This window comes from Vagococcus jeotgali (assembly GCF_035918315.1).
In the GTDB taxonomy this organism is placed as follows: Bacteria; Bacillota; Bacilli; order Lactobacillales; family Vagococcaceae; genus Vagococcus; species Vagococcus jeotgali.
Genome location: NZ_CP142146.1, coordinates 749,731 through 807,401, shown reverse-complemented (window position 1 = coordinate 807,401; position 57,671 = coordinate 749,731). Strand labels below are relative to the sequence as shown.

At 33.7% G+C, this 57,671-nt stretch carries 62 protein-coding genes, 2 tRNA genes and 1 pseudogene (2 of these 65 only partly in view); 8 read left to right on the top strand and 57 right to left on the bottom strand.

All coding sequences use genetic code 11. The features are described from left to right. From VSF34_RS04220 to dnaX, 15 genes and pseudogenes are all read right to left on the bottom strand, one after another. Nucleotides 1-69 carry the start of an aldo/keto reductase gene (locus tag VSF34_RS04220; RefSeq protein WP_326717803.1) on the bottom strand. It extends 849 nt beyond the left edge of the window, so 69 of the gene's 918 nt are visible here — the first part of the coding sequence; it begins with the start codon at nt 67-69; its stop codon lies beyond the left edge, outside the window. Nucleotides 70-81: 12 nt separating this feature from the next. After that, nucleotides 82-711 (bottom strand): GntR family transcriptional regulator, encoded by a 630-nt coding sequence (locus tag VSF34_RS04215; protein ID WP_326717802.1) that lies wholly within the window; start codon nt 709-711, stop codon nt 82-84. Then, nucleotides 711-1,871, bottom strand: a complete 1,161-nt coding sequence (locus tag VSF34_RS04210; protein WP_326717801.1) for an ATP-grasp domain-containing protein — start codon at nt 1,869-1,871, stop codon at nt 711-713. The genes VSF34_RS04215 and VSF34_RS04210 overlap by 1 nt, the downstream gene beginning before the upstream one ends. Before the next feature lie 184 nt (nt 1,872-2,055). Beyond that, a pseudogene (locus VSF34_RS04205) lies at nt 2,056-3,368 on the bottom strand (IS3 family transposase). A gap of 174 nt (nt 3,369-3,542) precedes the next feature. Beyond that, nucleotides 3,543-5,294 carry a glucosaminidase domain-containing protein gene (locus VSF34_RS04200; protein WP_326717800.1) on the bottom strand — a complete coding sequence of 584 codons (1,752 nt, stop codon included), beginning with the start codon at nt 5,292-5,294 and terminating at the stop codon, nt 3,543-3,545. 19 nt (nt 5,295-5,313) lie between these two features. Next, a complete protein-coding gene (locus tag VSF34_RS04195; protein ID WP_326717799.1) occupies nt 5,314-7,317 on the bottom strand; it encodes a coiled-coil domain-containing protein in 2,004 nt (667 codons plus the stop codon). 182 nt (nt 7,318-7,499) lie between these two features. Next, nucleotides 7,500-8,378 carry a 16S rRNA (cytidine(1402)-2'-O)-methyltransferase gene (gene rsmI / locus VSF34_RS04190; protein ID WP_326717798.1) on the bottom strand — a complete coding sequence of 293 codons (879 nt, stop codon included), beginning with the start codon at nt 8,376-8,378 and terminating at the stop codon, nt 7,500-7,502. 61 nt (nt 8,379-8,439) lie between these two features. Then, on the bottom strand, nt 8,440-8,763 hold the full coding sequence (locus VSF34_RS04185) for a DNA replication initiation control protein YabA (protein ID WP_326717797.1): 324 nt from the start codon (nt 8,761-8,763) through the stop codon (nt 8,440-8,442). Beyond that, complete coding sequence (locus VSF34_RS04180; RefSeq protein ID WP_326717796.1) at nt 8,756-9,583, bottom strand: PSP1 domain-containing protein; 828 nt, start codon at nt 9,581-9,583, stop codon at nt 8,756-8,758. The genes VSF34_RS04185 and VSF34_RS04180 overlap by 8 nt, the downstream gene beginning before the upstream one ends. 12 nt (nt 9,584-9,595) lie before the next feature. Further along, nucleotides 9,596-10,510, bottom strand: coding sequence for a DNA polymerase III delta subunit-related protein (locus VSF34_RS04175; RefSeq protein ID WP_326717795.1), 915 nt, complete (start codon nt 10,508-10,510; stop codon nt 9,596-9,598). A gap of 21 nt (nt 10,511-10,531) precedes the next feature. Next, entirely contained in the window at nt 10,532-10,861 is a 330-nt protein-coding gene (darA, locus tag VSF34_RS04170; protein ID WP_326717794.1) for a cyclic di-AMP receptor DarA, read from the bottom strand. Between the two features lie 18 nt (nt 10,862-10,879). Further along, the gene (gene tmk / locus VSF34_RS04165) at nt 10,880-11,527 is read right to left on the bottom strand and encodes a dTMP kinase (protein WP_326717793.1); all 648 of its coding nucleotides are present in this window, start codon (nt 11,525-11,527) and stop codon (nt 10,880-10,882) included. Nucleotides 11,528-11,539: 12 nt separating this feature from the next. Beyond that, nucleotides 11,540-12,136, bottom strand: a complete 597-nt coding sequence (gene recR / locus VSF34_RS04160) for a recombination mediator RecR (protein ID WP_326717792.1) — start codon at nt 12,134-12,136, stop codon at nt 11,540-11,542. A gap of 72 nt (nt 12,137-12,208) precedes the next feature. Continuing rightward, nucleotides 12,209-12,523, bottom strand: a complete 315-nt coding sequence (locus tag VSF34_RS04155) for a YbaB/EbfC family nucleoid-associated protein (protein ID WP_326717791.1) — start codon at nt 12,521-12,523, stop codon at nt 12,209-12,211. A gap of 22 nt (nt 12,524-12,545) precedes the next feature. Then, nucleotides 12,546-14,255: a DNA polymerase III subunit gamma/tau gene (gene dnaX / locus VSF34_RS04150; protein ID WP_326717790.1), complete on the bottom strand. Its 1,710-nt coding sequence runs from the start codon at nt 14,253-14,255 to the stop codon at nt 12,546-12,548. A gap of 176 nt (nt 14,256-14,431) precedes the next feature. Here dnaX and VSF34_RS04145 point away from each other — a divergent pair, with 176 nt between their 5' ends. The 4 genes from VSF34_RS04145 to VSF34_RS04130 all read left to right on the top strand — a co-directional run bounded on the left by VSF34_RS04145 (nt 14,432) and on the right by VSF34_RS04130 (nt 18,465). Beyond that, the gene (locus tag VSF34_RS04145; RefSeq protein WP_326717789.1) at nt 14,432-15,661 is read left to right on the top strand and encodes an SPFH domain-containing protein; all 1,230 of its coding nucleotides are present in this window, start codon (nt 14,432-14,434) and stop codon (nt 15,659-15,661) included. 24 nt (nt 15,662-15,685) lie between these two features. Next, nucleotides 15,686-16,741: a TFIIB-type zinc ribbon-containing protein gene (locus tag VSF34_RS04140; protein ID WP_326717788.1), complete on the top strand. Its 1,056-nt coding sequence runs from the start codon at nt 15,686-15,688 to the stop codon at nt 16,739-16,741. Next, nucleotides 16,738-17,556 carry a TPM domain-containing protein gene (locus VSF34_RS04135; RefSeq protein ID WP_326717787.1) on the top strand — a complete coding sequence of 273 codons (819 nt, stop codon included), beginning with the start codon at nt 16,738-16,740 and terminating at the stop codon, nt 17,554-17,556. The genes VSF34_RS04140 and VSF34_RS04135 overlap by 4 nt, the downstream gene beginning before the upstream one ends. Nucleotides 17,557-17,724: 168 nt before the next feature. Next, nucleotides 17,725-18,465 (top strand): alpha/beta fold hydrolase, encoded by a 741-nt coding sequence (locus VSF34_RS04130; protein WP_370659279.1) that lies wholly within the window; start codon nt 17,725-17,727, stop codon nt 18,463-18,465. A gap of 116 nt (nt 18,466-18,581) precedes the next feature. On the opposite strand, the gene VSF34_RS04125 is transcribed toward VSF34_RS04130, so the two are convergent. The 25 genes from VSF34_RS04125 to VSF34_RS04005 form a co-directional block, all read right to left on the bottom strand. Next, nucleotides 18,582-19,574 carry a nucleoid-associated protein gene (locus VSF34_RS04125; RefSeq protein WP_326717785.1) on the bottom strand — a complete coding sequence of 331 codons (993 nt, stop codon included), beginning with the start codon at nt 19,572-19,574 and terminating at the stop codon, nt 18,582-18,584. Nucleotides 19,575-19,632: 58 nt separating this feature from the next. Further along, a complete protein-coding gene (gene galU / locus VSF34_RS04120; protein ID WP_326717784.1) occupies nt 19,633-20,553 on the bottom strand; it encodes a UTP--glucose-1-phosphate uridylyltransferase GalU in 921 nt (306 codons plus the stop codon). 12 nt (nt 20,554-20,565) lie between these two features. Further along, a complete protein-coding gene (locus VSF34_RS04115) occupies nt 20,566-21,567 on the bottom strand; it encodes an NAD(P)H-dependent glycerol-3-phosphate dehydrogenase (protein ID WP_326717783.1) in 1,002 nt (333 codons plus the stop codon). Between the two features lie 101 nt (nt 21,568-21,668). After that, a complete protein-coding gene (lgt, locus tag VSF34_RS04110) occupies nt 21,669-22,499 on the bottom strand; it encodes a prolipoprotein diacylglyceryl transferase (protein WP_326718020.1) in 831 nt (276 codons plus the stop codon). Nucleotides 22,500-22,501: 2 nt separating this feature from the next. Then, nucleotides 22,502-23,434: an HPr(Ser) kinase/phosphatase gene (gene hprK, locus VSF34_RS04105; RefSeq protein WP_326717782.1), complete on the bottom strand. Its 933-nt coding sequence runs from the start codon at nt 23,432-23,434 to the stop codon at nt 22,502-22,504. A 216-nt stretch (nt 23,435-23,650) separates the two neighbouring features. Beyond that, nucleotides 23,651-24,103, bottom strand: a complete 453-nt coding sequence (locus VSF34_RS04100) for a threonine/serine exporter family protein (protein WP_326717781.1) — start codon at nt 24,101-24,103, stop codon at nt 23,651-23,653. A gap of 11 nt (nt 24,104-24,114) precedes the next feature. Then, nucleotides 24,115-24,951: a threonine/serine exporter family protein gene (locus tag VSF34_RS04095; RefSeq protein WP_326717780.1), complete on the bottom strand. Its 837-nt coding sequence runs from the start codon at nt 24,949-24,951 to the stop codon at nt 24,115-24,117. 96 nt (nt 24,952-25,047) lie between these two features. Continuing rightward, a complete protein-coding gene (locus tag VSF34_RS04090; protein ID WP_326717779.1) occupies nt 25,048-26,433 on the bottom strand; it encodes a M24 family metallopeptidase in 1,386 nt (461 codons plus the stop codon). An 83-nt stretch (nt 26,434-26,516) separates the two neighbouring features. Beyond that, entirely contained in the window at nt 26,517-26,870 is a 354-nt protein-coding gene (locus VSF34_RS04085) for a phage holin family protein (RefSeq protein WP_326718019.1), read from the bottom strand. Beyond that, the gene (locus VSF34_RS04080; RefSeq protein ID WP_326717778.1) at nt 26,870-27,193 is read right to left on the bottom strand and encodes a PspC domain-containing protein; all 324 of its coding nucleotides are present in this window, start codon (nt 27,191-27,193) and stop codon (nt 26,870-26,872) included. Before VSF34_RS04080 ends, VSF34_RS04085 begins: the two co-directional genes overlap by 1 nt. Before the next feature lie 12 nt (nt 27,194-27,205). Continuing rightward, nucleotides 27,206-28,723, bottom strand: coding sequence for a daptomycin-sensing surface protein LiaX (gene liaX / locus VSF34_RS04075; protein WP_326717777.1), 1,518 nt, complete (start codon nt 28,721-28,723; stop codon nt 27,206-27,208). A 265-nt stretch (nt 28,724-28,988) separates the two neighbouring features. Continuing rightward, complete coding sequence (locus VSF34_RS04070; RefSeq protein WP_326717776.1) at nt 28,989-30,362, bottom strand: murein hydrolase activator EnvC family protein; 1,374 nt, start codon at nt 30,360-30,362, stop codon at nt 28,989-28,991. Between the two features lie 195 nt (nt 30,363-30,557). Beyond that, nucleotides 30,558-31,217 (bottom strand): phosphate signaling complex protein PhoU, encoded by a 660-nt coding sequence (gene phoU, locus VSF34_RS04065; RefSeq protein ID WP_326717775.1) that lies wholly within the window; start codon nt 31,215-31,217, stop codon nt 30,558-30,560. A 16-nt stretch (nt 31,218-31,233) separates the two neighbouring features. Further along, nucleotides 31,234-31,986, bottom strand: coding sequence for a phosphate ABC transporter ATP-binding protein PstB (pstB, locus tag VSF34_RS04060; RefSeq protein WP_370659270.1), 753 nt, complete (start codon nt 31,984-31,986; stop codon nt 31,234-31,236). Nucleotides 31,987-31,997: 11 nt separating this feature from the next. Beyond that, entirely contained in the window at nt 31,998-32,807 is an 810-nt protein-coding gene (pstB, locus tag VSF34_RS04055; RefSeq protein ID WP_326717774.1) for a phosphate ABC transporter ATP-binding protein PstB, read from the bottom strand. A gap of 13 nt (nt 32,808-32,820) precedes the next feature. Continuing rightward, a complete protein-coding gene (gene pstA / locus VSF34_RS04050) occupies nt 32,821-33,705 on the bottom strand; it encodes a phosphate ABC transporter permease PstA (protein ID WP_326717773.1) in 885 nt (294 codons plus the stop codon). Further along, nucleotides 33,705-34,625 carry a phosphate ABC transporter permease subunit PstC gene (pstC, locus tag VSF34_RS04045; protein ID WP_326717772.1) on the bottom strand — a complete coding sequence of 307 codons (921 nt, stop codon included), beginning with the start codon at nt 34,623-34,625 and terminating at the stop codon, nt 33,705-33,707. Before pstC ends, pstA begins: the two co-directional genes overlap by 1 nt. 27 nt (nt 34,626-34,652) lie before the next feature. Then, nucleotides 34,653-35,513, bottom strand: a complete 861-nt coding sequence (locus VSF34_RS04040) for a phosphate ABC transporter substrate-binding protein PstS family protein (protein WP_326717771.1) — start codon at nt 35,511-35,513, stop codon at nt 34,653-34,655. A gap of 207 nt (nt 35,514-35,720) precedes the next feature. Continuing rightward, nucleotides 35,721-36,608: a permease-like cell division protein FtsX gene (gene ftsX, locus VSF34_RS04035; protein ID WP_326717770.1), complete on the bottom strand. Its 888-nt coding sequence runs from the start codon at nt 36,606-36,608 to the stop codon at nt 35,721-35,723. Next, on the bottom strand, nt 36,601-37,287 hold the full coding sequence (gene ftsE / locus VSF34_RS04030; protein WP_326717769.1) for a cell division ATP-binding protein FtsE: 687 nt from the start codon (nt 37,285-37,287) through the stop codon (nt 36,601-36,603). Before ftsE ends, ftsX begins: the two co-directional genes overlap by 8 nt. A 116-nt stretch (nt 37,288-37,403) precedes the next feature. After that, a protein-coding gene (gene prfB, locus VSF34_RS04025) for a peptide chain release factor 2 (RefSeq protein WP_326717768.1) occupies nt 37,404-38,511 on the bottom strand; the annotation gives its coding sequence in 2 pieces (ribosomal slippage) (nt 37,404-38,438 and nt 38,440-38,511; 1,107 coding nt in all). A 61-nt stretch (nt 38,512-38,572) separates the two neighbouring features. Further along, nucleotides 38,573-41,101 carry a preprotein translocase subunit SecA gene (gene secA, locus VSF34_RS04020; RefSeq protein ID WP_326717767.1) on the bottom strand — a complete coding sequence of 843 codons (2,529 nt, stop codon included), beginning with the start codon at nt 41,099-41,101 and terminating at the stop codon, nt 38,573-38,575. A 198-nt stretch (nt 41,102-41,299) separates the two neighbouring features. Then, nucleotides 41,300-41,848: a ribosome hibernation-promoting factor, HPF/YfiA family gene (gene hpf, locus VSF34_RS04015; RefSeq protein WP_326717766.1), complete on the bottom strand. Its 549-nt coding sequence runs from the start codon at nt 41,846-41,848 to the stop codon at nt 41,300-41,302. Between the two features lie 138 nt (nt 41,849-41,986). Continuing rightward, complete coding sequence (locus VSF34_RS04010) at nt 41,987-42,523, bottom strand: ComF family protein (protein ID WP_326717765.1); 537 nt, start codon at nt 42,521-42,523, stop codon at nt 41,987-41,989. A gap of 152 nt (nt 42,524-42,675) precedes the next feature. Next, entirely contained in the window at nt 42,676-43,986 is a 1,311-nt protein-coding gene (locus VSF34_RS04005) for an ATP-dependent helicase ComFA (protein WP_326717764.1), read from the bottom strand. Nucleotides 43,987-44,082: 96 nt separating this feature from the next. Here VSF34_RS04005 and VSF34_RS04000 point away from each other — a divergent pair, with 96 nt between their 5' ends. Continuing rightward, complete coding sequence (locus tag VSF34_RS04000) at nt 44,083-45,018, top strand: alpha/beta fold hydrolase (RefSeq protein WP_326717763.1); 936 nt, start codon at nt 44,083-44,085, stop codon at nt 45,016-45,018. Between the two features lie 56 nt (nt 45,019-45,074). Here the strand turns inward: VSF34_RS04000 and VSF34_RS03995 are convergent, their stop codons facing one another. Beyond that, on the bottom strand, nt 45,075-45,626 hold the full coding sequence (locus VSF34_RS03995) for a hypothetical protein (RefSeq protein WP_326717762.1): 552 nt from the start codon (nt 45,624-45,626) through the stop codon (nt 45,075-45,077). 83 nt (nt 45,627-45,709) lie between these two features. Here VSF34_RS03995 and VSF34_RS03990 point away from each other — a divergent pair, with 83 nt between their 5' ends. Further along, the gene (locus tag VSF34_RS03990; protein WP_326718017.1) at nt 45,710-46,303 is read left to right on the top strand and encodes a YigZ family protein; all 594 of its coding nucleotides are present in this window, start codon (nt 45,710-45,712) and stop codon (nt 46,301-46,303) included. A gap of 268 nt (nt 46,304-46,571) precedes the next feature. On the opposite strand, the gene VSF34_RS03985 is transcribed toward VSF34_RS03990, so the two are convergent. Next, the gene (locus tag VSF34_RS03985) at nt 46,572-47,279 is read right to left on the bottom strand and encodes a GntR family transcriptional regulator (protein ID WP_326718016.1); all 708 of its coding nucleotides are present in this window, start codon (nt 47,277-47,279) and stop codon (nt 46,572-46,574) included. A 213-nt stretch (nt 47,280-47,492) separates the two neighbouring features. Here VSF34_RS03985 and VSF34_RS03980 point away from each other — a divergent pair, with 213 nt between their 5' ends. After that, nucleotides 47,493-48,503, top strand: a complete 1,011-nt coding sequence (locus tag VSF34_RS03980) for an ISL3 family transposase (RefSeq protein ID WP_326717761.1) — start codon at nt 47,493-47,495, stop codon at nt 48,501-48,503. Nucleotides 48,504-48,545: 42 nt separating this feature from the next. Next, on the top strand, nt 48,546-48,704 hold the full coding sequence (locus VSF34_RS03975) for a transposase (protein ID WP_326718015.1): 159 nt from the start codon (nt 48,546-48,548) through the stop codon (nt 48,702-48,704). Nucleotides 48,705-48,900: 196 nt separating this feature from the next. On the opposite strand, the gene VSF34_RS03970 is transcribed toward VSF34_RS03975, so the two are convergent. The 15 genes from VSF34_RS03970 to atpE form a co-directional block, all read right to left on the bottom strand. Continuing rightward, nucleotides 48,901-49,089 carry a hypothetical protein gene (locus VSF34_RS03970; protein ID WP_326717760.1) on the bottom strand — a complete coding sequence of 63 codons (189 nt, stop codon included), beginning with the start codon at nt 49,087-49,089 and terminating at the stop codon, nt 48,901-48,903. Between the two features lie 90 nt (nt 49,090-49,179). After that, nucleotides 49,180-49,251, bottom strand: a tRNA-Gln gene (locus VSF34_RS03965). 10 nt (nt 49,252-49,261) lie between these two features. Continuing rightward, nucleotides 49,262-49,342: transfer RNA gene (locus tag VSF34_RS03960), tRNA-Tyr, on the bottom strand. Between the two features lie 92 nt (nt 49,343-49,434). Then, nucleotides 49,435-49,641 carry a DUF2969 family protein gene (locus tag VSF34_RS03955; protein ID WP_326717759.1) on the bottom strand — a complete coding sequence of 69 codons (207 nt, stop codon included), beginning with the start codon at nt 49,639-49,641 and terminating at the stop codon, nt 49,435-49,437. Between the two features lie 88 nt (nt 49,642-49,729). Continuing rightward, a complete protein-coding gene (yidD, locus tag VSF34_RS03950) occupies nt 49,730-50,005 on the bottom strand; it encodes a membrane protein insertion efficiency factor YidD (RefSeq protein ID WP_326717758.1) in 276 nt (91 codons plus the stop codon). A 104-nt stretch (nt 50,006-50,109) separates the two neighbouring features. Beyond that, nucleotides 50,110-50,289, bottom strand: a complete 180-nt coding sequence (locus VSF34_RS03945; RefSeq protein WP_326717757.1) for a DNA-directed RNA polymerase subunit beta — start codon at nt 50,287-50,289, stop codon at nt 50,110-50,112. Between the two features lie 26 nt (nt 50,290-50,315). Next, nucleotides 50,316-51,614 (bottom strand): UDP-N-acetylglucosamine 1-carboxyvinyltransferase, encoded by a 1,299-nt coding sequence (gene murA, locus VSF34_RS03940; protein ID WP_326717756.1) that lies wholly within the window; start codon nt 51,612-51,614, stop codon nt 50,316-50,318. A 118-nt stretch (nt 51,615-51,732) separates the two neighbouring features. Further along, a complete protein-coding gene (locus tag VSF34_RS03935) occupies nt 51,733-51,975 on the bottom strand; it encodes a DUF1146 family protein (RefSeq protein WP_326717755.1) in 243 nt (80 codons plus the stop codon). 51 nt (nt 51,976-52,026) lie between these two features. Then, nucleotides 52,027-52,446, bottom strand: coding sequence for a F0F1 ATP synthase subunit epsilon (locus VSF34_RS03930; protein ID WP_326717754.1), 420 nt, complete (start codon nt 52,444-52,446; stop codon nt 52,027-52,029). Nucleotides 52,447-52,464: 18 nt separating this feature from the next. Continuing rightward, nucleotides 52,465-53,868 carry a F0F1 ATP synthase subunit beta gene (gene atpD, locus VSF34_RS03925; RefSeq protein ID WP_326717753.1) on the bottom strand — a complete coding sequence of 468 codons (1,404 nt, stop codon included), beginning with the start codon at nt 53,866-53,868 and terminating at the stop codon, nt 52,465-52,467. A 21-nt stretch (nt 53,869-53,889) separates the two neighbouring features. Beyond that, nucleotides 53,890-54,804 carry a F0F1 ATP synthase subunit gamma gene (locus VSF34_RS03920; RefSeq protein WP_326717752.1) on the bottom strand — a complete coding sequence of 305 codons (915 nt, stop codon included), beginning with the start codon at nt 54,802-54,804 and terminating at the stop codon, nt 53,890-53,892. An 18-nt stretch (nt 54,805-54,822) separates the two neighbouring features. Continuing rightward, nucleotides 54,823-56,361: a F0F1 ATP synthase subunit alpha gene (atpA, locus tag VSF34_RS03915; protein WP_326717751.1), complete on the bottom strand. Its 1,539-nt coding sequence runs from the start codon at nt 56,359-56,361 to the stop codon at nt 54,823-54,825. A 30-nt stretch (nt 56,362-56,391) separates the two neighbouring features. Beyond that, the gene (atpH, locus tag VSF34_RS03910; RefSeq protein ID WP_326717750.1) at nt 56,392-56,931 is read right to left on the bottom strand and encodes an ATP synthase F1 subunit delta; all 540 of its coding nucleotides are present in this window, start codon (nt 56,929-56,931) and stop codon (nt 56,392-56,394) included. Continuing rightward, a complete protein-coding gene (gene atpF / locus VSF34_RS03905; protein ID WP_326717749.1) occupies nt 56,924-57,445 on the bottom strand; it encodes a F0F1 ATP synthase subunit B in 522 nt (173 codons plus the stop codon). Before atpF ends, atpH begins: the two co-directional genes overlap by 8 nt. Nucleotides 57,446-57,502: 57 nt before the next feature. Then, nucleotides 57,503-57,671, bottom strand: partial view of an ATP synthase F0 subunit C gene (gene atpE, locus VSF34_RS03900; protein WP_326717748.1) — the 3' portion only. Its footprint extends 44 nt past the window's final position; 169 of the gene's 213 nt are visible here — the last part of the coding sequence; its start codon lies off the right edge, out of view; its stop codon occupies nt 57,503-57,505.

Sequence of the window (57,671 nt, the reverse complement as noted above, 5' to 3'; positions counted from 1 at the left end):
CATACGCATACATCCTAAGGCAATTTGTGAAGACACAATATCTGATTGTCCTATTTGAATTTTTTTCATTACTAACTCTCCTTAAATTTGTTGATCAATCAGTTCTAAATTTAACCGATTGACATATACTCTAACTAACTTTCTAGCTTTTTCATAATTTTTCTGACTAAATGCTATTAAAATACCATTAAATAATTTAATCGTTTCTTCGTATAAAAAATCAAGGGATGCATGGGGAAATTCTACAAATGTCATTTTTCTAACAATTTCCATAATAATTTGTTTCATCACACTATTTTCTAGAGGTCCTATAAGAGTATCCCATAAAGACAAATACTGCTCCTTTGACTCCTCCTCTTGAGCTGTGATATAAGATAACTGACTTTCTAGCATATCTTGGCTAATCGTGTATTCCTTTATTTGTAGTTGGTAAATATACTGAGAACACAATAACTCTAACAACTGGGTTCTCTCAATGAATTCTTTTGCAGAAATAGTATGTTGACATACAACGACACCTTTATTAGCTACTCTCTTAACAAATCCTTCTATTTCTAAACGCAGAATGACTTCCCTAATAGGTGTACGGCTCATCTTTAATTGATCAGCAATATCTTGTTCAATCAAATGAAATTCATCAGGCCATTTTCCAGACTCAATATTATGTTTAATCATATGATACGCATAATCTTGGGATTTACTTTTTCTCACTAATCATACCTCCCTTGAAAATCTTCAACGTTTTTGATTAAGCCAGAATACTTTACTTCTTGAATCGTTTCATTCACATTTTTAGGAAAGATTTGAACAAGTCCAAGCTGTTCCTCTATATGAAAATAAGAAGATAAATCAAATTGCCAATAAGGTTTTGATACTATTAAACTATTTAATGAATCCATTTCAATATTTAAAATAGGAATTAATAAAGCAGAAGAAAAAACGCTTACTTTTGGTAGAGATAACCCACAAATACTTCTTATATGAAGATCATACACTGAAAAGTCACAAGCTTTAACAGTTGATAAACTATATTCATTTGGATGAGTGGTAATACTATTAACATATAGATTATTTTCTTCAGTTAAAAAGAAACTCACATTGAGTACACCACATACATTCAATTCTAAAGCAATGACTTGAATAATTAATGTCATCTGCTCCACAATCTCATTATCAAGATTAGGCCACTCTTTGGCTGCATTAACATAATGGCTACCTGATATTTCTGTTGGTACAATTCTAACTAAAGGAAATAAGCTATAGCGACCTTGTGTATCAACGGCTATTGATAATTGCCATTCGCTTGTTACGTCTATAAAAGATTCTACTATACATAAACCTTTTTGTACTAAAGGAACGGCTTTATCTACATCTTTAGGACTAGTTAGTACAATGGTTCTTTCATTTTTAGATTGATACCTTTTGTTTGTTTTAACAACGCATGGGTAACCAATATCCTCAGCAGCTTGTCTAACATCTGACACCAAACTGGCAATCATAAAAGGTGCTATATTGATTGAATGGTTGTCTAAAAACTCTTTTTTTAGTACTCTATTTTGGGAAATATCATCTGCATAAGCATACTGTGGAATATAACTTTCCCGAGAAAGATAATTTAAATGTTCAGTTTTTAAATCATCTGACACATTGGTGATAACATCAGCTACTTTCATTAAGTTAAATAACATAGAAATATCATTCACATGACTATTAAAATGACTATCAGCCAATGTTCCAGCTAGACACTCTTTATCATCTGAAAGAATAGCCACTTTATATCCCATCTGTTTAGCTGATAAAGTCAAGTAGTAGGCCACAAGACCTCCGCCAATTATGCCAATGGTAGCACCTGGTAGTATTTCTTTAGACATATTTTCACATCTCTTCCATTATGTATCATAGTAGTTTAATATTATCAGTCTGACTATCAACTGTAAAGAATTTCACTAAATAAAAAAGAGACTGGCCATTTTAAAATGTACCCTATGTCAAGGACATAATAAAAAAGAGTTCGTCTGTCATCAAGATGATTTCCTAAAGAGGAAGTCATCTTTTTTATGTGCATAACGATTCATAGTAGCTCTGCGGCGTCATTCTGTTTAGTGTCCACTGACCACGGTAATGATTGTAGTAATCCATGTAGTCGTCTACTTCTGTGACAACATCATCATAAGTCACACAGGCGTCAAGATTTAGTTCATCTTTCATATGACCATAAAAGGATTCTTGCGGTGCATTGTCCCAGCAGTTGCCCCTACGGGACATTGATTGAATTAAACCTAGTTCTTTCACTCGCGATTGAAATCCATTGGATGTATAGTGACATCCTTGATCAGAATGAATGAGAGCAGTTGACTCTTCTCTGTTCGTTAGATACGGAGTCAAATCTTCTAATGTTTCTAAAACAAAATCAAGTTTTAAGTTTGGTGAAACACGATAAGCTACAATTTCTTTTGTACAACTATCTTTAATTGTTGAAAGATAAGCATGCTTATTTTGATAATGTAGATAGGTGATATCTGTCAAAAATATCTTTCTAGGTTTTGGTGGATTGAATTGGCGATTAAGATGGTTTGGATGATGGTTACTAGTGCCGAGTGTTTTTGCCATTCGTCGATAAGGATTTGCTTTTCTGATAGGACAAACAAGATTAAATTTTTTCATTAAACGTCTAATCTTTTTTAGGTTCATGACTGTATTAAAGTATTTTTCTAATGTCATCTTGATTAAACGAGCACCTTTATTTCGGTTCTTGAATCGGTATGCTTCTAGAATCAAGGTATAGTCTGAGTAATCTTGGTGATTTTTAATAGAGGCCTCTAAGCATGTTTGGAGGTAATGATAGTAACCCGAACGAGACACTCCTGCTAGCTGGCACAGGTGCTTCACCTGTGTTACTTTCTGATGTTTCTCTCTGAGTCTTCTTATGACTTCGAATTTTTCGTGGACCGTGAGTTTGCTTTCCAAATCGCCTCTCTCTCTGCTTGTTCTAGCTTTTTTAAAAAATCATTTTCAGCTTTTAGATAAGCCACTTCTGCTTTTAAGCGTTTTAATTCTTCTTTTTCAGTTAACTCTTTGTGTCTTGGGCGACCACTATTGCCAAGTCGTAAATCTTCTAGATTTTCTCCTTGTTTTGCTTTTTCGCGCCACCTGTGGCTGGCAGTATTAATTCTACGCTGTTTCAACACAGTAATATCAAATCCAGCATCACTAAAAATTTGATGGGGTAACTGCCCTTCAGAGTGTTTGAGCACAAATAATTCTTTAAATTCTTTTGTGTAAGTTATCGAAGAACTGCTCACTCGTTTGACATATGGATTTTGTTTTAACTCTTCAATTTCTTCAGTGGTAAATTTATTAATACCCATTTTAGTCACGTCCTTTTTATTTATCATATAAAAATACCCCATAGAAGGCACGCTTTTTTTTCGTGTCCAATCTATAGGGTACATTTTATTTAAACCAATCTCTCTTTTATCTACACTCTATATAAATAGCCAAGAACTTAAATAATTTTAGCATTTATTATTTACAACTAATTCTTATCTTGCGCTAATTGAATATTTTTTCGGTTGATTTAAGCTTTCTGTCAGCTTGTTGACCATATTAAACCCTAGATCATTCACTAAATTAATAGAATCATCAGTTTGTTTTTGCTTGTCTTTAGACTCTTTAGCTGTTTGTTTGCTCTCATTTTTCTTCTTAGAAGCTAAACTTGGCTTATCATATTGAGTTAAATCGTAGGTGTTTATTAAACCATTTAAACGACGATGATATTTACGATCTTCCTGATTTTGTGCTGTTAAAAAAGCTGTTACTTTACGAGGTGAATCTTTTTTCGAACGAGTCATCTCTTCAAACACTTTCTCATCTTGCTTAAATATCTTCACATGATCCTCAATAGCATCATCTACTGAATCATAAATTTTAAAGTTCTCTTTAGTTAAAGAAATATCTTCTTTTTCAACTTTCAAAGCGTCCATCTCAACATTGTGATCTTTATCTTTTCCATAAACTTGATAGATATTGTTTTCCTTCATTAAAGAATGATTACCAGAGCTACTTTTCATAATTGCTTCAGCTATTAAAACTGAGGCATATAAATCATTATTATCAGCAATACGTTCCACTGAAGGAGCAATTTCTTTAATAAATTCCTCAGTTGCCTTCACTTTTTTCTCTTTTTTAGGAGATGATTTTTTTTCATCATACTGAGTCAAATCATAGGTTTCGATTAAGGCATTTAATTTTTCATAATACCTTGTATCTGTTGCATAACGCCCTGTTAAATAACGTGTTGCTTCACCATAATTTTTAGTTGTAGACTTCCATGCTCCTCGGTAAAAAGTAGAGCTTCCAGAAACTCCACCACTCATCAGCATCGCATAATCCCCTAAAGATTCTTTATAGCTAGGGTATTTTCTAAATTTAGCTGAGATAGTATACATACCGCCACTACCATCATCTTCAAGAGTTGGCATCTCTACGAAATTACCTTTATACGAACCCTTAATACCAAACAAATTATAATTTGGCTTTCTAGCTAAACCACTATTTCCAGAACCACTTTCCAAAATAGCTTGTGCTATCATAACTGATGCGTACAAATCATTCTTTTGACCAATCTCTCTTGCTGATTCACCAATTTCTTCAATAAATTCAGCCGTAGACTGATTTCTAGAAAAAACAATTGGTGCTTGATTTTCTTTTTTAGGCTTTTTATCATCATTTTTTTGATTAGGTTTGGCATTTGGCTTTTCCCTATCTTTAGAAGATGATGATCCACTAGACTGAGATTGTGAAGAGTCAGAAGATGAATTTGAACTATTATTACTACTATCACTTGGCTTTGTATCAGGTTTTACACTAGGTTTTGACTCTGATGGTTTAGTTGTCGATTCTGTTGAATTAGTACCATTATTTGAACTACTTGTGTCACTACTTGGTTTTGTTGTTTCCTCAGTTGATGAGTCGTCTGAGGATTCTTCTATAACACTAGAAGAATCCTCAACCTCTTCACTTTCTATATCTGATTCACTAGTTTGCATGTCAGATATAGGTCCTACTGTTGACATACTATTACTCACAAGAACCCCGTCAAGCATGGCAGAACTTGCTGTTGGATATGGCAAATTCAGTGATGAATATGACGTTTCATTGGCTGGTCGATCTATATCGGCTATGGCAATCGTTTCAATTACTGGTATACAAAGTGATGACAATGTCATACCTGTCCCAATAAATACATTTAACATTTTAAATTTAAACTGTTTATTTTCTTTACTTAACTTCAAGATCGTTCACCTCTTTTAATTACAATCGATCAATTTCTCCAATTGATTCTAATTTTCTTAATAACTCTGAAAAGACTACTTCAGATTCAAATTTAATTGTTTCTAGTTTTCGGTAGTAATTACGAGCTTCTTGACTTACAACACTTAATTCTGTTTCTGCATCTGCAATACGACGTTTTGCTTCGTAATTTGCTACATCAACGATTTCACGAGCTTTAGCTTGTGCTTCAATCATCACTTGTGCAATATCAGATTGATTTGTTCCTGATTGGTTATCTGCTCTAAGTTTAGTAATTCTTAACTCTTCTTTAACTCTTCTTAACTCATCTTGTAAACGGTCTGTTTCAGGAGATTTTTGCGCTTTCAATTCTTCTACCTCATGTGCTAAAGCTGCTGCTTTTGATTTTTCAATACTTAGTTCTGTTAAATCTGTTGACAGACGCTCTTGTTGTGTGCGCATATTGTTAATTTCTTTCTCTAATTCATTAATCACACGTTGGTTTTCTCTTAATTCTTGTAATTCTTTCTCCAATTTTTCTGTTTGATCTAATTGGTTTTCAAGGTTTTCTGTCATGTCAGTTAACTCCTGTTCCATTTTCTTTAATTCTTCCTTAGCAAGGATAACATTTTCTAACTCATCTTCATACTGTTTTGTGATTCTTGTCTCTAAAGACTTAGAGGCTTGTAATTGCTCTTCTAAATCAGTGACAACACGTTTAACATCTTCAAATTTCAACAATTCACTTGTTAACTCATCTAGACTTGTTTGTAACTCAACATTTTTAGCTAATACTTGCTCATGGTTACGTGTCAATTGCTCAATGGCAGCTGTCTGCTCTAAAATAAGAGCTTGACTTGTTGAAATTTCTTGTTTGAGTTTTGTCACTATTTGTTCATCTTCTTCAGCATTTGACTCAGTTGAATGTAATAATTCTGTTAATGTCTCGATAGTCTCTGCTTGCTCTAAGATAAGTTCTTGACTTGTTGTGATTTCTTGTTTCAACTCTGTCACTACTTGATCTTTTTGTTGCGCATTTTCTTCTGCTAAACGTAATAACTCAGCTGATTGATTCATTTCTTGTTCTTTAGTTGCAATTGTAGCTTCTAATTCAGTATTTTTAGCTAGTACTTGTTCCTTGTCACGTGTTAAGTTTTCAATTGTCTCTGTCTGCTCTAAAACAAGGGTTTGGTTTGTTGTAAGTTCATGTTTCAATTCATTGACAGCCTGTTCATCTTCTTGAACATTTGCCTCTGCTAAGCGTAGTAATTCTGTTAGTTTCTTGATTTCTTGATCTTTTTCTTCAACTAATTTTAGGGAATTAACAAATTCTTCTTCCTTAGCATCAGAGTTTGCTCTCATCACATCTATATCATTCATCAACGTCTCAACAGTTGTTCGTAATTCTTGATTATGCTTTTCTAATTCGTCTTGCTTTTCTGTCAAACCATCAAATGAAGCAAGTTGTTCTTCTAATCTAGTGGTTTCTTCTCTTAACTTAGCTGATTTCTCAAGTTGAGTTACTAAAGAATTGTTTTGCTCTGTCAGCTCTTTTGTTAATTCAATTTGTGTATCATAGTCTTTCATTAAACTACTATACTGATCTAATTGAGAACGCAATTGCTCATTTTCAGCTTCAAGCAAGGTTGACTTTTCAGAAGCTTCTTCTAAAGCTTCTTTCATGTCTGTTATTTCTTCATTAACTGACAGCTCATCTTCATATAAATGACCTTCTATTGTTTGTTTATCACTAACATCAAAAGGACTATTATATACCTGTTTTGAGTCATCATAAATTTCTTCAGGTACTTTATCATAATCTGAGACATCTTTCACATCTTCAAACATATCCTCTTCATAGTAGTAATAATAATACTCGTCCTCATCATCGCTATCATATGAAAGGTCTTCTGATCCAGTCGTTACTAACTCATTTTGAGCTTGGACTAATTCTTCAACTTGTTCCTCTGTCACATCAGTCTCTTTTTCAGTTTCTTCTTGTTTTTTTAACCATTTATTAAACAACTAAATTCCACCTCACAATTTCCCCTGCACTTTATTTGAATACATATTTTCATCTAATAATTAAACAGAAATATTCTGAATTATATAATCAAAAAAATGTACATATACATTTAGAATTATATCACAGCCATACTATTATGCAAGATTTTTTATTTTCATAAAGGGGTTACTTTCCACTTATACTAAGGGTTTTCATTTGAATGGTACTCCTTGTAGACATCTTGCTTTTTAATTCCTCTTAATTTAGCAACCTCTTTGATTGCATCTTTTGAAGACTTATTGTCATGCTCTATCAATTGTTTGACATGGGACACAACAGATAGATCAGGGTCAAACTGTTCTCTTAACTCTTTTTGACTAGGCCAACTAACTAGTAAACAACATTCACCCTTTATTTGATTTTCCTCAAAATAAGAAACCATCTCGTCTATAGAGCCTCTAACATATTCCTCGTGTAACTTGGATAACTCCCTAGATAAAACAACATTAGTATCCTCAGGAGAAACGGTTTTTATATTTAATAATGTCTTTAATACTCTGTGTGGTGACTCATAAAAAATAATAGTCCCATCAATCTTCATTAATTCTTGTAAAACCGTTTGTTGCTCTTTGCTTTTTCTTGGTAGAAAACCATAAAAATAAAAAGGTTGAGCAGGCAAGCCACTGGCAATGAGAGCTGTGACACCAGCTGTTGCTCCTGGTAAGGAAATCACTGATATTCCCTTCTCAATCGCTGCTAGAACAAGTTCATGTCCTGGATCACTAATAGAAGGCATTCCAGCATCACTAACTTGAGCAATAGAGTGCCCCTTTAAGAGTTCTTCGATTAAAGATTCTTTTTTTTGGTTTATATTATGTTCGTGTAAGTTCGTCTGCTTAGTCTCTATACCAAAATGATTCAATAATTTCTGAGTATTTCTTGTATCTTCACTGGCAATAATAGCTACACTCTTTAAAGTCTCAATGGCACGAAACGTCATATCATTTAAATTGCCAATTGGTGTCGGCACTAAATATAGTTTACCAAATTGTGACTCTTTATAACTTTTTTGAATTTTCATGACTATCCCCCTAAACTTCTCATCAGCAAAAAAAGGCAAAACCAGCTATGGTTCAGCCTTTTCACTTTCCATAAATCATACTTGAACAAAATACACATTCTTCTTGATTTTCTCTTCTAGAACCGTAAAAATCACGGCAGACATGAAACCCTTGTTCATATAGTTTTTCTAAATTTAGTCGTGATTTTGATAACTCTTGCTTATCATCTTCTGCTTGTTCCTGCTTAGCTAACTTATCTCTTAGATGTTGATTTTCTAATTCTAAGTTTAGATTTTCTTCTACAAGTGAATCAACAACATCTTTCATATCTTTTATTTGAGCCAGCATGGATCCAAGATGTTTTTCAACAATTAATAACTCATCGTATAGTTTCATTTTATCCATGAATCTCTTCCTCTTTATGTTTATCGATTAATTCGTCATATTGATACTCAACAGGTGTTTCCCTACCCTGCAATTTCACTTTTATAACTTCACTTAAAATATTCAAGCCAATCACTTTTCCAAGTCCATCTGGTGTCATGACTTTTTGTCCAAAATCAGGTAACATTTTTCTCAAACGCTCATATTCTTGGTCTTCATAGTTTAAACAACACATCAAACGACCACACAAACCAGATATTTTCGTTGGGTTTAATGATAAATTTTGATTCTTTGCCATTTTTATAGAGACTGGCACAAAATCACCTAAAAAAGTACTACAACATAGTGGTCTCCCACAAGGACCGATACCACCAAGCTTTTTAGCCTCATCTCTCACACCAATTTGCTTTAATTCAATTCTGGTTTTAAAAATAGCAGCTAAGTCTTTCACTAATTCTCTAAAATCTACACGATTATCAGCAGTGAAGCTAAACATCATTTTATTTCGATCTAGTGTATATTCTACTTGAATTAACTTCATATCAAGTTTATTTTTCTTAATTTTTTCTTTAGCGATAAAAAAGGCTTTCTCAGCATCTTTTTGATTCTTTGCTTCTTGAATCAATTGCTTGTCTGTTGCCACTTGTAAAATAGGTTTTAATTCATCAGGAACATCTCTTTTATCCATTTCACGATTTGGGATAACAATCGTTGCAATATCTTTAATTTTATTTATTTCAACAACAACTTTTTGCCCATAATGATATGTCTCACCTTTAATTGGTTTATAGTAATAGATTCGACCAACTTGAGTAAAACGAACACCGACTACTTCTACCACAGTCCATTCCTCCTAACAAGTCCTGATTGCTCTAAGAGATAGCTGTTCAGATACGTTTTGAAAGCTAACATGAGCAATTAATTTTTGCTTAGCATTTGAAACTAAATGTGTCATTTTTAAATAATCAAAAGAAGATGATTCCTTTTTTTTAGAATTCTTTTGGACAATATATAGTAATATATCATACATTAATATCTGATTTTGTTTATCTTTAAAATGAGCCATTAGATGTTGCTGAACAAAAATAAAGGCTTGTAAATCATGATTTTCCATATAAAAAAACCATTTTTGAATAAGTTCTCTAGCTTCATTAAACCATTCATCATTTGATAATTCAACTGCTTTATTTACAGATTGTGTCATCTCCAATAATAAATCTAAATTAATAGTTGAAACACCTGCTTGTTGAAATTCTATTTTTAACTGTGATTTTGGTCTATCACGTAGTGTCACTAATTGACATCTTGATTGAATTGTAGGTAGTAACATACTAGCATTATGAGTTAATAAGAAAATATAACTATCCCCAACTGGCTCTTCTATAAATTTCAACAAACTATTTGCTGCTTGTGGTGTCATCTTCTCTGCTTGGTTAATAATTAAGATTTTTTTAGTTGATTCAAGACCACTTCCAGCAAAAAATTGCTTAACTTCTCTAATTTGATCAACCTTAATTGTTTGTCCATCAGGATATAAAAAACGAATATCAGGATAATCACCATCAACAATTCTAGTACAACGTTGACACACACCACAGGCCAGGTATTCATCTGTTTTTTCTCGACATAAAATAGATTGAGATACCCATAATGCGATCTCTTCTAACTCTTTACTTTCTGCACCTTCAAATATATAAGCATGAGCTATATTCTCTTTTTGAAATACCCTACCTAAATGTTTATAAAGCAAAGGTTGCTTTTGTTCCACACTCTCACCTAATCGTACCATCTAAAATTGATGAAAGCCATCAGTTGGTAAGACAAACACAGTGGCTCCTCCTACTTGAATTTCCACAGGTTCACTACTATGAGCATCCATAGCAATTTCTAGTGACATCGGTGTTGTGACAAATTGTGACCTGGATTGACACGTTTCTTTAATTAGATGGAGCACATCATCCACTCTATCATCATCTAAACCAATCATAAATGTGGTATTACCAGCCTTTAAAAAACCACCTGTTGTTGAAAGTTTTGTTGCTCTAACATTTGACTTATTAAACTCTTGTTGTAACGCTTGAGAATCTTTATCTTGAATAATAGCTATCAGTAATTTCATAAGTCATCTCCTCCTCATTTAATTAACAAATAATCCAGGAAATTGTTCCTTAATTAAATCATAACATGCTTTGGTTACCTCTTCTATGGTCCGTGAAGCATCTATTAAAAAAATTCTTTCAGGCTCTTTTTCCAGACCCATCAAATAAGTTTCACGAACTAATTCATGAAAAGCTAAAGATTCTTGATCTAGGCGGTCAATAACTGATACTTCTCGCCCTTTTGCAATTCTTTCTAAACCCGTTTTAGCATCTATATCCAAATATAATGTCAAATCTGGCCATCTTCCCTCAATTGCAAACTCATTTATTTCTCTAATCTCTTGCTCACCTATTCCTCTAGCTCCTCCTTGATAAGCAATGGAGCTATCGATAAATCGGTCACAAAGTACTAAATTGTTCTCTTCTAGATTTGGAATGATTTTTTCAATCAAGTGCTGCCTTCTAGCTGCTGCGTACAATAAGGCTTCTGTCCTCTCATCCATCATAGTATTTTTAGGATCTAAAATAATTTTTCTTATCTCCTCAGAAATGGGAATACCACCTGGTTCTCTTGTTAGAATAACAGGTATTTGACTGTTAGCTTCAATTATATTCGCTAATTCTTTAATCACTGAGGATTTACCTGCTCCATCTGGTCCCTCAATTGTTATAAATAATCCTGACATAATTTATCTCCTCTACAATTCGGTTCTTCCTTCAACAGCTTTTAAAAGCGTCACCTCATCGGCATATTCAATATCACTCCCCACAGCCAAACCATGGGCTAAACGTGTCACTTTAATTCTTGATGGTTTAATTAAACGAGATAAATACATCGCGGTTGCCTCACCATCTGTTGTAGCGTTCGTTGCAATAATCACTTCTTTAACCTCGGTATCATGGAGTCTCTTTATTAAACTAGCTATATTTAAATCATCAGGACCAGTCCCATCCATTGGTGATAAAACACCATGTAACACATGATAAAGCCCTGTGTACTCACGCACCTTCTCTAAAGACATCACATCTTTTGTTTCTTCAACAACTAAAATGGTCGAACGATCCCGGTTTGTATTTCGGCAAATATCACACGTTGCATGTTCTGTAATGTTCCCGCAAATATCACAAAAATGTAAATCTCGTTTGACACTAATCAATGATTTAGCAAAATCAGTCACATCTTCTTCTTTCATATTTAACGTATAAAAAGCCAAACGTGTTGCTGTTTTAGCACCTATACCTGGTAATTTCATATAACTTTCAATTAATTTTGCAATAGGTGTTGGATAATGCATGACTCTTCCTCTTTTCCACCAAAGAAGCTGACGTAAAAGTCAGCTCCTCATTTGATATCCAATTTTTATTTTTTATAATCCTGGAATGGTATTAGCATATTTGCCCATTACTTTTTCTGTTTCTGCATCAATATTGGCTAATACTTGATTTGTTGCTACCATAACTAAGTCTTGTACCATCTCAGCATCTTCTGGATCTAAGACGTCTGGGTTGATTTTAATATCAGTCACTTGTTTTGCTCCAGTCATAACAACTTTTACTAAACCATTTCCTGCTTCACCTTCAAAGATTTTTTCATCTAGTGCAGCTTTTGCTACTGTCATCTCTTTTTGCATTTTTTGAACTTGCTTCATCATGCCTTGCATATTTCCCATACCACGCATCATTGTTATCGTCTCCAATTCTTTTTTAGTCTTCTACAACTTCAGTAAAACTACCAAATATTTTTTTAGCCTCATCAACAACAGGGTCAACCTCTACTTTTGCTTCCTCTTCTTTGTCAGAAGTTCCCTCGGAGGTGTCATCCATTTGTAAGATAAACTGTTGTCTAAGTTCACCCCATTTTTCTCTTGGAACACTAATAAATACTGGCGAATACCCTATTAAGCGGTTTAATCCAGATTTAACTGCTGTTTGCAATTCTGAATCATGACTTGCTTTCTGACAAAGTATATCATATTCAAAAGAGACAACCAACCCATTTTCACTTGCTGCCACTGGTTCACAAGCCTTAAGCATAGCTCGCTGTGTAACAGTTAGTAATTGTAGTAAATCTACCCAAACATCTTTAACATTTAGTAAATGTTCCTTAGTTGCATTATCTAGTACTTGATAAACCAATTCAGTCGGTATCTTATATTGAGTAGCCTTTGGTTTTGGCTGTTGATTTAAGGATTGACTAGAAGTTGGTGTTGCTTTTAATTGTTCAACAATACCTTCAAGCTCTACCACTCTTTGAGTCAATTGCTGAACATGAGCATCTTCAACACTAGGTGACACTCCTTTTTCTACTACTTGAGTCTGTTTAACATTTTTTCTCGGCTCATGACTCAATTTTATTGTTAATACTTCTAAATAAACCGAAGCTTGTTGGGTATACCTCATATCTTTTTGAATACTATTAAATTCTGAAATCCATTGATACAACACTTCTGTTTTGACTGTATCACTAAGCTCTTTAAAAATATCTGTCACATGTCCTAATTGTTCTAATACTAAATTAGGCGCTTGTTGATACATTAAAATATCTCGGCAATGAACAAGTAGATTTTCAATAATCCGATTACTTTCTTTGCCACCGGTTAATAAATCATTCATGATACCTAAAGCATCCTCTGTTTCACCTTTTGAGCAAGCTAGTAGATAATCATCCATCATTTGATTGGTCAAACTACCAGTCACTTCAATGGCATCAGAAAAAGTTAGAACACCATCACTATATGAAATACCTTGATCCATAATACTAAGAGCATCCCTCATACCACCCTCAGCTGATCTGGCTATTAATTTTAAAGCTTGTTCTTCAAATGACATGCCTTTTTCTTCTAAAATATAGCGTAATCTTCCTTCAATATCATGTTGACTAATACGTTTAAAATCAAAACGTTGTGTCCTAGAAATTATTGTAGCTGGTATTTTATGTGGCTCTGTTGTTGCCAGTATGAAAATGACATGAGCAGGTGGCTCTTCTAGTGTTTTCAACAAAGCATTAAAAGCACCTGTAGAAAGCATATGTACCTCATCAATAATATATACTTTATAAGGTACTTGAGTTGGGGCATATTTCACTTTGTCTCTAATATCGCGTATCTCTTCCACACCATTGTTACTTGCTGCATCAATTTCTAGTACATCATTTATTCTTCCTTCTGTAATACCAATACAGTTTTGACACACATTACAAGGTTCCCCGTCTACTGGGTTTAAACAATTAATTGCCTTTGAAAAAATCTTTGCGGCACTTGTCTTTCCTGTTCCTCTAGGGCCTGTAAAGAGGTAAGCATGTGATATTTTTTGTTGCATGATCGCATTTTTTAACGTTTGAGTTACGATTCCTTGACCAATCAAATCATCAAAGGTCTGAGAACGCCACTCACGATACAATGCCTGATAACTCACATTAACACTCCTCCCATCATTCAATCCTCTTCATTATAAGGGAAAATATGATTTATTTCTATATGTATCATCGAATTCTATGCTTAAAAATCATCAGACTTATGGCCGATTGTGAGCTATATTTTATTATGGTACACTAAGCCAATAACAAAACTATTTGTAAAGGAGCTCTTTTTATGGGACTTATAAAAACAGGTTTAGATTCTATCGGTGGCGGATTAGCTGATCAATGGTTAGAAGTCATTGAGCCATTTGATTTAAGCGATGACATTGTTATGACTACAGGTGTTCAAGTTAGAAAAGATAGCAAACGCCAAGGAAATAAAAAAGGGACTGAAGGATTCATCTCAGATGGTTCTGTTGTCTATGTTTATCCAAATACAATGATGTTACTAATTGATGGTGGGAAAATTATTGATTACACTGCTGAAGAGGGTTATTACACAGTAGATAATGCATCAGCACCATCTATGTTTAGTGGTAGCTTAAAAGAATCCATTGCAGAATCTTTTAATCGCTTCAAATATGGTGGCTTACCTCCTCAAAGACAACAAGTTGTCTACATCAATTTACAAGAAATTCGTGGTATCAAATTTGGGACTCCTGCACCATTAAATTATTTTGATAATTTTTATAATGCAGAATTATTTTTACGTGCTCATGGCACTTATTCAATTAAAATCGTTGATCCCATTCTTTTTTATACAAATGTTTTACCTAAAAATAAACAACGTGTCACTATTTCTGAAATCAACGATCAATTTTTATCAGAATTTTTAACAGCTCTACAAACATCAATTAATCAAATGTCTCAAGCTGGTGAGCGAATCTCTTATATTTCCTCAAAAAGTATGGAATTAAGTAAATTCATGTCTAGTGTATTAGATGAAGACTGGACTCACCTACGTGGTATGGAAGTAGTATCTGTTGGTGTATCTAGTATTTCTTACACGGATGATTCAAAAGAGCTAATTAACATGCGAAACAAAGGGGCGATGCTAGGTGATGCTGCTATTCGTGAAGGATTTGTCCAAGGCTCTGTTGCAGAAGGGTTACGTGATGCTGGGAGTAACCCTGGGGGTAGCGTTCAAGGATTTATGGGAGTCAATATGGGAATGGGTGGATCTGGTGATTATCTAAGCCAAAGCTCAAGACAAAACCATGAACAAATGAAAGAACAAGTTCAACAAGCTAACCCTGTTCAATCAGATATTTGGATTTGTTCAAATGATCAAACTGAAAATACTGGTAAGTTTTGCTCAGAATGCGGACAAGCAAAACCTGTTCAACAAGGCGTCGGAATAAAAATGAGATGTGCTAATTGTCATGAAATCATTATGATTGTCGATACGGTCCCTAAATTTTGTCCAGAATGTGGACAAGCATTTCAAGGACTTCCTTTATAAAGGATAGATTAAGGAGGTAGTTATATGACAGAAAGTGTCATATCTCATAAATGTCCAAATTGTGATGGGCCTTTATTATTTGATCCAGAAAAACAACAATTTCACTGTGAATATTGTTTAAGTGTCTTTACAGAAACAGACCTAAGTGAAACTGAGCAAGTCACTTCTGCAGAGAATATTCAAGAAACAAGTCATGAAACATTTAATTTATACGATTGCCCTTCCTGCGGAGCTGAGGTTGTAACAGACGAGACTACAGCAGCAACTTTTTGCTATTACTGCCATAACCCTGTTGTATTAAAAGATAGAATATCAGGAGAATTTTTGCCTAATAATATTTTACCCTTTGCTATTTCAAAAGACCAAGCAAAAGAATCCTTTATTAATTGGACAAACAAGAAAAAATTTATTCCAAAAGGATTCTTCGATGCATCCCAAATCGATAAAATTACCGGTATTTATTTCCCTTACTGGAAAACTGATGCCCAGTTTAAAGGTCGTATTAGAGCAACAGGTACTAAAATAACCATATGGCGTGTAGGAGAAACTGAATATACACGTACTAGACGCTATAAACTTAGTCGCGGCGGTAGTGCAAAGTTCTTTGATTTAATTAAAAATGCCCTACAAAAAAACGAAAAGCAATTAATGATTGAGTCAGTTCAACCATTTCCCATGGAAAATATTTCAAATTTTGATTCTAAATTTTTATCAGGATTCCAAGCAGAAAAACGTGATCTTGAGTTTTCACAGATTGAACAAAGGGTGAATAATGAATTGTCTCATTACACTGAAAATTTATTAAAGAATCAAATTAATGGTTTTACTAGTGTTCATGTGAAAAATAAAGAGATCAATTTAATTAATCAGTCAAACAAATACCTATTGCTTCCTGTTTGGATTGTGACTTATCCTAATCATGAAATCAAGATGAACCCATACTATTATGCTATGAACGGCGTGACAGGAAAAACGAGTGGTAAACTGCCGATTAATAAACCTAAATTAATAGGAGCATCTCTTACTCTTGGTGTCATTATTATGTTAATTGTTCTATTAGGGGGGTATTGGTTATTTTGAAAAAAATATATTCGCACTGTCTCATACTTGCTGTTAGTTTGTTAATTTTATTAGGGTTTTCAGGACAGGTCTTAGCACAAAGTAGCCGAATATTTGATGAGGCCAATTTATTTGATTCCTCTGAAAAACAACACTTACAACAGGAAATTGATACCTTTATTAAAGATACTAACATGGATTTTGTCTTAGTAACTACTGAAGATACTAAGGGAGAGGATTGGGAAGCTTACGCAGATAATTTTTATGATGAAGGCCCATTTGGTACTAATGATACCAAAGATGGCATGCTCTTTCTCATCGACATGGAACATCGAAAATTTCACATTTCTACAACAGGTCATATGATTCCTATACTAAATGATAATAGAATTCAAACTATTATTGATCATATCACACCGGATATGGTTGAGGGAGATTATGAAAAAGCAGTATCTAATGTCATTCATGAAAGTTTCAATTATGTTAAAAAAGGACCAGTTAACGGATACACCTATGATCCAGAAACAGGAAAAAGTATTAAGGTAAAATACTTATCTCCTACTAAATGGACTATCGCTGTTATTTTCGGCTTAGGTTGTGGTGGTGCCATGTATCTCATGATTTCAAGAAAATATCTACTTAAAAAATCCGAGTATCATTATCCGTACCAGCAAATGAGTTCCCTTGACTTAACAGAATCAAACACGACAAAAGTCTATGATGTCGTAACTCAACGTCATGTTCCAAAACCCTCATCAAATAATGGTGGCGGTGGATCTAGCACACATATGGGTGGTAGTGGAACAAGTCATGGCGGTGGCAGCGGTAGTTTTTAAAGACATGCTCTAACCTATTAATTCTCTAATTAGCTAGCTTTCAAGCAAGTTAATTAGAGTTTTTTTATGAAATCATTTAATAAACGACTTTCTTTGATTTTTTATGATTTTCCATATATACTTACTATAAATAAGTAACGAGAGGTGAATAGATTGAAATTAGCAACAATGAAACGAACTATCGAACACATTCCAGCAATCGAGGTCGTATCTGATGAATTAAAAAATGAAGCTCTACCTTTAGTGATCTATTACCACGGTTGGGAAACATCAAAAGAACTAGCGCTAACTCCTGCTAGAAAAATAGCAGCTAAAAAAATACGTGTTATCTTACCTGATGCTATGTACCACGGAGAACGACGAGTGAAAAAAAAATCCATGATTCCTTCATTTGCTTTTTGGTCAAGTATTCAACATAATTTAATCGAATTCGATACAATTATTGATTATTATTTAAAACGTGATTTAATTTTAGATGACAGAATTGGTGTTGCTGGTTTTTCAATGGGTGGCATGACAACTTCTGGGTTATTAACAAAACATCCAGAAATAAAAGTAGCTAGTATTTTGATGGGAACACCAAGCTACCAAGGGTTTATTGATAGACTATTATTAGCTAAAAGAAAGTATCATGTTAATGTACCAGACGACTTAGAAGACATACTATTTTGGACAACACGTTATGATTTAAATACTCAACCAGAAACATTAGCTGGCAGACCTTTATATTTTTGGCATGGCACTGATGATATAAAGATCCCTTATTCAAGTAGCCATGACTTTTATAAGCAATATAAAGATACACCTTCTGGACGTGGTATGGTATATGAAACAGGAGAGAATAAACCACATATACTAACGCCAGATATTATGGAGCATACTGCTGAATTTTTTAGTTCACATTTGTAAAAATAGGATAAAAAAAAGGGATGACTCAAAGGTCAGCCCTTTTTTTATCTGGTCATTATCTTCAGTTACTCGGAGTAACATGACTTTTGACTCATCCTATTCATTTTCTAAACTAGTTAAAATCTACTCATGATATCCTCAATATTTTTAATTATAACAGATATAGTCCCATCAGGATTATTTATAAATTCTACTGTATCTTGATCATTAAATACATCACTTGGAATAGATAATTCAATCCCGTTATCTAGCTTAAATTTTTGCTTGCTATATTTTTTCTCATATTTAGGAATATTTTCTGGAATATCTTCAGTGAATTTTGTCTGAATGATTATTTCTCTGTATTCATCTTTGGCTGCATGATTATCCTTAAACACAGCTTCTGCAACTTTTTCAGTATCAATAATCCCTTCTGATTCAATACTCTCAAAAATAGCTTGCTGGGTTTGACTCATACTAATATATTCATCTTCATTATATCTTTTACCAACTTCTTTCACTGCCTTTTTGACAATCTTTAATTTCTCACTCACTGTTGGGGGTGGGTCTATTTGGAGCAGTCTCTCTGTAAAAAATAATCTCTTTTGTCCTTCAAAGCTATATTTCTTCTCAATAATTTTAGTTTCTTTAGTATCTAAATTGACAATCACACATTCTTCAATTTTTTGAGTAGTAGAAGGAAAAATAGTTTTGTTTAAGATGATGTTATTGAGCATCATATCATCTTCATAAGTAACCATATGAGTGTAACTTGGTTTGTAGTTGAATTTAATCATACAAAAGAATCTCTCAAGTTTATCATTTTCCAGAATACAAACTAGTAAGTCCCCACTAGGAGTATCCTCACTAATTGCCATACTATCAAAGACCATTTGGGCAATATGTTGACTCTGACCAACAAACTCTTCATCTAGTCCATTTATATAGGACATCATTTCTGAACTCTCTGATAAAACACCATACTTAAATTCCCCTTTATCCAATCTTTTGGTCACAGAATTTAAATATTCTTTCACTGAGAACTCACTTAGTACAAGTGGTGATTGAGATACTATTAACTGATTACTATCTTTATCTAAAATATGTAGAATAGCTTTAGTAATTTTCATAAAGAACTCCTTTAAAACGTATAAAGGACTAACTATAATAGCCAGTCCTCCTACCTTTTTATTTATCTTTTTTTACTTCTTTTTTCGCTTTTTTTTCATCTTCTTTACTTAATTTTGCACCTAGTTCAATAATTAAGTCTTTTAAGTCATCCTTGATTTGTGGATGCTCTAGTCCATATTCGATGCTTGTTTTCATATAGCCAAACTTATCACCAACATCATAGCGAATACCCGTAAATTTATGAGCAAAGACGCGTTGAGTTTTGTTTAGTGTATCAATAGCATCTGTTAGCTGAATCTCACCACCAGCACCTGGTTTTTGTTTTTCTAGCACTTCAAAAATCTCAGGCGTTAATAAATAGCGACCGATAATAGCTAAGTTACTTGGTGCATCTTTTTGTGATGGCTTTTCAACAAAATTTTTCACATTATATAAGTCTTTTTGTACTTCTTCACCTGGATTAATAATACCATATTTAGAAACATCTTCTTCTGGAACTTCCATAACAGCAATCGTTGATGCATGAATAGAATCATAATTATTAATTAATTGTTTAGTTAAAGGAATATCATCACTCATTAAATCATCACCAAGCATCACAACAAATGGTTCATTACCAACAAATGATTTAGCTTGTAAGACAGCATGACCTAAACCTAGTGGGTGTGATTGACGAATAAAATGTAAATTTAAGCCTGTTGTTTCTTCTACCATTTGTAATAGATCTGTCTTACCTTTTTCTTTTAAATTCATCTCAAGCTCTAAGTTTGAATCAAAATGATCCTCAATTGGGCGTTTTGCTTTTCCTGTTACAATTAAAATGTCTTCAATTCCTGAAGCTCTTGCTTCTTCTACAATAAACTGAATTGTTGGTTTATCAACAATTGGTAGCATCTCTTTGGCCATTGCTTTTGTTGCTGGTAAAAATCTTGTCCCAAGACCTGCTGCTGGTATAATTGCTTTTTTTACTTTACTCATTAAATTAATCTCCTATTCTGATTTGTAGTCTCTTAACATAATATTTTTAATAGTTGTAGATATATCTTCTCCATTATAAATCACATCATAAATAGCCTCTGTAATCGGCATATCAATATCACGTTCTTTGGCTAATTCGTACGCGGCATTTGTTGTATAAACACCTTCCACAATCATACCCATATTATCCAGAACATCTTCTAAGCTACTACCTTGTCCAAGTAAATAACCTGCTTTAAAGTTTCTAGAATGCTCACTAGCACAAGTAACTGCTAGATCTCCAACACCGCTTAGACCAATAAACGTTAGTGGGTCTGCCCCCATTTCAACACCTAAACGACTAATCTCAGCTAATCCTCTTGTCATAATCGCTGCTCTTGCATTATCACCAAAACCTAATCCGTCTAAAGCACCAGAACCAAGGGCAATAATATTTTTTAAGGCCGCCCCCATCTCAACGCCAATTACGTCAGTGTTAGTATACACTCTAAAATAAGCATTTGAGAATAGATGCTGAACATACTCTGCACAAGCTAGTGAGCTAGATGCTGCTGTAATAGTCGTCACGTCTTTTACAGCAACTTCTTCTGCATGACTTGGCCCTGATAATACAACAATTCCCTCACGTTTACTAGCTGGAATTTCTTCTTCTAAAATATCAGAGATACGTTTATAACTTTCTTGTTCAAGTCCTTTACTTGCATGGATAATAACTGGTTTATTTTGACAAACCTCAGCAAAATCTCTAGCCACTTGTCTCATAGCTTTCGTTGGGATTACAAATAAAACAGCATCAGCATCCCTCACACAATCCTCTAAACTCGTTTCACCAATCAAAGCTTCAGGTAGCTTAATATCTTTTAAATATTTTGAATTCGTATGTTGAGTATTTATTTCTTCAATTTGGCTTGGATGATGTCCCCAAATATGAACATGATGACCATTTTCAACCAAAACCATAGCTAGTGCTGTTCCCCAAGAACCTGCTCCTAGCACAGCAATTTTTTGTCTCATTAATAAGTCTCCTTTAGAAATACGTACTAACTAGTATTCTAACATAATAGCTTAAAAAAGGAAAAGGTGATTGTTGGACACATCACCTCTTCCTTAATAGCTTATATTGCTTTTTTTATATCACCTTTATCACGGTTATAATACGGTAGATTATCATTTTTTCTTCTATACCAAAAAATGACAATAGCTGCTACAAATAGTATGGCTGATAGTAATTCCGACACTCTCAAACCACCAAAGGCCATTAAGCTATCTGTTCGCATCCCTTCTATAAAGAAGCGACCAAATGAATACCAAATCACATATGATAGAGCTACTTCACCTTGTTTGAAGAAATCTTTTTTCCTTCTTAATAAGATGATGATGATAAAACCAACTAGATTCCAGACACTTTCATATAAGAACGTTGGTTGTCGATAAGCTCCGTCAATGTACATATTATTAATAATAAATGAAGGTAAATGTAGTTTATGTAAAAAAGCTTTCGTTGTGATTTCACCAAAGGCTTCATGATTCATAAAATTACCCCAACGACCAATAGCTTGCCCAAGCAATACACTAGGAGCTGCTACATCTAGGAAAGTCCATGTATTAATAAAACGATTTTTTGTATAAAAATACAACACAATAGCCCCAGCAATCAGACCACCATAAATAGCTAGTCCACCATTACGAATAGCTAATATTTGACTTGGATGCTGTGAGTAGTAACTCCATTCAAAAATAACATAATATAGTCTGGCACCAATAATTGATATTGGTAAAGCCCAAAGCATGAAATCAATCACGTCATTTTCTTGTAAACCAACTCGCATTCCTTCTTTTGTTGCCATCCAAGAAACAAGAACAATCCCTGTTACAATAATGATAGCATACCACTGAATACCTATACCGAAAATATGAAACGCTGTTGGATCAATTGTAGCAAGCAACATTAATCACCTTCTTCTTCTGAATTTTGTTCGATTAATTTAGATAAATTATCTTCGAATTTTTTAGTGGCATCATACCCCATAGTTCGTGCCCTAAAATTCATAGCAGCTACTTCAATAATCGTAGCAACATTACGACCATTTGAAACTGGAATACTAATTTTGGGAACAGCAACATTAGCCAAATTAATTGATCCAGTTGCAGAACCTAACCTGTCAAACGTATTATCTGTACTCCAATCTTTTAAATTCACCACTAAATTAATTTGAGTATGATGCTTGACAGCACTAGCACCAAACAAGTTCATCACATCAATAATTCCAATACCTCGAATTTCCATCAAATGCTCTAAAATTTTAGGAGATTCTCCAATAACTGTTCGCTCATCTTGTCTATAGATATCAACTCTATCATCAGCAATTAACCGATGACCTTTTTTAATTAATTCTAACCCGGTCTCACTTTTTCCAATCCCACTCTTTCCTTGAATCAATACACCCAGTCCGTAAATCTCCACTAATACACCGTGGATAGAAATTCTCTCTGCAAGTTCACTTTCTAAAAAGTTTGAGATCATGCCTGAGAGGCGAGATGTTGAGATAGTTGATTTTATAATAGGGATCCCTTTTTCAATAGCCGCTTTAACTAATTCTTCCGGGGCATCAAAGCCTCTAGCTATAACAAATGCTGGTGTATCAACATCACATAATTTTCTAAAAATAATATCTTTTTCAGCATGAGACATTTGCTCAACAAAACTCATTTCTTTCATACCAAAAACTTGAATTCGGTTATGAGGATAATAATTAAAATACCCCGTTAATTCTAATTCCGGTCGTGATATCTCACTTGACGTTACTTTTCTACTTAAAAAATCTTCTCCAGAATAGACGTCTAATTGTAACCGGTTGACTATATCTGAAATTTGAACCATTCAATCACTTCCATTCCATCAAACTATTAACTGCTTTATTCTATCATTTAATGCCTCGATATTCTAGCCTACGCTTTCTAAACATTCACGTTTTTTTATAAGTCGTCTATTAAAACTTAACAAAACTAAAAAATCTATCTACTAGCTTATATAAGCTTTACCATTTTAGAGACAAAAAAGAGAATGACATTTAAATCATTCCCTAAGAGAATTATACTAAATATCCAAATTACTATTTTGAATTGTATCTTTTGCTAAATGAAAGCCTCTTGCAATCACTTCATTTAACATAAATCCAATAGCAATAGCACCACCTACTAATACAGCTTGAAAACCGTAGCTAACTGCAGCTTCATAATGCTTTTCTGATAAATTGTTAAAGGTTTTAAATAATAATTCACCAGGAACAATCGGCATAATACCAGCAATATTGAACATCATACTTGGTACCCTAGTTAACTTACTTAAAAATCGAGTAAAGAAAGTCAGTGCCATTAATGCAATAAAGGAGGCCAAAGCTTCAGAAAAATTCATTAATGCAAAAATATTATAAACAAACCAAGTTAACATACCTGATACACCACAATATACAATTAACCTTTGCTCTGTATTATATAACACACCGGTCCCTGAGCCTGCAATAAAACTAAAAAATAATTTGACTAACATCTCTTTTCCTCCTACAACATACTAGTAAAAATAATCGCTACAGGTAAACCAAGCATCAGAGCTGTGTTCATTGCATCCATAACTTGAATGATACCTGAAATGTAATTACCATCCATGATTGATTTTATTGAGTTAACAAAAGTCGTCCCTGGTAAGAGCGGCATAATACAACTAAATAAAATGGAATACGGCTCATCAATAACTTTTAGACGAGATAGTAATACTAACATTAAACATAAAAATGTTGAATAGGCTAGAATGGAAAAAATTTTAATATTAAAATACTTTTGGAGCACCAAGAAAACATAATAACTAACAAAACCTAAGACAAAAGTTAATAAAATCCTCGCCCAGTCCATCCCATTAATAATCACAAACATCCCAGCACATACTAATCCTGCACTCAATATTTGAGTTCTAACTTTAAAAGGGTATGATTTTTCATTGATCGTATGTAGACCTTTAAAAAAATCATCTGTATTTACTTTATTAGCTAAAAAATCCTCTAACAACTGATCAACTTTTACTATCTTCTCAAAATTATAAGATGCATTTTTTACTGGAATCATTTTAATTGAGTTATCATGACGGTTAATAATAATAAAGCTAGTTTCTGCATTATATGTAGATATTTCATTACTTTCTAAATGCAAATGATTAACTATTTTTTTTATACTATTTTGAATCATATCATTTGTTGCGTTACTTTCTTGTAAAATTTTGCCATATAATAAACAAATTTTCATCACATAATTAAAATCAACTGATTTGGGTTCATTAGCAGCTATTGGTAGAGGCGGCACTGATGGTGCGGGTGATACTGCTGATGCTTTTTTTATGTCCGACATAGATAATCCTCCTATTATAAAACAGATATCTACTTCCATTATATAAAATAAACACCCTGTTATGTTACTAATAATAGGATGTTTAAACGACTTTTTTTAGTAGTTAATCTTTAATGCTTTTTCTTTATTTAAAAAGAAAGGACGATAAAATGCTACAGTATCTGTCATAGGTAAAACGTCTTCACTTAATTTGATTCCTAATTCTTCTCTCATGTATCTTCTTCTTTCCATGAAGACTTGATACAATTCTGGATATTTTTCTTTTATTTCTGCTCTTAGTTCTTCATCCGCCAGTGCAATCCCACTTTCACAACTAGTTCCAGCATAACCAGCCTTTGATGGAATGATATCTGTTTGAAACATCATGCCACTTTCTAGAATAGTACGAGATTCTGGATACACTGGTGAGGATAACCATTCTTCATCAGAAAATAAATGTCCTGGATTTAATGACCAGTTGTATACTTCTTTAGGGAATACTTCTTCTATCTTCTCATATAATTCAGCGCCCACCATTCCCACTTTAATAGTTTCTAACCATGTACAAATTGCTTTGTAATAAGGTTTAGCAAGAACCTCTAAATAATCCTGTTGCTCTACTGGTAAATCTTCTTTTTCAAAAGCAGCATAACCAGCTCTTGAAGATAATCCACCTTTATATCCAACGGTTAAGCTCATAGCATCTCCTAAGGCAACTTCTTTTCTAGTTGGATAGATATTACCTAGCTCAAAACGTTCTCCCGTTGCAGCTATTGTAACAACACTCCTTGGTTGTCCATAATCTTGCATCACATGTGCTAGTTCCATTTCAGAAATACCTACTTTAATAATATCTAAGGCACTCATAATACCTTGACTAGCTAATTGTGACCAGAATTCATAATGAGCAATTTCATTAGCATTGTTAGTCACACGTGCTCCGAATCTACTTCCAATTAACAACTCAGTTTGATTGCTAAGATTCTTAGAACCTACTACTTCTTTCAAAGCATCAATCAAAAACGATGACACGTCAAAATACGTATTATTTTGGCCTACTTTACTAGTAAACAGTTTCCAACCAACAACACCAACCTTTAGCCCTTCCTTTAACCCAGCATTCTCAAAATATAACGAAATTTGACCATCATTTTCCATTGGTTGATTTGGTAAAGATAATTGTGGCATGTGAATCCCTTTTGCTGGAATTCTAGACTTACTAGCTTTATTAATATTTTCATTTCCTAAGAGTAAAAATGCCTCTTGATTACGATGCAACACAAGCATTCCTTCTTCAAAACGTGTTACAAAACCAGTTAAATACTCAAAACTTGAACCATGCTCTAAATCCCCATAAATAACAAGAGCATCTAAATTTTGTTCTTCCATATTCTCAATCACTTTTGCAACACGCTCTTTTATAGTCTCATCCGTCAACATTACAGGAGCTAACTCTCTCTTAATTGTTAATGGTTTTAATTTATCATAAATTACTTTGGACATACTCAAACTCCTTCATCATTTTAGTCTATATATTTATCCTAGCATAAAACAAAAAAAAAGCCATTGAAACGATGGCTTTTTCATCAATATTTACTTGCATGATAGTTTGACACAATAGAATTTACAAATGAAAGGACTAATGAGATAAAGATAGCCGACCAAAAACTTGAGAAGGCAAACTCTGTCTTACCAACAATATTAGAAGTCATTATCAACATAAAACCATTAATAACAAAGCTGAATAAGCCAAAAGTTAAAATAGTAATAGGTAAAGATAAAATATGTAATATTGGTCTAATAAAAAGATTTAGTATTGATAATACAAAGCTTGCAATCACTGCAATCATAAAATTACCTACATAAAACATGGAAGGAAAAATAACTGATAGTGATATAAAAGCCAATGTATTAACAACTAAACGTTGAAAATACGTCATTAAAAGTCGCTCCATTCATCATCATCAATTTTTTCTGCTTCTTTTCGTGGTTTTTTAAGATCATTATTTTGACCATAGAATTTTTTCTTTTCTTTTTTATAAGAAGAATGACTTCTATATCCCTTTGTTGAATTTGACTTAGCTGATGGAATAATTAGAGCTAAGACAATATATAAAATCACCGGAGATCCTAGTGTGAAAAATGATAATAAGACGTAGATGATTCTTACTAAAGTTGGATCAATTCTAAAATACTCAGCAATCCCTGCTAGTGTCCCTGTTAAAACAATATTTGTACTAGATTTTGTTAATCGTCTACCCATGTTGTTCACTCCTTACTCATTATCTTTTAGATAAATACTTCCTGTTTTTGTATTTAAAGATAATGTTACTATTTCTTCTTGATTTCTTCTAAATTCTTGATACTGATTTAATTTATCGGTTTTTTCTCTTAATACCTCAATATTAGCTAGTCTATTTTTGATGCTTCCAAAATTTGTCTGGCAAACACCATCTATTCCATAAGCAGATGGTACTGAGACTTTTAAGTCACCGTTGATCGTCGTTGCATTTACTTTACTGATGTCATTGAAAGTCGTTAATTTGATGTCACCATTCACTAAAGAGGCTTGAATGGATTCGATCATAGATTTAGTAATGATATTACCATTGACTGTTTGACCGATGAAGTCAACTAATTTACAATCAATTAAATCCATATTACCGTTAACACCTTGTATCTCTAACATAGTACCAATAACATCTTTCACAGTCACTTCACCGTTTGTCGTTTTTAAAAACATATCTCCAACTAACAACTCTTTTATTTCAACATCACCATTTAACATTTTCACTGAAACAAAATCATAAGTATGTTTAGGTAAATAAATCGTAAACTCACAACTTAAGCGTTTGTTTGGTACTTGTAGTGATAAAGTATCATTATCAAGTGAAATTTCACTTCGCTCAATAAAAGCTTCTAAAGGTGTTGCATGATTTAATTTACCATAAAATTTAATGTTTGCTTCAATTTTAATATCATTTTGATTCCAAGACTTAATATCAACTTTTCCGTTAGCAACTTTAATGTCAATAATGCTGATATTAATATTTGGATAAAAGAATTCATGTTTAAATTGGTGACTAGCTACTCCTGGTACTTTAATATTCACATCTTTCCAATCAACATTATCATTAACTGTAGTTGTTACGACATCAATTGTTTTTTTAATAAATTTAGAAAACTGATTACCTGCTTCTCCCATCTTGTCAGTCATTTGATTAATCGCATCTCCTGCTTGTTCTTTCCAATCTTCTGGGATGTCAAATTTACTAGTAAACTCATTTTGTTCAGCATCACGTTTTTCTTTTTTCAAATGCTTTAACTCATCAGATAATTGTTCTCTTTCTTCATCTAGTAAAAGCTCTGTTTGTTCCAAATAAGCCAATTCTTTTTCTAATTGATCTCTTTCAGCTCTCTTAGTTTCAGTCAATGTATCCAAATCTTCCATTGTATTTAAAACTGTGATTTGTTCCTTAGTATCACGAATATCTTGACGAATATCTTGTAAATTTAATGATAAATTGTCATATTCAACTGATTTTTTACTTTCCTCTGCTACAATTTGTTCTAATATTTCTTCTAATATAGAATCATCAACAGCAGTTGAATCAAATGAATCATCCTCTACTTGATCTTTTTCTAGTTCTTTATGATATTTAATTTGAGTTTCTTCCAAATTAATCAGTTTTTCATCTTTTTCAGTTGCAATATTTTCCAAGAGGATCAGTGCTTCCTCAGTAGATAATACACCTTTTTTAACTAAATCTAAAATTCTTTCTCTTTCTTGCATATTAAAAACCTCCTGTAGTTTTCTTTCTCTAACTTATATATACATTATGCCCTAATAACTTTCCATTGTCATAGGTCCCAAGTTGGATTTATTTATCTATTTCAAGACTTACTCATACCTAAGTATTTTTATATCAGACATGTTAAAACTCTTAATTTTTAACAAATTCAGATTATTCAAAAATCAACTGTCCAATTGAATATACCTATTAATTCAAATAAAAAAACAACCAAGGAAACCCTTAGTTGTTTTTAGTATTATTAGCTTAGAAACTTAGCATTGATGTTGGATCAATAAATCCACCCCAAAGACTTGAACTGATACCAAAATGTAAATGGTTACCAGTAGAGTTACCTGTTGTTCCAACAGCACCAATCACTTGACCTGCTGAAACTTGAGCACCTGCTCCAATACCTGGTGCATTCATATGCATATAGTATGTATATAAGCCGTTGCTATGTTGAATAATCACATGATTACCAGCACTTGGATGATAGCTTGATTCCACAACTGTACCAGCCATTGATGCCATAATTGGTGTACCAGCTGACGTAGCTAAGTCAATACCATCATGGAATCCACCAGAATAACCTGTAGGATCTGTTCTTGATCCAAAACCACTTGTGATTGTATAACCACCTGATAAAGGATTAATAAATCCACTGTCATTTGCTACAATAGTTGTTGAGCCACCGTTATCATTTGACTCATCAGAAGCAACACTCTCTTCTTCAACAACTGTGACTTCTGATTTAGAATTGTCACTTGAACCTACCTCGCTTGATGGTTTAGAAATAGATACTGGACCTTCAGCACTTAATTGTTTTTCCTCAGCTGCTTTTTGTTGACGTTCTTTTTGCACCTTTAATTCTTTTTGAGCTGCTGCTTCTTGAGCGGCAATCTCTTTCATACGTTTTTCATTTGCTCTAGCAATTTTTTCAGCTGCTGCTTTTTCTTCAGCTGCTTTTTTTACTGCTTTTTCTTTAACGTATTTATCTTTATTATTTTTTTCTTGATCTAGACTAGCTAAAATTTGAGAAGCTAATTGAACTTGCTCTGCTTGAACAACCTCTAACTCTTCTTGTTTTTGTTGTAAAGTAGCTGCTTTTTCAGAAATTTCTTTGACTTTGTTCTCAATATCTTGTTTCTTTTCAGCTAAAGCTTTTTTATCACTTTTTTGTGTTTCCATAATATCCTTGTTAGCAGATACTAGTTTTTTATAAGCTAGAGTACGTCCAATAGCATCAGAAACAGATTCTGAATCAAGTAGCACATTAACAAGATCTTGTTGATCATTGTTGACCTGAGCTGAACGTGCTTGTTCTTCTATTTGAGTATTTCTTTTTTCAATATTTTTTTCTAATTCTTTAATTTCTACAGACAGTTGATTGACTTCTTTTTCTAACTTTGTCTTTTCAACTAATACTTGATTAATCTCAGTATTTAAGTTAGAAATATCTGAATCAATTTGCGCTAATGTTTTATCTGTACTTGCTTTTTGACTTGATAAATCATTGATTTTCTTTTCAGAATTTTCAATTTTGCTATCTAAGTTATCAGCATTAATAACGCTTGGACAAGCTAAACCAATTAGTGCTGTTGCTGCTACTGTTAACATCAATTTATTTTTTAATTTCATTTTATCTCTAACTCCATTCTTCATAATAATCTACAATAAGTACTATACCATAAAATAACTAATAAAAAGGTTACAACTACATTACAAATTGTATCAAAGCCAGATATATTTTCAAGATGCGTCATGATTAGTATTTAAAGACAGACTTTTTAGATGGTTGCATAAAAAAAGCTGACCAAAAGGCCAACTCTTTTATTAATCAACTAATTCAGAGATCTTCCCTGTAATAAGATACACGATCCATTCACAAATATTAGTGACATAATCCCCGATTCGCTCTAAAAATCCAGCTACTTGTAAATAATCAGCTCCAACGACTACCATTTCTGGATTTTCTTTCATAGCACGAATGGAATCTCTGTAAATTGATTTTGAATATTCATTTATTTTACGGTCACTTCTTGCAATTTCAATAGCACGCTCGCTATCTGTATTGATATAAGCTTCCAATACTTCACTAACCATACCTTGCACGGCATTGGCCATTTCTGAAATTTCTTCTTCAATAGATAAAACACGCTTATTACCTTTTAAACGGATAGTTGCCTTAGCAATAGATACAGCATGATCTCCCATTCGCTCTAAATCAGAACTAGCTTTCATAACCGTAACGATACGTCTTAAATCAGTTGTAACAGGTTGTTGAAGGGCAATCATCTCAAAACTCTTTTTCTCAAGCCCTTGTTCTTGTTGATTGATAATACCATCTGATTCAATCACTTCTTTAGCTAATGATTTATCATGATCAATAAATGCTCTAACAGATTTTTGAATAGCTGTGTTCACATCATTTCCCATCTTTTCAAACTTGTCATGTAATTGTTGTAAGTCTTCTTCAAATTGAGTTCTTAACATTTTCGTCCTCCTACTATTATCCAAATTTACCAGTGATATAATCTTCTGTTTCTTTCTCACTTGGATTTAAAAATATTTTTTTCGTTTTATTATATTCAATCAAGTCTCCATTTAAAAAGAATGCTGTTTTGTCAGAAATTCTAGAGGCTTGTTGCATATTATGAGTCACCATGATCATGGTGTATTGATCTTTTAATTCTAGTAACATGTTTTCAATCTTACCACTAGATACAGGGTCAAGAGCACTTGTTGGTTCATCTAATAAAATAACATCAGGATTAACTGCCAATACACGGGCAATACAAACTCTTTGTTGCTGACCACCTGATAAAGAAAGGGCACTCTTATTTAATTTATCTTTCACATCATCCCATACAGCAGCAGCTCTCAAGCTCTCCTCAACGACACGATCAAGTTCTGCTTTTGATGGTTTACCATCTAAACGTAATCCATATACTACATTATCATAAATAGAAAATGGGAAGGGATTAGGCTGCTGGAAGACCATTCCAATTTGCTTTCTTAAAGAAACGATATCCGTTTTAGGACTATAGATATCTTGATTGTTATAAGTCACTTTACCAGTAATGGTCACAGATGGAATCAAGTCATTCATACGGTTTAGCGTTCTTAAAAATGTTGATTTACCACAGCCAGATGGTCCAATAAGAGCTGTAATACCCCCTTTATCAAAATCCATAGTAATACCTTTTAAAGCTTCATGTTCTCCGTAATATAAATGTAAATCGTTTGATTCTATAATAGACATGCTAATTCTCCTTATCCAAAATGACCTGATACATAATCTTCTGTCGCTTGTATCTTAGGACGCGTAAATATTTTTTTCGTTTTGTCATATTCCATTACTTGTCCCATATAGAAGAAAGCTGTGTAATCACTAATGCGAGATGCTTGTTGCATGTTGTGTGTTACGATGATAATCGTATAGTCTTCTTTTAAATTAACTAAAGTCTCTTCTACCTTACTTGTAGATATAGGATCAAGAGCACTTGCTGGCTCATCTAATAGTAAAATATCTGGTTTCATAGCAATCGCTCTAGCGATACAAAGGCGTTGTTGTTGTCCCCCAGATAACGCAAGGGCACTCTTATTTAAGTTATCTTTTACTTGGTCCCACAAGGCTGCTTGCTTTAAGCTTGTTTCAACAATCTCATCTAATTCATTTTTATCTTTTAAACCATGTCGCTTTAGAGCAAATGTAATATTATCATAGATTGATTTACTAAAGGGATTTGGTCGTTGGAAAACCATTCCAATATGTTTTCTCATCTCAAATACATCAACTTCTGTTGAATTAATGTCAATACCTTTATAGATAATTTCACCAGAAATACTTGTGCCAGAGATTTCATCATTCATTCGATTTAATGATCTTAAATAAGTTGACTTACCACATCCAGAAGGACCAATAAGTGACGTGATTTTATTTTTTTTAAATTCTAATGAAACGCCTTTAATAGCTTCATTTTGACCATAAAAAACTCGTAAATCTTTCGTTGCTAAAGCAATGTCTGGATTCATTGGGTCAAAACGTATAATATGTGTGTCATCAAGATTATATTTTTTCATTTAGATCTCCAATCTAAGCTGATGTGATTTTTTTATGTAGTTTCTTACCTAAGAACCTAGCTAAGAAGTTAAACAGTAAAACAGCAATGATTAAAACAGCCGATGCTCCAGCTGATACTTGAGCGGCATCTGGCATATTACCTTCACTATTAATTTTCCAAATGTGAACAGCTAGTGTTTCTGCTTGTCTAAAGATATTCAAAGGACTTGTAATACTTAAAGGATTCCAGTTAGTAAAATCAAGAGCTGGAGCAGATTGTCCTGCTGTATAAATTAAAGCAGCTGCCTCACCAAAAATTCTCCCAGATCCTAAAATGACACCTGTCAAAATACCAGGTAGTGCTTCTGGAATAACCACACGTGTTACTGTCTCCCATCTAGATAAGCCAAGAGCAAGACCTGCTTCACGTTGTGTATAATGAACTGCTTTTAATGACTCTTCCACATTACGTGTTAACAGCGGTAAATTAAAAAACGTTAACGCAAGGGCTCCTGAAATAATTGAAAAGCCAAACCCTGCTTGAATAACAAATACTAAAAATCCAAACAAACCAACTACTACAGATGGTAGTGAACTTAATACTTCTATCGAGGTACGAACAATATCAGTAAAGCGATTTTTCTTTGCATATTCAGACAAATAAATACCTGCTCCTAATGAGATAGGAATACTAATTAGCATTGTAATAATCAGTAAGTAAAACGAGTTAAATAATTGAATCCCAATCCCACCACCTGCTTGGAAGCTTTTTGATGGTTTCGTCAAAAAATTCCAACTAATATGAGGTAAGCCACGACCTAAAATATATAAAATCAAACTCGCTAGGATTAATGTAATAATAATTGCAATCCCGTATAAAACACCTGTTGCAATTTTATCAACTTTTTTTGCATTCATTATTTCATTTCTCCTTTTCTACCAATCAATCGAATAACAATATTAAAGAATAGTGACATTAATAATAATAATAATGCTAAAGACCATAACACGTTATTTTCTAAACTACCCATTGCTGTATTACCAATCCCCATTGTTAAAACACTTGTTAGGGTTGATGCTGGTGTGATCAAATTATGTGGCATAAGCGCAGCATTACCAATAACCATCTGAATAGCTAAGGCTTCACCAAAAGCACGAGCCATACCAAAAACAACGGCAGTTAAGATACCAGGAATTGCGGCGCGTAAGACAACTTTATAAATCGTTTGCCAACGAGTAGCTCCCAGAGCAAGTGATGCTTCACGGTAATGTCTTGGAACTGATTTTAGTGCATCTACTGTCATTGAGGTAACAGTTGGTAAGATCATAACAAATAAAACAAATGTCCCAGCTAAAATACCAAATCCTGATCCTCCAAAAACATTTCTAACAGCAGGAACGACAACTGACAAACCAATAAAACCATAAACAACCGATGGTATCCCTACTAATAATTCAATAACTGGTTGTAAAATTTTAGTTCCTAATTTTGGTGAAATCTCTGTCATAAAAACAGCAGCTCCAATTGCAAATGGTGTCGCAATCAACGCTGATAAAAGAGTAACAACAAATGAACCTGTTATCATCGGTAAAGCACCAACTAAAGGTCTACCTGCATCATTTGTCGAACCTGGGTTCCAGTCTCTCCCAAATAAAAATTCAGATAACCTGACTTTATCAGTAAAAAATGTTGCTAAACCTTTACTTGCAACAAAATAAAAAATAGCAATGACAATTATGACAATTACTAAAATAGCCAAAAAACTAATTGTTTTCCCAAACTGTTCTAATTTTGCTTTTTTCGATTTTTTAAGTAACTTACTCTGAATATCTTCCAAAATAGATCCTCCTACAATATATCCTATTTATTTAGAAACAAACGTTACATGACCTTCAATATCTCTTGTTACTTTCATTTGATTAACAGATATATATCCTAATTGCGGCACTATATCCTTTTGAACTTCTGATGTTAACATAAACTCTAGAAATTCTTTTGTTAGGCCTTCTGGCTCTCCTTTTGTATACATATGCTCATATGACCAGATAACCCAGTCATTAGTTTTTACATTATCCTCAGTTGGTTTAACGTTATCAATAGTTAACGTTTTAACCTCATCTGTTACATATGAAAAAGCAATATAACTAATAGCACCAGGTGTAGTACTGACAATTTGTCTTACCATTCCAGTTGACTCTTGCTCTTGTGAGCGTTTTGCTTCTTCTCCGTTTAAGACCCACTGCTCAAAAGTATGTCTACTCCCACTTCCAGCAGCTCTATTGATGATAACAACAGGTACATCACTTCCACCAATTTCTTTCCAATTTGTAATCTCACCAGTAAAAACTTTTTTCAAGTCTGACATTGATATATTATCAATCCCAATATCTTTATTTACAATCGGTGTCAAACCAACTACTGCTACTTGATGATCCACTAAAGCTGCACTATCAATTCCAGGTTTTTCTTCTGCATATAAATCAGAGTTACCAATTTCAACAGCGCCTGATTGTACCTGGCTAAGACCGGTACCACTTCCTCCACCTTGAACATTAATAAATTTTCCTAAATGGATACTACTATACTGCTCTCCTGCAGCTTCTACTAAAGGTTGCATTGCTGATGAACCTACAGCATTGATTGATTCACCATTATCAATACCACTACATCCTGATAATATCACCACAAAACCAATAGCCCCAATCATCTTTGATATTCTCTTCATCAAAGTACCTCCCAAATATTTACAAATATCTTTTTCTAAATATAATATGTTGAATCTTACTACCTAAACATATAGTTTCAGAAAAGAAAATGCAAGACTTTTTACAATTAATTTACAATCTATTGTCCTATAAATTACGCCATTTAAGACCTAAAAAAAAGGAGAGGACTAATCCCCTACCTTTTTTATGACAATTATTAAACTTGATTAAACTTTCAAGAAGCGTCGCATTGACATCACTGAACCTAATGATCCGATAACCATACCTAAAACTAATAGTAAAATGTTTAATTTTAAAACCAAAGTTCCTGGTGAGATTAAATCATAAGCAGCATTACTGATCATACTTTTTGTAAATAAGTAATAAACTTGAGAGTATCCAAATGAAACTAAAAGCATCGGAATAATGGCACCTAATATTCCAATGAAGGCTCCCTCTAAGAAGAAAGGCCCTCTAATATAGCCATTTTTAGCTCCAACTAAACGCATAATAGTTATTTCTTGTTTTCTTGAAATAATCGTAATACGGATGGTGTTTGAGATTAGGAAAATAGCAACTGCTAGTAAAAAGACCGCTACAATCGTTCCCCATAATCTAACATTTCTTGAAATACTAAATAAAATATCTGAATTGGCACCACCATAATCAGCCTTATGAACATTTGGTAACTTAGCTGCAGCTTTTTGAATAGAAGGAATATCCTCAGAATCTTTAGCTGTTAGAACATAGACATCATGTAAAGGATTATCATCCCCATTAAATAACTTCCATGTATCTCCTAATTTATCTGTTAGTTTTTTATATTCATTTTGTTTACTAGAAAATGTGATTGTTTCTACATCAGGTACTTTTTTTAGCTCTTCACCTAATTTTTTAATATCTTTTTCTGGTGTACCAATATCAACAAATACTGATACATCCACATTATTATTAATATCATCAGCAATCTTAGTTACATTTAAAATGATTCCTAAGAAAATCCCTACCAACGTTAATGTCACAGTTACCGCACTGACTGATGCCAGTGTCATCCAACCATTTCTTTTTAAATTCTTAATGGCACTACCTAAATGTCTAAAAAAATTACTAATCATCGTAACCATAATCCCCCTCATCTTGGTCTCTAATAATACGACCGTTTTCAATTGCTATTACTCGGTGGCGAATGGAATTTACAATGTTACTATTATGTGTTGCCATCACTACTGTCGTTCCTTGAGTATTAATTCTATCTAGAAGCTCCATAATTTCCATTGAATTTTCTGGGTCTAGATTTCCTGTTGGCTCATCAGCAATTAAAACTTTTGGTGTATTCACAATTGCTCTAGCAATTGCCACACGCTGTTGCTCCCCACCTGATAATTCACTTGGGAAAACACGAACTTTATGTTTTAAACCAACTAGGTCTAAGACTTCTAAAACTCTTTTTTTAATTTCTCTTGATTTTTTACCAATAACTTGCATCGCATATGCAACGTTCTCATACACTGTTTTTTGTGGTAATAATTTATAATCTTGGAAAACGACTCCTATTTCACGGCGTAAATAAGGTACATTACGATTTTTTATTGAAATAAGATCATAACCACACACAGTCAATTGACCTTTTGTTGCGTTTTCTTCACGATACATCAACTTAATAAATGTCGATTTACCAGACCCACTTGGCCCAACTACATAGACAAACTCCCCTTGATTAATATTAACAGAGAGGTTTCTTATCGCCGTTGTCCCATTGGAGTATTTTTTTGTTACCTTTTTCATTTCTATCATATATATCGCTCCAACATGTTTTATTTTCATTAGTCTATTCTAACCATGTATCAGTATAACACGACTTCTTTAGCTTTTGATTACAATTATATGTCAATTCAACTTAAAAATGTATCTTAAGATTCTAATAAATTCCATCTTAAGTAAGCATCAATAAAATTATCAATATCTCCGTCCATGACCGATTGAGTATTTCCAACTTCATAATTAGTTCTATGATCTTTTACCATAGAGTAGGGATGGAACACATATGATCTAATCTGAGAGCCCCAACCAATCTCTAATTGCTCACCCTTAATAGCAGCTGCTTCCTCAGCTTTTTTATCAATTTCTAGCTGATACAGTTTTGATTTCAGCATACTCATCGCTTGATCCCTATTTTTAAGTTGTGACCTTTGTGCTTGACTAGCTACAACTATTCCTGTTGGTAAATGAGTAATCCGAACAGCAGAATCTGTTTTATTGATATGTTGCCCTCCAGCACCACTAGCTCTATACGTATCTACCTTCAATTCATCAGGACGAATATCTATCTCAATATCAGTCGAAAGTTCTGGCATGATATCAACTGAACAAAATGATGTATGCCTGCGACTATTAGAATCAAAAGGAGAAATTCTCACTAAACGGTGAACACCTTTTTCTGATTTCAAATAACCATAAGCATTGTAGCCTTTAATTAAAAGCGTAACACTTTTAATCCCTGCCTCATCACCCGCTTGATAATCCAAAGTTTCAATGCTGAACCCTTTGTCATCAGCCCATCTTGTATACATACGAAGTAACATACTGCCCCAATCTTGAGACTCAGTGCCACCTGCTCCAGGATGTAATTCTAGTATGGCATTATTATGATCATAAGACTCGCTAAGCAATTGAGATAACTCATAACTATTAACAACTTCCTCCAGCAGAATTAGTTGCGTTTTTAATTCATCAAAAAGCTCTAAATCATTTTCCTCACTAGACATTTCTAATAATAGCTCTAGTTCTTCTAAAGATTCTTCCATTTTCTTAAATGTTTCATATTTACCTTTTAATTGATTGGATTCATCAATCACAACTTGTGCTGAAGTGTTATCATCCCAAAATCCAGGAGAAGACATTTGAAAATCACACTCTGCAATCTTTTCTTCTAAAGCCTCTAAGTCAAAGAGACCCCCTAAAATTATCTATTTTGACACTAATCTCATCTAACTTATTTCTTGCATCACTAAACTCCATTTAGATCAGTCCTTTCAAAAAGTAAAACGACTCAGAGTTAACTAAGTCGCCTACAACACATTTACATCGGTTTCCCGTGACAATTTTTGTATTTTTTACCACTACCACAAGGACAAGAGTCATTTCTTCCCACTTTATCATCAACTTTAACAGGACGCTGTTTCTCATTTGATGAAACAACTCCTTGGTCTTGGGTTGGTTTTAAAGCTTCTCCTTGAGCAACTTGTTCACGTTGTACATTTTGTCTAATTTCAGACTTCATGAAGACACGTGTTACTTCATACTCAATTGAACCAATCATATCATTATACATCTCATAACCTTCTGTTTGATAATCAACTAATGGGTTATTTTGACCGTAAGCACGTAAGCCAATCGACTCACGTAATTGATCCATTGCATCAATATGATCTGTCCATTTTGTATCCACTACTTTTAAAATAACTACTTTCTGGAACTCTAATAATTGCTCCTCACTACTTAAAATTTCAGCTTTCTCATCGTAAATATGACGGGCTTTATCGTAAATAAAGGTTTTCATCTCTTCTGGTTTTTTACCTTTAAAATCTTCTACAGAAATGTCATCTTCATGAGTAATAGTTGAGCTAACAAAATCAACTAAACCAACTAAGTTCCAGTCTTTTTCCTCACCTTGAGTATGGCCATCTACGTAACGGCTAATGGTTCTTTCTACCATACCAAGTAATGGTTGTGTTAAATCTTTATCTGAAGTAATGGTTTCACGACGCTGACGATAAATAACTTCACGCTGCTCACGCATAACATCATCGTATTGTAAAACCGTTTTACGAGTATCGTAGTTATTACCTTCAACACGTTTTTGAGCTGACTCAACTTGTTTTGATAACATCTTACTTTGAATAACTGCGTCTCCATCTTCAAGCTTCATTCTATCTAGGAGTAATTTAATACGCTCAGAACCAAAACGACGCATTAACTCATCTTCCAGGGATAGATAAAATTGTGACATACCAGGATCTCCCTGACGACCAGCACGACCACGTAACTGATTATCAATACGACGAGATTCGTGACGTTCTGTACCGATAACTGCAAGACCACCTAATTCACGCACGCCCATACCTAAACGAATATCTGTACCACGACCAGCCATGTTTGTGGCAATAGTAACAGATCCTTGTTGACCAGCGTTCATAATAATTTCTGCTTCTTTAAAATGATTTTTTGCATTTAAAATTTGGTGAGGCACGTTAGCCTCCTTTAATAATTCTGATAATAATTCTGACGTTTCAACAGCAACGGTACCTACTAAAACAGGCTGCCCTATTTCGTGACGCGTTTTAATATCTTCAACAACAGCTCTAAATTTAGAGTCTAGTGTTGGGTATAATAAATCTGGTTTATCATCACGTAAGATAGGCTTGTTCGTTGGAATTTGAATAACTTGCATGTTATAGATTTCTCTAAATTCCTCTTCCTCAGTTTTAGCTGTACCAGTCATACCTGATAATTTTTTATACATACGGAAGTAGTTCTGGAATGTAATATTGGCCATTGTTTTAGTTTCATCTTCAATTTCAACGCCTTCTTTAGCTTCAATTGCTTGATGAAGTCCATCTGAGTAACGACGACCATCCATGATACGACCAGTAAACTGATCCACAATCATGACTTTACCATCTTGAACCACATAATCAATATCACGAATCATAATAAAGTTTGCTCTTAGTGATTGATCCACGTAGTGAGTCAGTGAAGCATTTTCAATGTCATATAAATTCTCTAAATCAAAATGCTTTTCAGCTTTTGAGATACCTTTTTCACTTAAACTAATCGTTTTTGAAGGCACATCAATTTTGTAATCTTCTTCTTCTTTTAATGTTTTAATAAATGAATCAACACGTACATAATATGCCGTTGATTTCTCAGCTTGGCCTGAAATAATAAGTGGCGTCCTAGCCTCATCCACTAAAATTGAATCCACCTCATCCACTACAGCAAAGTTTAGTGGTCGTTGCACCATTTGGTCTTTATAAACCACCATATTATCTCTTAAGTAGTCAAAACCTAACTCATTATTAGTTGAGTAAGTAATGTCACAAGCATAGGCTAAACGTTTTTCATCAGCGGATTTAGCATTAGTATTTAAACCAACAGTTAATCCTAAAAAGTTATATAACTCACCCATTTCGCTAGCATCACGAGTTGATAAATACTCATTTACTGTTACAACGTGTACTCCCTCACCTGAGATTGCATTTAAATAAACAGGCATTGTCGCCGTTAAAGTTTTACCCTCACCTGTTTTCATTTCAGGAATTCCACCTTCATGTAGGACGATACCACCCATTAACTGTACTTTATAAGGGAATAGTCCTAAAACACGTTTTGCAGATTCACGAACGACTGCAAAAGCTTCAAATAATAAATCATCTAAACTTTCACCTTTTTGATAGCGAGTTTTAAACTCCTCAGTTTTAGCCTGTAGCTCTTCATCTGTAATATCTGTGTATTGTGGCGCTAGAGCATCAATTTTATCTGCCATTTGCCCCAAACGTCTTAAATCTTTTTTATCATTTTCAATTAATTGTTTTAAAAAATTAGCCATGAATTTTATCCTACCCTCTCATCCTTACACATTATGAAAAATTTATTTTATCATTTATAAGGTCATCCCACACATTTTATCATTTCTTTCAAAAAAATAAAACTCTTTGTTACAAAAAAGACCTTCTTTCCTATTTTTTTTTGAGATTTATCCATAAAAAAGACACTTTATCAATATGACAAAGTGCCCTTTTTCTTTTTAGTTAGTTTCAATTAATCCATATTTGCCATCTTTACGTTTGTAAACAATGCTTGTACCATTTGTTTCTGCATCTTCAAAGATGAAGAAATTATGTCCTAGCATATTCATTTGTAATACAGCTTCTTCGCTGTCCATAGGTTTTAACGATAATCGTTTTGTACGAACGATTTCTAAATCAGGTTCATTATTTGTCTCAACCTCTTCATTTGCTTCAAAGATAACTACTGTATCTAAAGCTGTTTCTCTTGATTTACGGTTGATTTTTGTTTTATATTTTCTGATTTGTCTTTCTAGTTTATCAACAACTAAGTCAATACTTCCATACAAATCTGGAGAAGTCTCTTCTGCTCTTAGAACTAAGTATGGTAGTGGGATAGTTACTTCCACTTTTGCCGTTTTATCAGAATATACTTTTAAATTTACATGTGCTGTTGATTCTGGCACATTTGTAAAATATTTTTCAAGTTTTCCAATTTTTTTCTCTACATAATCTCTAATTGCCTGAGTAACCTCAATGTTTTCTCCTCTAACATTATATCTAAACATACTAATTACCCCTTTCATCTATCATTAAAACTAAAGGTATGAACTTAAGGACCACTCTTTTGTTCATTCTTTATACATTTATTATAACTAATTTATGATAAAATAACAAATAGTTTGATGTAAAGCGCTTTAATTATTCTATCTAGCTAATGTTAAAGTGATAACTTCTTTAGCACCGGCTGTAAGTAATACTTGTCTAGCTTGGTAAATAGTGCTTCCAGTAGTGTATATATCATCAACTAGAACTAGTTTCTTCCCTTTAATATCAGGGTATTTTCCTTTTTTCACTTGAAAAGCATGATAACTGATTAACCTTTCTTGACGACTAGACTTTGACTGTGACTTCGTGTGTTTCTTCTTCATTAATAGGTCAGTATATGAAATTTCTGACGCCTTTAATATCTCTTCCACTTGGTTAAAACCTCTTATTTTTAACCTTTTTTTAGATAACGGAATAGGTACGACTAAATCATACGAACAAGAACTAAAAAATTGTGATATTTCTTGATTGAATACCTCACTTAACTTTATGTTACCTTCAAATTTAAAGACTTTCATATAGTGTTTCATACTGTCGTTGTAATCAAATAAAGCATGGTGGTAATTAGCAGTCTGATATAGCTTTTTCCAGTAGTCACAATCCCCGCAATATTCTTCTATTTTTTTGAGGCACATTTGACACCGACTAACATCTTTTAAATCAATTTTTGAAAAACCAGAAAAACACTTTAGACAACAACTATCTATAGTTAGTTGGCTTCCAAACATTAAATTCTTCAAGGTTATCCTATTTTCAAAAGAAGTTTGACATAGAAGACACTTCATTTTCAACTCTCCTTGTTTCTTTTTTTTATTTCACTGACAGCTTGTCTAATTGCCTTTGTTTTACCTTCATGAAAAAAAATAACCTGACCACTAGGATGGTACCTATCTCTTCCCACTCTGCCTGCTATTTGAATCAAACTTGCTTTGTTATAGACTCTATGATCAGCGCAAATAACAAAAACAGATATATTAGAAAAAGTCACACCGCGCTCTAATATGGTTGTTGTTAATAATATATCCCACTCCCCTTTACGCATTTTTTTAATAATATCCTCCCTATCTTTTTTACTAGCGTAGACATAATTAATATTTTTGTTAGGAAACTTTTTTTGAAGTAGCAAAAAACTTGTTGTCATCAACTCTATGTTAGGAAAAAAAATCAATATCTTTTGACTTGTCTGCTGGCATGCTAAAACTAAATAACGTGGAAGACGGCCTTTTCTCAAATGCTTCGCTAACCCTTTAATATATTTCAACTTAGGAACAGGTAAGTCAAAACCATGAAAACGTCTTGAAACTAAACTAATTCTTCCCTTAGATGTTGTTACTTCTTCTTCTAAGGATGGTGTAGATGTTGCCGTCATATAGACTAACATCCCCTCTTTTCTTAGTGATTGCCTCATACCAAACTGTAAATACTTGTCATTTCTAAATGGAAAGGCATCCACTTCATCAATAATCAGTACATCAAAGAAGTGATAGAAGCGTAAAAGTTGATGTGTGGTACAAATAATAAAACAAGCTCCTGTAAAACCTACCTTACTTTCACCATATAATAAGTCAATATCCTCATCAGGAAAAACCTTTTTAAGTCTTGGATAAAGTTCTAAGCACACATCTACTCGTGGTGCTGAAATTCCGATTCTACCACCATCACTTAATACTTGTTTAATTAATTCAAATAACATCTCAGTCTTCCCAGCACCAGTCACCGCATGAATTAAATGTGTTTTTTTTCTCGCATAAGCTTTGAGTAAATCTTGAGATACTTTGTTTTGCTTTGTTGTAAGAACACCTTCAAAGCAAAAAGTGACATCACGCTCAAGGTTCTCACCTACAGGCAGGCTAATAAGTAGTTCCGTAGAATCTACTCGCTTTAACTGAATACACTGAGGGCAGAAATATTGATTATTAGTTAATGAACAATTCTTTTTTGTTCCTTTATAACCACACCTCTGGCACTCTATATAATGTTTTGTGATTATCATGGCCTTTCTCGTTTCAATAAAAGCTAAATTAATCGTTTTTTCATAAGCTCTTTTAGGTATTTCTTTTTTTAATAATTGTCTTCCTTGTAGTAATTTCTCATCCATCTAATCCCCCAATATAAACATACGCATTATATTAGTTGAATACTTTTAAATAGACTATAATGAACATAAGAGACTATATTGGAAGAGGTAAAAACTATGACATATGAATTTAATATTCTATCTACAGATGGACAAACACCTTTAAGAGGTATTATTTGGAAAACTAATTCTAAAGAGAAACCAAAAGCAATTTTACAAATCGTACATGGTATGGCTGAACACATAGAAAGATATAATCCAACTGCTAACATTTTAAACGAAAATCACATTATGGTTATTGGTCACGATCATCTAGGACACGGTCAGTCTCTACACTCATCACACCCTATTCAAGGTTATTTTGGAAAAGGACACCATACTCCAGGACTATTAATTGAAGATACTTATCAAATAACAAAGTATATACAAGAACACTATCCAGGAATACCGATCTTTATTATGGGACACAGCATGGGCTCTTTCGTTCTTAGAAATTATCTAAAGAAATACTCTCATCATGTAGCAGGTAGTATTTTAATGGGAACTTCTGCTAGACGTGAAGAAGCATCTATTGTTCATACGATTACCAAAGGATTGAATAAATTAAGTCCTAAAATTACCAATCCTGCTATCGATAAATTATTATTTGGATCGTTCAACCAAAGAATTAAAAATCCTAAATCAAATTTTTCTTGGCTATCTAAAAATCAAGAGAATGTAGTGCGATATGAAGAAGATACTAATTGCGGCTTTATCTTCACTAATAATGGTTTTTTTACTCTAATCAGTTTAATGGACCGTGCCACTCAAAAAAATTGGTATCAAACTATTAGACGTGATTTACCTGTACTTATTATCAGCGGTGAAAAAGATCCTGTCGGTAGTTACGGTAAAGGCCCTAGAAAAACAGCTTTAGAATTAACTGATCATGGATTTTCTGATATCACACTCCAACTATATTACGATTTAAGGCACGAAATTTTAAATGAAGTAGAATATAAAGAAATCGTATTAGATATTTATGATTGGATGACACATCATCTTAATAAATAAAGAAAAACCTCTGTAAGAAAAGTCAAACCAACTTTCTTACAAAGGTTTTTTAGCACTTATTTTTTTTTAAAGGTTCCTAAAATGTCATCCAGACCTTGTATTATCTCCTTAGAGGGATTTTGCTCGCTTGTCCAAGCTCCGAGATTAATAAAATAATCCTCTCCTTCAATCAAATAGACTCGGTAAGTCAACACTCGATCTTTTTCATCTAACATATCCATACCTAAGTAATAAGCATCCATGCCATTTAATTTTTTTAATTCGGGATCATTAGTCACTGTAACATCATTTTCTTTCAGACGCTCCATATACTTATCTTTATAACTCGATAAACTTAGCTTTTCTTTTTCTTCAAACCCAGCACTCATAAAAGAGGCCTGATCTTTATTGCCCACTAAAAAAGCAATGCTATGATCGCTATTTGGAAATTTACGCCAACCATCAAGCATGTTAAACTGGTATTGTTGATGATCATATTCTAATGTATAAACAATTGTATTATTCACACCTTGCGTTGTCTCTGTTGTTGTCTCTACATTTTTTTGACCACAACTTGTTAAAAATAAGGCACTCATTCCAAGTAATACTATCATTAATTTTTTTTTCATTACAATCCCCTTTTACTATTATAAATTTGGAGGTTTTATCCTTGTCACAATACTATACCATAAAAGAGAATAGCCAATATGAAATGATTATAAAAAAATCAACTTTCATTTGCCATTTATATCGCATCGAATCAGAAGAAGAGGCTAAAGATATTATTCAGCAAATAAAAAAAGAACACTGGAAAGCTAGTCACAACTGCTCAGCTTACGTTTTAGGAAGTAATCAGTCTATTCAACGTTCTAGCGATGACGGTGAACCTAGTGGCACAGCAGGTGTACCTATGTTAGACATTTTAAAAGTTAGAGATTTAAAAAATGTACTAGCTGTTGTGACACGCTACTTTGGAGGAACTAAGCTGGGTGCTGGTGGTCTTATTCGTGCTTATAGCGGTGTGGTCGCTGATGCTATTAATCACGTTGGTCTTGTTGAGGGGCGTTTGCAATCGGCCATACATGTTATTTGTGATTACGCAGCCCATGGAAAAATTGACTATTTTTTAGAAAATCAGACACAATATACATTAAAAGAAACCATTTATACTCATGAAGTAGAACTCATTATTATGGTCGATGAAAAAGATGTTTCTGATTTTAAAAAAGATATCACTAACTTACTAAGCGGACAAGTTAAAATCAAAACAGGTGAAAAAGAATATGTTGAAATACCCGTCTCATAAAAAAGTTAAATCTCAATCACTAACTTGTTATTTTCTCAAACAACTCAAAAGAAAGGCTAATCCTAAAAAAGTAGGACAAGAGGTTTATTAAAAATACCCTCTTATTCCTAGAGATTATCACAGGACGACTCATTGTCAAATTGAGTTTCTATTTTTATTTTTAAGGAATTTACACACTTAACTTGACAAACCCAGTAGGACAGCCTTTCTTTTGAGTTACAAAGAGTTTAATCATGTTATCCAATATGAATACTAACTTCTTCTAAGGTTATTTTTCTAAATAAAATTCAAACCTCTCACCAGCATACTGACTTCGAACATATTCAAACGGTGTTTTATCCTGTAGATAAGAAACCTGTCTCAACCTTAATACAGCATCACCTTTTTTCAGATCCAAATAATGTGCAATGGTCTCTGAAGCACTAAGAGCTGAAATACTCTGAGAAGATTTACCAATCATTCTATGACCGTTATTTTCTAAAGTTTGATATAAAGACGTTGTTATTTCATCTTTAGTAAACCCTTTAACCATATCATAAGGTATGCTTGCTACCTCAAAGCAAATAGGTACATCATCAGCATAGCGAATTCGCTCCATCTTTAAAATTTTTTTGTCCTTAGTAAGCTCTAACTTCTCCATTTCACTTGAGCTAGGGGATGTAATGAAATATGCTATTGTTTGACTTGAGGGCTGACTTCCTTGAGAGCGGACAATATCAGAAAAACTTGTTGTTCCTGTCATCGTCTCTTTTACTTTTTGTCTAGCAACATATGTCCCAGAACCTATTTTTCTCTCCAATATCCCCTCCTCAGCTAAAGTTTGTATTGCTTGTCTCAGAGTCATTCGGCTCACACCAAATGTCTCTGATAACTCTCTTTCAGATGGCAATCTATCGCCGACTTTCCATATACCATCCTCAATTTCTTTTTTTATCTGATCATGTATCTTTATATATACAGGTAACTTTGAAGTCATAACCGCCACTTCCTTCTTCATATCTTTAATGTCATTATATCTTGTCTCTAGTGTCATGACAACATAAGTATCCATACTTTAATAGGGTCTATAATAAATCGTGTTGATGGATAGTTTCCATTAATACGATTTTTTGTTTTTAAATACAAAAAGGAACATCCAAACATGATAAAATAAAGTCGCCAAAAACCAAATTATCAGGAGGATGTTCCCATGGATAATCATACTAGAAAATTACTTAATTTAACAGACAAATCTATTATTTTTGAAAAAGATTGGTTAACTGAGGCTACTATTAGAGGTAGACGCTCAAATATAATAAGGGGAAGACTAACGTCTCCAGACAGAATATGCCCCTCTTGTCATCAGAATACGTGTGTTAAAAATGGTACTTATACTACTAAAACACAACTACCGGAGTTTAATAGGGTCACAACTTATTTAGAACTTAAAAGAGAACGATATCTATGTAAAGAATGCCATACAACATTCAGTGCTGATACTGCGTTAGTCGATGACTATTGTCATATATCGAAAACATTAAAGTATCAAATCGCCTTAGATTTGAAAGAAGATCGTTCAAGAAAAGAGATTGCTAGATTTCATCATGTTTCTGATAACACGGTACAACGTGTTTTATACGACTTTACCAACCACTGTCTAACCAACTTTCAACATCTACCAAAAGTACTATGTGTCGATGAATTTAAATCAACTAAGTCATGTCAATCTGGTATGAGCTTTATTTGTGCTGATGCTGAAAGTAAAAAGATTATTGATATTTTACCAGATAGACGCCTCTTCTCTCTTATTAAGTACTTCCTGAAATACTCCAGAAAAGAGCGGTTAAAAGTGAAGTTTCTCGTCATGGATATGAATGCCAACTACGGTGGCCTTCTTAAAACTATATTTCCACATGCAGAGATTGTGACAGATAGATTCCATATCATTCAGCATATCAATCGTTCTTTTAATCAACTAAGAATAAAAGAAATGAATCAATTAAAACGTTATGATAATGAAGAAGCAAAACAATACCGGAGAATAAAAAAATATTGGAAACTATTTTTAAAAGACTCTAGTCAATTAAGTGCCACTACATATAGTAATTATCCTCTTTTCAATAAAAGTATGACACAAGTTGGTGTCATTGAAGAACTTCTTTCCTATAACTCAACTATAAAAATCGCATATGATTATATACAAGAGTTAAAATATGCTTAGGAAACAAAGGATTCAGACTTATTTTTAGAATTAACCCATTCTATCTCTAATGAGCTTCCTAAGGAATTTAAAGCCAAATTCAAAACATTCCAAACCTTCAGGCAAGGTGTTACCAATGCTTTAAATTATTCTTATTCAAATGGTTTTTTAGAAGGAATTAACAACCGAATCAAAGCTATCAAACGAATAGCCTATGGTTAACGAAATTTCTTAACTTTTAAGCGACGGATTTTCCTTATTCAAGGTCAATCATTTCAATTTAATTAAAAAGAAGAAGGAGGAAAAATCCCCCTTCTTCTAATGCCCTTATTTTATCAATTTTTAAATATCAACACGATTTGACGAAGAGCCCTTTAATAAAACAAAAAACTTCCCAAAGGTTAGGAAGTTTTTTGTTTTAATAATATTTAGCATGCCATTTTCTTTGGTTTTGCTTGATCTTAGTATGTTTTGTCGTTTTTGAATCTTTTTTGCTAGGTAAGATTAATTGTGCTGTTGTTTTAACAGATTCCACAGCTTCTGTTCCTTTTAATGATTCACGTATCCCCATAATTTGTGTTGCAAGCTTGTTAGATAATTCTTCCATTGAATATATCGTCCCTTCAGATTATTTACTTTAAGAATAACATACATTTGATAAAATAAAAAATCTAACACATATGCGTTAGATTTTGTACTGGGCTAGCTGGATTCGAACCAACGAGTGACGGAGTCAAAGTCCGTTGCCTTACCGCTTGGCTATAGCCCAATATTAAAAATGGAGGGAGGCAGATTCGAACTGCCGAACCCGAAGGAGCGGATTTACAGTCCGCCGCGTTTAGCCACTTCGCTATCCCTCCGTGTCGATTAGGTGTTATTTATCAACCCGACTTCAATATAATAACTAATTTTCAGATAAATTGCAAGTCTTTTTCAAACTTTTTTTATTTTTTTAATTGTGTAAATTCCAATGACGAAGTATCTCTTCATGAGCACTATCTTGATCTTTAAAAATACCTAAAATACCGTGTGAATGTTCTGCTTGATATTTATTTTCAGATAATTCAGTCACTTTACCAATCATTTTTTTACCAATTGATAATTCATGATGAGTACCTAAATCTTTAATCGTTACTTCAACGGGTTTATTCTTTTTCATTATTTTCATCCCCTTTTCTCAACTAAATTATCATAACATATATCTAAAATTTTGTTAAGTCTAAAGCCAGGTAGATACATAGTAAGTTTTATTTTTGTTTATTATAAGGACCACGATAAGTTTCATCTGGATTTTTTCTTAAAGAAAATTTAGATGGTACATAATCTATACCACCTTTCACAAATGGGTGACAACGTAAAATACGACCTAATCCCATAATTGACCCTTTAATTGCCCCGTGGTAATTAATGGCATCAACTGTGTATTGTGAACAGGTCGGATGATAACGACAACTTTTAGGAAGCAAGGGTGAGATAAATTTTTGATAAAAACGAACGGGCAATATAAATATTTTTTTTAACATATTTTCACCTTTTTTAAAGTTAAGAAACAAAGCAACAAACACAAAAATTAAACCTCTTTTTGTACCTGTTGCTCTTTCTTCTCATTTATATAACTATAACTTTATTATTTTACAAATTCAATAATATGTTGCCATGTTTCTTGATTAAAGACCTCATTGGAACTACCTTTACCAAAATACACGTAGCCTACAAAGAGCCCTGCAAAAAACAAAGCAAGCAAGACAAGCACAACCAATATAACTAAAAATAATTGAGATAATACTTTTTTGGTTATTGGATTCATTGTGACTCACCTCTTTTTATCTATTTTTACAGTGACCACTCAAATTCTTCAATAGCAATATCCGAAGAATCAATACGATCAATATCAGCACCTAATCCAGCTAGTTTTTCATGGAATTTATAGTAACCACGATCTAGATGCTCTAATTTCGTCACTTTAGTAACAGAATCGGCAACCATCCCTGCAATAATTAACGCTGCTGCAGCTCGTAGATCAGTTGCTCCTACTTGTGCTCCTTGCAACTGTGGAACACCACTGATATAGGCAACGTTGTTTGAAATACGATACTTAGCACCCATACGTTGCAATTCATCTAAATGTTGAAATCTATTTTCAAATAATGTTTCAGTCAAAATACTATCTCCAGTAGCTAATACCATTAAGACACTCATTTGAGCTTGCATATCAGTTGGGAATCCTGGATGAGGTAGAGTCTTCACATCAGTTGCTCGTAAAACATTTGGGCCAATAACTCTGACACCGTCAGCTTCTTCTGTTACTTTAACACCCATTTCAATCAATTTAGAAATCAACGGACTGTTATGCTCCACAATCGCATCTTTCACTAATACATTCCCACCGGTAGCTGCTGCAGCAACCATGAATGTTCCAGCTTCAATTCTATCTTGTACAACACTGTGCGTTGTCCCACATAAACTATCCACACCTTCAATTCTAATGGTTTCCGTTCCAGCTCCACTGATTTTTGCACCCATTTTGTTTAAGTACATAGCTAAATCAACAATTTCAGGTTCTCTAGCCACGTTCTCAATGACAGTTATACCTTTTGCTTTAACAGCTGCCATCATGATATTTTGTGTTGCACCAACACTTGGGAAATCTAGGTAAATTCTAGCACCCTTTAACTCATCAGCAACAGCTTCAATATAACCATTTGTTTGGGTGATCTTAGCTCCTAGAGCCTGAAATCCTTTTAAATGTAAATCAATCGGTCTTGTTCCAATCGCACAGCCTCCAGGCATAGCAACTTTAGCACGACCAGTACGAGCTAAAAGTGGGCCCATAACAACAATTGAGGCACGCATTTTACTAACGTATTCAAAAGGAGCCTCTGTTTCTAATTCTTTTGTAGCGTCAATAGATACAGTATTTGTTTTTTCATCAAATTCTACATCTGTATTTAAATGCTTAATAACTTGGTTCATCGCAAATACATCTGATAATATTGGGGCATTTGTTATTGTTGTTTGTCCTCCATCCGCTAATAGAGCACCTGCTAGAATAGGTAGTACAGCATTTTTTGCACCTTCCACTTTAACAGTACCTTCTAAACTTTTACCACCACGAACTACAATATATTCCATTAAATTTTTCCCTCCATAGATATAAGGAATTCTACATAAATCCAAGTCATTATATCATGGTTTCTAGGAAAAACATAATTTTTTATTTTTACATGTTTTATATTTTAGATAATTACAGTTAGATAATAAGTCCTTCTGCATAATTTCGTATTAAAAATATAATTTCTAAAAAGAAATTACTCACGTTATACCCTACAGCAATAGCAACTAGAGCATAAAAAATTCTAATCTGTTTATCATACTGTACCCCTTTTTTAAAAATAACATCCAAACGAAGGGACTGTAAGCTCCAAAATGCGAAATATATAAAAGCTAAATGACTAAAAATTCTAACAAACGTATCTATTCCATAAACTGACATATACTCACTTCCTTTCCATAAGAAAAAGGTAAAGAAACCACATGGGCCCCCTTACCTTTCTTTATCAGCTACATTTAATCGATTAATAGCACGGTACAAAGCAACCTTTGCACGGTCCATATCGATTGTTTCATCATGCTCTTCCTTAGCTCTAGCAATTTTACCTTCAGCACGTTCCTTAGCTTCTTTAGCTCTTGATACATCAATATCGCCTTCTTTTTCAGCACTATTAGCTAAAATTGACACGACATTGTCTCGTACTTCGATTATTCCACCATTTACAGCTACCCAATCTTTCTTATCTCCTTCTAAATCAATACGAACAGCATCAATTTTTAAAGGAGCGATTAAAGGAGCATGTTTTGGTAAAATACCAAGGGAGCCTGCTTCAGTATTAGCCACTAAGAAAATAGCATCTTGATCATAAACAATCCCATTTGGGGTTACGATATTCACTAAAAAGGTACTCATATCTATTTTCCCCCTTGCCTACTGCTCTAATTTCTGAGCTTTTTCAATCACTTCTTCAATTCGTCCTACCATACGAAAAGCATCTTCTGGTAAATCATCATATTTACCATCTAATATCTCTCTAAAACCTTTAACAGTTTCTTTTAACGGTACGTAACTACCTGGTTGACCTGTAAATTGTTCAGCAACGTGGAAGTTTTGTGATAAGAAAAATTGAACACGTCTAGCACGACCTACGACGATTTTTTCTTCTTCACTTAATTCATCCATACCTAAAATAGCGATAATATCCTGTAATTCTTTGTAGCGTTGTAATAAACGTTGAACCTCTGTGGCTACCTTATAATGCTCTTCCCCTACAATAGTTGGCTCTAAAGCACTTGAAGATGACGCTAGTGGATCAACGGCAGGATAGATACCCTGCTCAGTCAAACGACGCTCTAAGTTAGTTGTTGCATCCAAATGGGCAAAAGCTGTTGCTGGAGCCGGATCTGTATAATCATCGGCTGGTACATAAATCGCTTGGATTGATGTAATTGATCCAGATTTTGTTGACGTGATACGCTCTTGTAATTGTCCCATCTCTGTTGCGAGTGTTGGTTGATAACCAACAGCAGAAGGCATACGTCCTAGAAGAGCTGATACCTCAGATCCAGCTTGAGTAAACCTAAAGATGTTATCGATAAACAATAGTACATCTTGTTTTTCTTGATCACGGAAATACTCAGCCATTGTTAAACCAGTTAAAGCAACACGCATACGAGCTCCAGGTGGCTCATTCATTTGACCAAAGACCATGGCAGTTTTTTCAATAACCCCTGAGTCTTTCATTTCAAAGTACAAGTCATTTCCTTCACGAGTACGCTCACCAACACCAGCAAATACTGATAATCCACCTAACTCTTGAGCTATATTATTAATTAATTCTTGAATTAGAACGGTTTTACCAACACCGGCACCACCAAACAACCCAACTTTACCACCTTTTAAATAAGGGGCCAGAAGATCAATAACTTTAATACCTGTCTCTAAAATCTCTGTACTTGAGCTTAGCTCATCAAAAGCGGGTGCTTTTTGGTGAATATTATCTCTTTGGATTGAATCATCCAACGGTTTACCTAAATCAATAGGATCTCCCAATACATTGAATACACGACCTAAAGTTTCTGGACCTACTGGCACACTAATTGGAGCCCCAGTATTTAATACTTCCATCCCTCTTTGTAATCCATCTGTCGATTCCATTGAAATCGTACGAACTGTTCCATCACCAATTTCAAGAGTTGTCTCTAAAACAATTTTCTCTTTTGTACCAGGTTTATATACAATAAGTGCATCATTAATATCTGGTAATGATTGATCTAATGGAAAGACGACGTCCACAACGGGACCAATGACTTGGGCTATTTTCCCTACTTTCATTTCATCTTTTCCTCCTCGTGACTATTCTAATGCTGCTGCACCGCTGACAATCTCAATGATCTCTTCAGTAATGGCAGCTTGGCGTGCTCTATTATATGAAATCGTTAAATCATCAATAATATTTGCCGCATTTTCAGTTGCATTCTTCATAGCTGTCATGCGAGCTGCATGTTCAGCAGTTTTAGAATCTAAAGCTGCTCCGTATATCAAGCTCTCAGCATAAAGAGGTAATAATGTGTTTAAAATGGCATCTTCTGATGGTTCTAAAATATAATCCTGCTCAAAAGTCTCTGCTTCTTTAGCATCTAAATCCACAATCGGCAACATTTTTTCAGCACGAAATGACGATGCTAATGTATTGATATGATGGTTATAACACACGTATAATTCATCAAAAACCTCTGTGTTATACATTTGAAGTGCAGCATTAACTATCTTTCTTACCTCATCATAGGAAGGTTGATCACTTAAACCTCTTAATTCATAAGCAACAGGGTAATCCCGTTGTTTAAAAAAATCTGCTCCAGTTCGACCAATAGCCATTAATACGACATTACTATCGTTTTCTTTATCCTTAGCGAGAATATCTAGCATGTTTTTTAAGACAGAGCTGTTATATCCTCCAGCTAAACCTTTATCAGAAGTAATCACAATATAACCAATTGTTTTCACTTCACGAGCAATTAAAAGCTGATGATACATTTGCATGTCATCTTCAAAGCTTGAATAGTCAGCATTATCGATAGCTGTTAATTGCGATGAAGCTAAATGGGTTGTGATACTTCTCACTTTAGTTGCATACTCTTGAAAGCGTCTTGATGATTGTTCAGATTTCGCCAATTTAGAAGCAGCAACCATTTGCATAGCGCTTGTAATTTGACTAGTCTTTTTAGTCGAAGCTATTCTCTTTTTAATATCTATAAGTGAACCGCTCATTAATCAATCACCACTTTCTTAAGATTGTTTGATTTCGTCTACAACTGAAAACTCATTAAAATTAAAAATCTCTGTAAACTCTTTAATCGCTTTATCTAAATCAGCTTCATTAGGTAAAGCTTTTGTTGTACGAATAGTGTCATAAATTGCTGGATAGTTGTTGCCAACATATTCAAATAATTCACTTTCAAAACGCGTAATCTCATCTACTGGAATACCATCTAAAAAGCCATGAGTTAACGCATATAAAATTAACACTTGTTTTTCCACAGCTAATGGCTCATGAACTTTTTGTTTCAATACTTCTACGGTACGTTTACCACGATTTAACTTAGCTTGAGTTACTGCATCTAAGTCAGAACCAAACTGAGTAAAAGCCTCTAGCTCTCTGTAACTAGCTAAATCTAAACGAAGCGTCCCAGCTACTTTTTTCATAGCTTTAATTTGAGCAGACCCACCAACACGAGATACCGATAACCCAGCAGCAACAGCTGGACGAACACCCGAGTGGAATAGATCACTCTCTAAGAAAATTTGACCATCTGTGATTGAAATCACGTTTGTTGGGATGTAAGCAGAAATATCTCCTGCTTGCGTCTCGACAATCGGTAAAGCTGTCATTGATCCACCACCAAGTTTATCACTAAGTTTTGCAGAACGCTCTAAAAGACGAGAGTGTAAATAAAACACATCTCCAGGGAAAGCCTCACGACCTGGAGGACGACGAAGTAGTAAAGATAGCTCACGGTACGCAGCTGCTTGTTTTGATAAATCATCATAAACAACTAACACGTGTTTACCGTTATACATAAATTCCTCACCCATCGTTGCACCTGTGTAAGCTGCTAAATAAAGTAGGGGTGCTGGTTGACTAGCACCAGCTGTTACAATAATTGTATAATCCATTGCATCATGCTGTTTTAAAATCTCAACTTGATTTTTTACTGTTGATTCTTTTTGACCAATTGCTACATAAATACAAATAGTACCTTGATCTTTTTGATTAATAATTGTATCAATAGCAATTGATGTTTTTCCTGTCTTACGGTCACCAATGATCAACTCACGCTGACCACGACCTATCGGTACTAAAGCATCAATAGCTTTTAACCCTGTTTGCAAGGGCTCATCTACTGACTTACGAGCCATAACACCAGGAGCTTGTGCTTCAATTGGACGTGTTTTATTTGTATCAATTGGACCCATGCCATCAATTGGTTCACCAAGTGGATTAACCACACGACCTATCAATGCTTCACCAACTGGAACTTCCATAATACGTTGTGTTCGTTTTACTTTGTCACCTTCACGAATATGTTCAAACTCACCTAAGATAACAATACCAACATTATCTCTTTCTAAGTTTTGTGCCATACCGTAAACACCGTTATCAAATTCTAAAAGCTCTCCAGCCATGGCATTTTCTAATCCATCAGCACGAGCAATTCCATCACCAACATATGTTACTGTTCCGACTTCATCAACGGTCAATGATTCTTCGTACTTAGCAAGTTGTTGTTTTATATGCGAACTAATATCTTCCGCTTTAATACTCATGTATGTCACCTCTCAACTTGTCGTTAAACATTAAGCTAATAGTTCAGCATGTATGTTATTTAGTTCTGTACGTACACTTTGATCTATAATTTGATGTTCTGATTCGACAATCATTCCACCCATAATAGCTGGATCTAATTTTGTTCTTAATACAACTTTAGATGCATGAAATTGTTTTGCCAAACTTATTTCTAATTCGTGTCTTTGTTCTAAAGATAAAGCTACTGCTGTTGTTACCACAGCTACCACAATACCAAACTGTTTGTAAAATAAATGCTCGTATTCATCAATAATATCCAGCATATCATCCATGCGACCATAGTCATAAATTGTATGAATAAACTTTGCAATCACATCACTGAAGCTATTTTCAAGATCTTTGACAATATTTACTTTTTCATAAACAGCTAAACGATCATCAGTTAGAATCTCGCCTAAATCAGGTACCTGATGATAGACTTCTCTTAGTTCTAATAACTCTTGATAAACTTCAGAAGTTGCCTTTAGTTGAATGGCTTGATCAAATAGAGCTTGTCCATAAGTTCTTGCTACATTAAATTTCTTAGCCATTATCATCAGCCCCTAGCTGTTCAATACTTGATTGAATCAATTCTTGATGTGCACTAGCTGTCAATTCTTTCTTAAGGATTTTAGAAGCGATTTCTATTGATAAATCAGCGACTTCATTCTTAGCTTCTTCAACCATTCTCTCACGTTCAAGACGAATGTCTTCTTTTGCTTGTTTTTTCATACGTACTGCGTTGTCTTGCGCATCGATTAAAATATGATGTGCATTCTTTTCAGCAGTCTCTTTTGCTTGAGCAATAATACTTTGAGCTTCTGTACGAGCCTCTTTTAATTCCAATTCTCTTTGCTTTTCTAAATTAGCTGCATTTAGCTTTGACTGTTCTGCATTATCAATATCTCCGGCGATTTTATTCTCGCGGGCATCCATCATGTTAATAACAGGTCCCCATGCGAATTTCTTTAAAGCCAATAACAATACAAGAAACGATACTAATACAAAAAGGATTGTACTTAGCGTAGTTTGCCCAGAGCTTGCAATCACTAATTGATTGATCATGTGTTTACTACACTCCTTTTCTATTCACCTTTTTTTAAGATGCAATCTTGTTAATTGTTATTTAAATACTAATAATAAGGCAATAACTACACCTAGAATTGGTACAGCCTCGATTAAGGCTACCCCGATAAACATTGTACTTCTTAATTGACCTGATAATTCTGGTTGACGTGTCATTGATTCTAAAGTTTTTGAAATGACTTTCCCGTTTCCGTAAGCTGCTCCG

Excerpts from the sequence above, each read along its gene's own strand:
- VSF34_RS04210 (WP_326717801.1), bottom strand. The coding sequence starts at position 1,871 with ATGTCTAAAGAAATACTACCAGGTGCTACCATTGGCATAATTGGCGGA.
- rsmI (WP_326717798.1), bottom strand. The coding sequence starts at position 8,378 with ATGAAAATTCAAAAAAGTTATAAAGAGTCACAATTTGGTAAACTATAT.
- VSF34_RS04185 (WP_326717797.1), bottom strand. The coding sequence starts at position 8,763 with ATGGATAAAATGAAACTATACGATGAGTTATTAATTGTTGAAAAACAT.
- darA (WP_326717794.1), bottom strand. The coding sequence starts at position 10,861 with ATGAAATTACTGATAGCTATTATTCAAGATAAAGATTCTCAAGCGTTA.
- tmk (WP_326717793.1), bottom strand. The coding sequence starts at position 11,527 with ATGTCAGGATTATTTATAACAATTGAGGGACCAGATGGAGCAGGTAAA.
- recR (WP_326717792.1), bottom strand. The coding sequence starts at position 12,136 with ATGCATTATCCAACACCTATTGCAAAATTAATTGAAAGTTATATGAAA.
- VSF34_RS04155 (WP_326717791.1), bottom strand. The coding sequence starts at position 12,523 with ATGATGCGTGGTATGGGAAATATGCAAGGCATGATGAAGCAAGTTCAA.
- VSF34_RS04145 (WP_326717789.1), top strand. The coding sequence starts at position 14,432 with ATGGGACTTATAAAAACAGGTTTAGATTCTATCGGTGGCGGATTAGCT.
- VSF34_RS04140 (WP_326717788.1), top strand. The coding sequence starts at position 15,686 with ATGACAGAAAGTGTCATATCTCATAAATGTCCAAATTGTGATGGGCCT.
- VSF34_RS04130 (WP_370659279.1), top strand. The coding sequence starts at position 17,725 with ATGAAACGAACTATCGAACACATTCCAGCAATCGAGGTCGTATCTGAT.
- VSF34_RS04125 (WP_326717785.1), bottom strand. The coding sequence starts at position 19,574 with ATGAAAATTACTAAAGCTATTCTACATATTTTAGATAAAGATAGTAAT.
- galU (WP_326717784.1), bottom strand. The coding sequence starts at position 20,553 with ATGAGTAAAGTAAAAAAAGCAATTATACCAGCAGCAGGTCTTGGGACA.
- VSF34_RS04115 (WP_326717783.1), bottom strand. The coding sequence starts at position 21,567 with ATGAGACAAAAAATTGCTGTGCTAGGAGCAGGTTCTTGGGGAACAGCA.
- hprK (WP_326717782.1), bottom strand. The coding sequence starts at position 23,434 with ATGGTTCAAATTTCAGATATAGTCAACCGGTTACAATTAGACGTCTAT.
- VSF34_RS04100 (WP_326717781.1), bottom strand. The coding sequence starts at position 24,103 with ATGTTAGTCAAATTATTTTTTAGTTTTATTGCAGGCTCAGGGACCGGT.
- VSF34_RS04095 (WP_326717780.1), bottom strand. The coding sequence starts at position 24,951 with ATGTCGGACATAAAAAAAGCATCAGCAGTATCACCCGCACCATCAGTG.
- VSF34_RS04090 (WP_326717779.1), bottom strand. The coding sequence starts at position 26,433 with ATGTCCAAAGTAATTTATGATAAATTAAAACCATTAACAATTAAGAGA.
- VSF34_RS04085 (WP_326718019.1), bottom strand. The coding sequence starts at position 26,870 with ATGACGTATTTTCAACGTTTAGTTGTTAATACATTGGCTTTTATATCA.
- VSF34_RS04080 (WP_326717778.1), bottom strand. The coding sequence starts at position 27,193 with ATGGGTAGACGATTAACAAAATCTAGTACAAATATTGTTTTAACAGGG.
- liaX (WP_326717777.1), bottom strand. The coding sequence starts at position 28,723 with ATGCAAGAAAGAGAAAGAATTTTAGATTTAGTTAAAAAAGGTGTATTA.
- VSF34_RS04070 (WP_326717776.1), bottom strand. The coding sequence starts at position 30,362 with ATGAAATTAAAAAATAAATTGATGTTAACAGTAGCAGCAACAGCACTA.
- phoU (WP_326717775.1), bottom strand. The coding sequence starts at position 31,217 with ATGTTAAGAACTCAATTTGAAGAAGACTTACAACAATTACATGACAAG.
- pstB (WP_370659270.1), bottom strand. The coding sequence starts at position 31,986 with ATGTCTATTATAGAATCAAACGATTTACATTTATATTACGGAGAACAT.
- pstB (WP_326717774.1), bottom strand. The coding sequence starts at position 32,807 with ATGAAAAAATATAATCTTGATGACACACATATTATACGTTTTGACCCA.
- pstA (WP_326717773.1), bottom strand. The coding sequence starts at position 33,705 with ATGAATGCAAAAAAAGTTGATAAAATTGCAACAGGTGTTTTATACGGG.
- VSF34_RS04040 (WP_326717771.1), bottom strand. The coding sequence starts at position 35,513 with ATGAAGAGAATATCAAAGATGATTGGGGCTATTGGTTTTGTGGTGATA.
- ftsX (WP_326717770.1), bottom strand. The coding sequence starts at position 36,608 with ATGATTAGTAATTTTTTTAGACATTTAGGTAGTGCCATTAAGAATTTA.
- ftsE (WP_326717769.1), bottom strand. The coding sequence starts at position 37,287 with ATGATAGAAATGAAAAAGGTAACAAAAAAATACTCCAATGGGACAACG.
- secA (WP_326717767.1), bottom strand. The coding sequence starts at position 41,101 with ATGGCTAATTTTTTAAAACAATTAATTGAAAATGATAAAAAAGATTTA.
- hpf (WP_326717766.1), bottom strand. The coding sequence starts at position 41,848 with ATGTTTAGATATAATGTTAGAGGAGAAAACATTGAGGTTACTCAGGCA.
- VSF34_RS04010 (WP_326717765.1), bottom strand. The coding sequence starts at position 42,523 with ATGTGCCTCAAAAAAATAGAAGAATATTGCGGGGATTGTGACTACTGG.
- VSF34_RS04005 (WP_326717764.1), bottom strand. The coding sequence starts at position 43,986 with ATGGATGAGAAATTACTACAAGGAAGACAATTATTAAAAAAAGAAATA.
- VSF34_RS04000 (WP_326717763.1), top strand. The coding sequence starts at position 44,083 with ATGACATATGAATTTAATATTCTATCTACAGATGGACAAACACCTTTA.
- VSF34_RS03995 (WP_326717762.1), bottom strand. The coding sequence starts at position 45,626 with ATGAAAAAAAAATTAATGATAGTATTACTTGGAATGAGTGCCTTATTT.
- VSF34_RS03990 (WP_326718017.1), top strand. The coding sequence starts at position 45,710 with ATGATTATAAAAAAATCAACTTTCATTTGCCATTTATATCGCATCGAA.
- VSF34_RS03985 (WP_326718016.1), bottom strand. The coding sequence starts at position 47,279 with ATGACTTCAAAGTTACCTGTATATATAAAGATACATGATCAGATAAAA.
- VSF34_RS03980 (WP_326717761.1), top strand. The coding sequence starts at position 47,493 with ATGGATAATCATACTAGAAAATTACTTAATTTAACAGACAAATCTATT.
- VSF34_RS03970 (WP_326717760.1), bottom strand. The coding sequence starts at position 49,089 with ATGGAAGAATTATCTAACAAGCTTGCAACACAAATTATGGGGATACGT.
- VSF34_RS03955 (WP_326717759.1), bottom strand. The coding sequence starts at position 49,641 with ATGAAAAAGAATAAACCCGTTGAAGTAACGATTAAAGATTTAGGTACT.
- yidD (WP_326717758.1), bottom strand. The coding sequence starts at position 50,005 with ATGTTAAAAAAAATATTTATATTGCCCGTTCGTTTTTATCAAAAATTT.
- VSF34_RS03945 (WP_326717757.1), bottom strand. The coding sequence starts at position 50,289 with ATGAATCCAATAACCAAAAAAGTATTATCTCAATTATTTTTAGTTATA.
- murA (WP_326717756.1), bottom strand. The coding sequence starts at position 51,614 with ATGGAATATATTGTAGTTCGTGGTGGTAAAAGTTTAGAAGGTACTGTT.
- VSF34_RS03935 (WP_326717755.1), bottom strand. The coding sequence starts at position 51,975 with ATGTCAGTTTATGGAATAGATACGTTTGTTAGAATTTTTAGTCATTTA.
- VSF34_RS03930 (WP_326717754.1), bottom strand. The coding sequence starts at position 52,446 with ATGAGTACCTTTTTAGTGAATATCGTAACCCCAAATGGGATTGTTTAT.
- atpD (WP_326717753.1), bottom strand. The coding sequence starts at position 53,868 with ATGAAAGTAGGGAAAATAGCCCAAGTCATTGGTCCCGTTGTGGACGTC.
- VSF34_RS03920 (WP_326717752.1), bottom strand. The coding sequence starts at position 54,804 with ATGAGCGGTTCACTTATAGATATTAAAAAGAGAATAGCTTCGACTAAA.
- atpA (WP_326717751.1), bottom strand. The coding sequence starts at position 56,361 with ATGAGTATTAAAGCGGAAGATATTAGTTCGCATATAAAACAACAACTT.
- atpH (WP_326717750.1), bottom strand. The coding sequence starts at position 56,931 with ATGGCTAAGAAATTTAATGTAGCAAGAACTTATGGACAAGCTCTATTT.
- atpF (WP_326717749.1), bottom strand. The coding sequence starts at position 57,445 with ATGATCAATCAATTAGTGATTGCAAGCTCTGGGCAAACTACGCTAAGT.